Annotated in this window: 49 protein-coding genes and 3 pseudogenes; 21 read left to right on the top strand and 31 right to left on the bottom strand. The window is 41.3% G+C overall.

Annotation, left to right across the window (positions count from 1 at the left end):
- Nucleotides 1-458: 458 nt before the first annotated feature.
- Nucleotides 459-1,079: a c-type cytochrome gene (locus tag HBH39_RS17070; protein ID WP_167679826.1), complete on the bottom strand. Its 621-nt coding sequence runs from the start codon at nucleotides 1,077-1,079 to the stop codon at nucleotides 459-461.
- Between the two features lie 252 nt (nucleotides 1,080-1,331).
- On the opposite strand from HBH39_RS17070, the gene yihA reads away from it, so the two are divergent.
- Entirely contained in the window at nucleotides 1,332-1,988 is a 657-nt protein-coding gene (gene yihA, locus HBH39_RS17065; RefSeq protein ID WP_167679825.1) for a ribosome biogenesis GTP-binding protein YihA/YsxC, read from the top strand.
- Between the two features lie 641 nt (nucleotides 1,989-2,629).
- On the opposite strand, the gene polA is transcribed toward yihA, so the two are convergent.
- A complete protein-coding gene (gene polA, locus HBH39_RS17060; RefSeq protein ID WP_167679824.1) occupies nucleotides 2,630-5,386 on the bottom strand; it encodes a DNA polymerase I in 2,757 nt (918 codons plus the stop codon).
- 519 nt (nucleotides 5,387-5,905) lie between these two features.
- Here polA and elbB point away from each other — a divergent pair.
- The gene (elbB, locus tag HBH39_RS17055) at nucleotides 5,906-6,559 is read left to right on the top strand and encodes an isoprenoid biosynthesis glyoxalase ElbB (protein WP_167679823.1); all 654 of its coding nucleotides are present in this window, start codon (nucleotides 5,906-5,908) and stop codon (nucleotides 6,557-6,559) included.
- Nucleotides 6,560-6,682: 123 nt separating this feature from the next.
- On the opposite strand, the gene glpG is transcribed toward elbB, so the two are convergent.
- The 3 genes from glpG to HBH39_RS17040 form a co-directional block, all read right to left on the bottom strand.
- Entirely contained in the window at nucleotides 6,683-7,522 is an 840-nt protein-coding gene (gene glpG / locus HBH39_RS17050; RefSeq protein ID WP_167680140.1) for a rhomboid family intramembrane serine protease GlpG, read from the bottom strand.
- On the bottom strand, nucleotides 7,519-7,827 hold the full coding sequence (glpE, locus tag HBH39_RS17045; RefSeq protein ID WP_167679822.1) for a thiosulfate sulfurtransferase GlpE: 309 nt from the start codon (nucleotides 7,825-7,827) through the stop codon (nucleotides 7,519-7,521). Before glpE ends, glpG begins: the two co-directional genes overlap by 4 nt.
- 162 nt (nucleotides 7,828-7,989) lie before the next feature.
- Nucleotides 7,990-9,093 (bottom strand): sensor domain-containing diguanylate cyclase, encoded by a 1,104-nt coding sequence (locus HBH39_RS17040; protein ID WP_167679821.1) that lies wholly within the window; start codon nucleotides 9,091-9,093, stop codon nucleotides 7,990-7,992.
- 56 nt (nucleotides 9,094-9,149) lie between these two features.
- Between HBH39_RS17040 and tnpA the strand changes: the two genes are divergently transcribed.
- From tnpA to tnpC, 3 genes are all read left to right on the top strand, one after another.
- A complete protein-coding gene (tnpA, locus tag HBH39_RS17035) occupies nucleotides 9,150-9,476 on the top strand; it encodes an IS66 family insertion sequence element accessory protein TnpA (protein ID WP_167675102.1) in 327 nt (108 codons plus the stop codon).
- Nucleotides 9,473-9,820, top strand: a complete 348-nt coding sequence (tnpB, locus tag HBH39_RS17030; protein ID WP_167677494.1) for an IS66 family insertion sequence element accessory protein TnpB — start codon at nucleotides 9,473-9,475, stop codon at nucleotides 9,818-9,820. The genes tnpA and tnpB overlap by 4 nt, the downstream gene beginning before the upstream one ends.
- 111 nt (nucleotides 9,821-9,931) lie before the next feature.
- Complete coding sequence (tnpC, locus tag HBH39_RS17025) at nucleotides 9,932-11,488, top strand: IS66 family transposase (protein WP_432280167.1); 1,557 nt, start codon at nucleotides 9,932-9,934, stop codon at nucleotides 11,486-11,488.
- Between the two features lie 26 nt (nucleotides 11,489-11,514).
- Here the strand turns inward: tnpC and HBH39_RS17020 are convergent, their stop codons facing one another.
- The 5 genes from HBH39_RS17020 to HBH39_RS17000 form a co-directional block, all read right to left on the bottom strand.
- Nucleotides 11,515-12,000: a hypothetical protein gene (locus HBH39_RS17020; protein WP_167679820.1), complete on the bottom strand. Its 486-nt coding sequence runs from the start codon at nucleotides 11,998-12,000 to the stop codon at nucleotides 11,515-11,517.
- Nucleotides 12,001-12,343: 343 nt separating this feature from the next.
- Nucleotides 12,344-13,957 carry a methyl-accepting chemotaxis protein gene (locus HBH39_RS17015; RefSeq protein ID WP_167679819.1) on the bottom strand — a complete coding sequence of 538 codons (1,614 nt, stop codon included), beginning with the start codon at nucleotides 13,955-13,957 and terminating at the stop codon, nucleotides 12,344-12,346.
- A gap of 454 nt (nucleotides 13,958-14,411) precedes the next feature.
- Nucleotides 14,412-15,440: an L-threonine 3-dehydrogenase gene (gene tdh, locus HBH39_RS17010; protein ID WP_167679818.1), complete on the bottom strand. Its 1,029-nt coding sequence runs from the start codon at nucleotides 15,438-15,440 to the stop codon at nucleotides 14,412-14,414.
- A gap of 12 nt (nucleotides 15,441-15,452) precedes the next feature.
- Nucleotides 15,453-16,646 carry a glycine C-acetyltransferase gene (locus HBH39_RS17005; RefSeq protein WP_167679817.1) on the bottom strand — a complete coding sequence of 398 codons (1,194 nt, stop codon included), beginning with the start codon at nucleotides 16,644-16,646 and terminating at the stop codon, nucleotides 15,453-15,455.
- Between the two features lie 268 nt (nucleotides 16,647-16,914).
- Nucleotides 16,915-17,568, bottom strand: a complete 654-nt coding sequence (locus HBH39_RS17000; RefSeq protein WP_167679816.1) for a TetR/AcrR family transcriptional regulator — start codon at nucleotides 17,566-17,568, stop codon at nucleotides 16,915-16,917.
- A 135-nt stretch (nucleotides 17,569-17,703) separates the two neighbouring features.
- On the opposite strand from HBH39_RS17000, the pseudogene waaA reads away from it, so the two are divergent.
- Nucleotides 17,704-18,965, top strand: a pseudogene (gene waaA / locus HBH39_RS16995) (lipid IV(A) 3-deoxy-D-manno-octulosonic acid transferase).
- On the opposite strand, the gene HBH39_RS16990 reads toward waaA, so the two are convergent.
- Nucleotides 18,952-19,704: a 3-deoxy-D-manno-octulosonic acid kinase gene (locus tag HBH39_RS16990; RefSeq protein ID WP_167679815.1), complete on the bottom strand. Its 753-nt coding sequence runs from the start codon at nucleotides 19,702-19,704 to the stop codon at nucleotides 18,952-18,954. The pseudogene waaA and the gene HBH39_RS16990 overlap by 14 nt on opposite strands.
- Before the next feature lie 101 nt (nucleotides 19,705-19,805).
- Between HBH39_RS16990 and HBH39_RS16985 the strand changes: the two genes are divergently transcribed.
- Nucleotides 19,806-20,834 carry a glycosyltransferase family 9 protein gene (locus HBH39_RS16985; RefSeq protein ID WP_244325701.1) on the top strand — a complete coding sequence of 343 codons (1,029 nt, stop codon included), beginning with the start codon at nucleotides 19,806-19,808 and terminating at the stop codon, nucleotides 20,832-20,834.
- Nucleotides 20,835-20,931: 97 nt separating this feature from the next.
- Nucleotides 20,932-21,951 (top strand): CDP-glycerol glycerophosphotransferase family protein, encoded by a 1,020-nt coding sequence (locus HBH39_RS16980; RefSeq protein WP_167679814.1) that lies wholly within the window; start codon nucleotides 20,932-20,934, stop codon nucleotides 21,949-21,951.
- 113 nt (nucleotides 21,952-22,064) lie between these two features.
- On the opposite strand, the gene HBH39_RS16975 is transcribed toward HBH39_RS16980, so the two are convergent.
- Nucleotides 22,065-22,478 carry an adenylyltransferase/cytidyltransferase family protein gene (locus HBH39_RS16975; RefSeq protein WP_167679813.1) on the bottom strand — a complete coding sequence of 138 codons (414 nt, stop codon included), beginning with the start codon at nucleotides 22,476-22,478 and terminating at the stop codon, nucleotides 22,065-22,067.
- A gap of 133 nt (nucleotides 22,479-22,611) precedes the next feature.
- The gene (locus HBH39_RS16970) at nucleotides 22,612-23,676 is read right to left on the bottom strand and encodes a CDP-glycerol glycerophosphotransferase family protein (protein ID WP_167679812.1); all 1,065 of its coding nucleotides are present in this window, start codon (nucleotides 23,674-23,676) and stop codon (nucleotides 22,612-22,614) included.
- A 174-nt stretch (nucleotides 23,677-23,850) separates the two neighbouring features.
- On the opposite strand from HBH39_RS16970, the gene HBH39_RS16965 reads away from it, so the two are divergent.
- The 5 genes and pseudogenes from HBH39_RS16965 (at nucleotide 23,851) to HBH39_RS16945 (ending at nucleotide 27,611) form a co-directional block, all read left to right on the top strand.
- Nucleotides 23,851-24,285 carry an HIT family protein gene (locus HBH39_RS16965; RefSeq protein ID WP_167679811.1) on the top strand — a complete coding sequence of 145 codons (435 nt, stop codon included), beginning with the start codon at nucleotides 23,851-23,853 and terminating at the stop codon, nucleotides 24,283-24,285.
- A 94-nt stretch (nucleotides 24,286-24,379) separates the two neighbouring features.
- Nucleotides 24,380-24,574, top strand: a pseudogene (locus HBH39_RS16960) (adenylyltransferase/cytidyltransferase family protein); the annotation flags it as partial.
- A gap of 116 nt (nucleotides 24,575-24,690) precedes the next feature.
- The gene (locus HBH39_RS16955) at nucleotides 24,691-25,440 is read left to right on the top strand and encodes a glycosyltransferase family 25 protein (RefSeq protein ID WP_167679810.1); all 750 of its coding nucleotides are present in this window, start codon (nucleotides 24,691-24,693) and stop codon (nucleotides 25,438-25,440) included.
- Between the two features lie 168 nt (nucleotides 25,441-25,608).
- Nucleotides 25,609-26,115: a pantetheine-phosphate adenylyltransferase gene (gene coaD / locus HBH39_RS16950; RefSeq protein WP_167679809.1), complete on the top strand. Its 507-nt coding sequence runs from the start codon at nucleotides 25,609-25,611 to the stop codon at nucleotides 26,113-26,115.
- Nucleotides 26,116-26,117: 2 nt separating this feature from the next.
- Nucleotides 26,118-27,611, top strand: a complete 1,494-nt coding sequence (locus tag HBH39_RS16945; protein ID WP_167679808.1) for a capsule assembly Wzi family protein — start codon at nucleotides 26,118-26,120, stop codon at nucleotides 27,609-27,611.
- Nucleotides 27,612-27,674: 63 nt separating this feature from the next.
- Here HBH39_RS16945 and mutM read toward each other — a convergent pair whose 3' ends face one another.
- The 8 genes from mutM to HBH39_RS16905 all read right to left on the bottom strand — a co-directional run bounded on the left by mutM (nucleotide 27,675) and on the right by HBH39_RS16905 (nucleotide 34,781).
- The gene (mutM, locus tag HBH39_RS16940) at nucleotides 27,675-28,490 is read right to left on the bottom strand and encodes a bifunctional DNA-formamidopyrimidine glycosylase/DNA-(apurinic or apyrimidinic site) lyase (protein ID WP_167679807.1); all 816 of its coding nucleotides are present in this window, start codon (nucleotides 28,488-28,490) and stop codon (nucleotides 27,675-27,677) included.
- A gap of 81 nt (nucleotides 28,491-28,571) precedes the next feature.
- Nucleotides 28,572-29,003: a hypothetical protein gene (locus HBH39_RS16935; RefSeq protein WP_167679806.1), complete on the bottom strand. Its 432-nt coding sequence runs from the start codon at nucleotides 29,001-29,003 to the stop codon at nucleotides 28,572-28,574.
- A 96-nt stretch (nucleotides 29,004-29,099) separates the two neighbouring features.
- Nucleotides 29,100-30,083, bottom strand: a complete 984-nt coding sequence (gene moaA, locus HBH39_RS16930; protein WP_167679805.1) for a GTP 3',8-cyclase MoaA — start codon at nucleotides 30,081-30,083, stop codon at nucleotides 29,100-29,102.
- Nucleotides 30,084-30,108: 25 nt separating this feature from the next.
- The gene (locus tag HBH39_RS16925; protein ID WP_167679804.1) at nucleotides 30,109-31,920 is read right to left on the bottom strand and encodes a bifunctional molybdopterin-guanine dinucleotide biosynthesis adaptor protein MobB/molybdopterin molybdotransferase MoeA; all 1,812 of its coding nucleotides are present in this window, start codon (nucleotides 31,918-31,920) and stop codon (nucleotides 30,109-30,111) included.
- Between the two features lie 15 nt (nucleotides 31,921-31,935).
- Complete coding sequence (mobA, locus tag HBH39_RS16920) at nucleotides 31,936-32,544, bottom strand: molybdenum cofactor guanylyltransferase MobA (RefSeq protein WP_167679803.1); 609 nt, start codon at nucleotides 32,542-32,544, stop codon at nucleotides 31,936-31,938.
- Nucleotides 32,528-33,253, bottom strand: coding sequence for an energy-coupling factor ABC transporter ATP-binding protein (locus HBH39_RS16915; protein ID WP_167679802.1), 726 nt, complete (start codon nucleotides 33,251-33,253; stop codon nucleotides 32,528-32,530). Before HBH39_RS16915 ends, mobA begins: the two co-directional genes overlap by 17 nt.
- The gene (locus tag HBH39_RS16910) at nucleotides 33,253-33,960 is read right to left on the bottom strand and encodes an ABC transporter permease (protein ID WP_167679801.1); all 708 of its coding nucleotides are present in this window, start codon (nucleotides 33,958-33,960) and stop codon (nucleotides 33,253-33,255) included. Before HBH39_RS16910 ends, HBH39_RS16915 begins: the two co-directional genes overlap by 1 nt.
- Nucleotides 33,957-34,781 (bottom strand): substrate-binding domain-containing protein, encoded by an 825-nt coding sequence (locus HBH39_RS16905; protein ID WP_167679800.1) that lies wholly within the window; start codon nucleotides 34,779-34,781, stop codon nucleotides 33,957-33,959. The genes HBH39_RS16910 and HBH39_RS16905 overlap by 4 nt, the downstream gene beginning before the upstream one ends.
- Nucleotides 34,782-35,030: 249 nt before the next feature.
- On the opposite strand from HBH39_RS16905, the gene HBH39_RS16900 reads away from it, so the two are divergent.
- The gene (locus tag HBH39_RS16900) at nucleotides 35,031-36,419 is read left to right on the top strand and encodes a sigma-54-dependent transcriptional regulator (protein ID WP_432280128.1); all 1,389 of its coding nucleotides are present in this window, start codon (nucleotides 35,031-35,033) and stop codon (nucleotides 36,417-36,419) included.
- Nucleotides 36,419-38,530 carry a sensor histidine kinase gene (locus tag HBH39_RS16895; protein ID WP_167679798.1) on the top strand — a complete coding sequence of 704 codons (2,112 nt, stop codon included), beginning with the start codon at nucleotides 36,419-36,421 and terminating at the stop codon, nucleotides 38,528-38,530. Before HBH39_RS16900 ends, HBH39_RS16895 begins: the two co-directional genes overlap by 1 nt.
- A gap of 277 nt (nucleotides 38,531-38,807) precedes the next feature.
- On the opposite strand, the pseudogene HBH39_RS16890 reads toward HBH39_RS16895, so the two are convergent.
- The 4 genes and pseudogenes from HBH39_RS16890 to HBH39_RS16875 all read right to left on the bottom strand — a co-directional run bounded on the left by HBH39_RS16890 (nucleotide 38,808) and on the right by HBH39_RS16875 (nucleotide 44,764).
- A pseudogene (locus tag HBH39_RS16890) lies at nucleotides 38,808-39,280 on the bottom strand (GNAT family N-acetyltransferase).
- Nucleotides 39,281-39,542: 262 nt separating this feature from the next.
- Nucleotides 39,543-40,205 carry a 7-cyano-7-deazaguanine/7-aminomethyl-7-deazaguanine transporter gene (locus HBH39_RS16885; RefSeq protein WP_167679797.1) on the bottom strand — a complete coding sequence of 221 codons (663 nt, stop codon included), beginning with the start codon at nucleotides 40,203-40,205 and terminating at the stop codon, nucleotides 39,543-39,545.
- A 248-nt stretch (nucleotides 40,206-40,453) separates the two neighbouring features.
- A complete protein-coding gene (locus HBH39_RS16880; protein WP_167679796.1) occupies nucleotides 40,454-43,609 on the bottom strand; it encodes an efflux RND transporter permease subunit in 3,156 nt (1,051 codons plus the stop codon).
- Between the two features lie 12 nt (nucleotides 43,610-43,621).
- Nucleotides 43,622-44,764: an efflux RND transporter periplasmic adaptor subunit gene (locus HBH39_RS16875; protein WP_167679795.1), complete on the bottom strand. Its 1,143-nt coding sequence runs from the start codon at nucleotides 44,762-44,764 to the stop codon at nucleotides 43,622-43,624.
- Between the two features lie 683 nt (nucleotides 44,765-45,447).
- Here HBH39_RS16875 and HBH39_RS16870 point away from each other — a divergent pair.
- Nucleotides 45,448-46,065 carry a TetR/AcrR family transcriptional regulator gene (locus HBH39_RS16870; RefSeq protein ID WP_167679794.1) on the top strand — a complete coding sequence of 206 codons (618 nt, stop codon included), beginning with the start codon at nucleotides 45,448-45,450 and terminating at the stop codon, nucleotides 46,063-46,065.
- Nucleotides 46,066-46,151: 86 nt separating this feature from the next.
- On the opposite strand, the gene HBH39_RS16865 is transcribed toward HBH39_RS16870, so the two are convergent.
- The 3 genes from HBH39_RS16865 to prlC form a co-directional block, all read right to left on the bottom strand.
- Nucleotides 46,152-46,841 (bottom strand): DNA-3-methyladenine glycosylase I, encoded by a 690-nt coding sequence (locus HBH39_RS16865; RefSeq protein ID WP_167679793.1) that lies wholly within the window; start codon nucleotides 46,839-46,841, stop codon nucleotides 46,152-46,154.
- A gap of 118 nt (nucleotides 46,842-46,959) precedes the next feature.
- Entirely contained in the window at nucleotides 46,960-47,490 is a 531-nt protein-coding gene (locus tag HBH39_RS16860) for a thioesterase family protein (protein WP_167679792.1), read from the bottom strand.
- A 234-nt stretch (nucleotides 47,491-47,724) separates the two neighbouring features.
- The gene (prlC, locus tag HBH39_RS16855) at nucleotides 47,725-49,764 is read right to left on the bottom strand and encodes an oligopeptidase A (RefSeq protein ID WP_167679791.1); all 2,040 of its coding nucleotides are present in this window, start codon (nucleotides 49,762-49,764) and stop codon (nucleotides 47,725-47,727) included.
- Between the two features lie 259 nt (nucleotides 49,765-50,023).
- On the opposite strand from prlC, the gene HBH39_RS16850 reads away from it, so the two are divergent.
- The 3 genes from HBH39_RS16850 (at nucleotide 50,024) to gorA (ending at nucleotide 52,878) form a co-directional block, all read left to right on the top strand.
- Nucleotides 50,024-50,740 carry a hypothetical protein gene (locus HBH39_RS16850; RefSeq protein ID WP_167679790.1) on the top strand — a complete coding sequence of 239 codons (717 nt, stop codon included), beginning with the start codon at nucleotides 50,024-50,026 and terminating at the stop codon, nucleotides 50,738-50,740.
- A gap of 75 nt (nucleotides 50,741-50,815) precedes the next feature.
- Nucleotides 50,816-51,448 carry a hypothetical protein gene (locus HBH39_RS16845; RefSeq protein ID WP_167679789.1) on the top strand — a complete coding sequence of 211 codons (633 nt, stop codon included), beginning with the start codon at nucleotides 50,816-50,818 and terminating at the stop codon, nucleotides 51,446-51,448.
- Nucleotides 51,449-51,522: 74 nt separating this feature from the next.
- The gene (gene gorA / locus HBH39_RS16840) at nucleotides 51,523-52,878 is read left to right on the top strand and encodes a glutathione-disulfide reductase (RefSeq protein ID WP_167679788.1); all 1,356 of its coding nucleotides are present in this window, start codon (nucleotides 51,523-51,525) and stop codon (nucleotides 52,876-52,878) included.
- Nucleotides 52,879-53,007: 129 nt separating this feature from the next.
- Here the strand turns inward: gorA and HBH39_RS16835 are convergent, their stop codons facing one another.
- Entirely contained in the window at nucleotides 53,008-53,649 is a 642-nt protein-coding gene (locus HBH39_RS16835; protein WP_167680136.1) for a TetR/AcrR family transcriptional regulator, read from the bottom strand.
- Between the two features lie 119 nt (nucleotides 53,650-53,768).
- On the opposite strand from HBH39_RS16835, the gene HBH39_RS16830 reads away from it, so the two are divergent.
- Nucleotides 53,769-54,638 (top strand): LysR family transcriptional regulator, encoded by an 870-nt coding sequence (locus HBH39_RS16830; protein WP_167679787.1) that lies wholly within the window; start codon nucleotides 53,769-53,771, stop codon nucleotides 54,636-54,638.
- Between the two features lie 130 nt (nucleotides 54,639-54,768).
- Here the strand turns inward: HBH39_RS16830 and HBH39_RS16825 are convergent, their stop codons facing one another.
- Both HBH39_RS16825 and HBH39_RS16820 read right to left on the bottom strand, forming a co-directional pair.
- On the bottom strand, nucleotides 54,769-55,122 hold the full coding sequence (locus tag HBH39_RS16825) for a cytochrome c3 family protein (RefSeq protein ID WP_167679786.1): 354 nt from the start codon (nucleotides 55,120-55,122) through the stop codon (nucleotides 54,769-54,771).
- A gap of 28 nt (nucleotides 55,123-55,150) precedes the next feature.
- Nucleotides 55,151-56,671 carry a flavocytochrome c gene (locus tag HBH39_RS16820; RefSeq protein WP_167679785.1) on the bottom strand — a complete coding sequence of 507 codons (1,521 nt, stop codon included), beginning with the start codon at nucleotides 56,669-56,671 and terminating at the stop codon, nucleotides 55,151-55,153.
- Between the two features lie 240 nt (nucleotides 56,672-56,911).
- Here HBH39_RS16820 and HBH39_RS16815 point away from each other — a divergent pair, with 240 nt between their 5' ends.
- Complete coding sequence (locus HBH39_RS16815) at nucleotides 56,912-57,559, top strand: DsbA family oxidoreductase (RefSeq protein ID WP_167679784.1); 648 nt, start codon at nucleotides 56,912-56,914, stop codon at nucleotides 57,557-57,559.
- Nucleotides 57,560-57,671 lie beyond the last annotated feature (112 nt).

Below are 57,671 nucleotides of genomic sequence, written 5' to 3'. Positions count from 1 at the left end.
AGTGATATCAAGCTTCCAGCATGTGCATCCTAAGCGTTAGCTTCCTATGCCAAAGTTTGAATCATTCAAACTTTTTCCTGTTGGCTGTTACCTCTGTTACGTAAGGCAGTGCTAAGTAGCATAGCGACCATTTGGCCTGTTCCTTACAAATTCTGCTGACCTGGATTTCAACTTGAAATCGCGACTCTTGTTATTATTAGTGAGCGGCCTTAATCATATTATTATTATGAGTTAACTTTATTCTTATATCTTAAATGTAAATGTCCGAAATCTGTTTGAAAGTTATTATTTTTAGCGATAAACAGTTGGGTTCATCTCGGTACGGGGTGTATTTAACCCTAAAAGACTAGAGAGTGTCAACCCTTGATGTTGTGAAGTTTACGTAAACGTAAGCTTTGTTGTAAAAAGAATGGGCGCAGTGGCCCATTCTTTTTACAATACTCAAGCATGGTGGCAATTTACTTAATGCTTGAAATATATTTAGATAATGCTTCGATATCAGCGTCAGATAACTTCTTAGAAACGTCTTGCATCATGCCATTTAGGTCATTGTGACGATTTGTATCACGGAATTTATTTAACTGAATTTTGATGTAATTCGCATGTTGACCGCCAACAGCGGGGAAACCGGCTGCTTCCATACCTTTGGCATCAGGTCCATGACAAGCGATGCAAGCGGTAATGCCGCGAGCCATATCTCCACCTTTGTACAAGGCTTCACCTTCAGCAGGAACATCGGCAACATCGGCAACAACTAATGTTTGAGTGCTGTAAAATGCAGCAAGATCAGCTATGTCTTGGTCGGTTAGTGCAACAGCCATGCCGCCCATGATTGGGTCCATACGGCCTTCTTTGCCACCGGTTTGCATTGCAGAGCGAAACTCTTTTAATTGTTTTTCTAGATATGAAGGATGTTGTCCTGCTAATTTAGGGTACATATCAATCATGCTATTGCCGTCAACACCGTGACAGGCAGAACAAACAAGTGATTTAGTTTTGCCGGCTTCAGCATTACCTTCGGCCATAACAGGTGATGACATAGTGGCTACAACAGACAGCGCAAGAGCTAACTTTTTCATGGCGTTCCAACTTCTTGTTAATTTATTGTCCTGAGCTTACTAGGATAACCCGCAAGCGTGGTAAAATAGTTTTCCAAGCGACGATTTATACCTAATGCCACTGTTTTGTGTCATTAAAGCGTATTTTTTATCACATTGTTTAGCGCGGCTTGGGGGTATAATGTGATCTGGCTGATATTTTACACGAAAACGTGAAAAAGGCAGCACTTGAAATAAAATATGATGTGACGTAACCATTTTCTGGAGTAAACCGTGTCTGAATCTCAAATTGATTTCCGTCAAACCAAGTTTTTAATCAGTGCGCCTGATATTGCGCACTTAGATCAATATCTTCCCGGAGACGTAGGAATCGAGATCGCTTTTGCTGGTCGTTCAAACGCGGGCAAGTCGAGTGCTTTGAATGCATTAACTGAACAAAAGGGTTTAGCAAGAACCAGTAAAACACCGGGACGTACTCAGTTGATTAACGTTTTCGCCTTAGATGATGATCGTCGTTTGGTGGATTTACCTGGTTATGGCTTTGCTCAAGTGCCATTAGCAATGAAGATTAAATGGCAAAATGCTTTGGGCGAATATTTACAGAAACGTGCCTGTTTAAGTGGCGTTGTGGTGCTAATGGATATTCGTCATCCTTTAAAAGATTTAGACAAGCAAATGATTGAATGGGCTGTGCACAGTGAAATTCCGGTACTCGCTTTATTAACTAAAGCGGATAAATTAGCCCAAAGCGCTAAAATGAAAACGGTTAATGAAGTGCGTAAAAAATTAGCTGATTTTGGCGATTGGGTCCAAGTTGAGCCTTTCTCTTCATTAAAAGGCACGGGTAAACCGAAAGTATTGAGTATATTGAATCAGTGGTGTCATCCTCAATGGTTACTTGAGCAGCAGGCTGAGCAAGATAAAGAGTAAAATTATTAACTGGTCAACAAACTCATCTAATGGATAGCGTATTTCGATAGTCGATTACGCTATTTTTTTCTGTTGAGCTTTGTCAAAAGGCAAAAAAAAACCGATAACCATTAGGCTATCGGTACAAAATTTTTAGCTTCTTTGGGGAAAAGCTAAATTCAACAAGACTCAAGTGCCATCAACTCAATTTAATGACCCTCAATATGGCTATATTACCTGTATAAATTTAAAATTTAAAGTAATTACTCTAAAAATATGTGATTCATCTTAAATTTATTATTTGTCGTAGGATTGGGTAGCGAACCACAGAAAAAAAACCAAAAAAAAGCCCCAGCAATTAAATATTGCTGGGGCGCCGAATTTGGCTGGTCACTATTACTAGTGAAATAAAGGTTTGAAAGATTGAACATCTTAACCTCTGTACCCTACGCCAAGAATATTACCTCATTAGCCTCAAAATGAAAAACTGTTTTTCATATAAAACGACAATTATGTGAGATTGAGCACATGGTTCATACGGTTAAATGTTTCTCTTGAATTTTGTGGATTATTAAATTCAATTAAAACAATACATTACTAACAAAGTACAAAAATCCCGCTATTTTACAGCGGGATTTTGTAATGGTAAGCCATGTTAGGTGTTAATGAGCTTGATCCCAGTTATCACCAATGCCAGCTTCAGCCAATAGTGTCACATCTAGTTTTGCGGCATCTGCCATTAATTGACACACTTTTACTTTTAACTGTTCGGCTTTGTCTGCATCGACTTCAAAAACAAGCTCATCGTGAACTTGCATGATCATGGTGATTTCGCCTTGAGTGTCCTGCTTTATCCATTGTGCCACGGATATCATAGCTTTTTTGATAATATCAGCAGCCGTGCCTTGCATCGGTGCGTTAATTGCGGCGCGCTCAGCAGCTTGTCGACGCATTGCGTTACGGTCTTTTATTTCAGGTAAATATAGTCGGCGGCCAAATAATGTTGATACATAGCCTTGCTCAGCGGCATCTGCGCGAGTGTCTTCCATGTATTTCAGTACGCCAGGATAGCGAGCGAAATAGGTATCAATATAGGTTTGCGCTTCGTTGCGTGGTATATCGAGTTGTTTTGCCAAGCCAAAAGCCGACATACCATAAATAAGGCCAAAGTTAACGGCTTTTGCTCGGCGGCGTTGTTCTGTGGTGACTTCTTCAAAATGGACACCAAATACTTCAGCTGCGGTAGCTTTATGGATGTCTTTACCTTCAGCAAAGGCGGTGAGCAATCCCTTATCCTGAGATAAATGCGCCATGATCCTCAGTTCAATTTGCGAGTAATCGGCTGCCAGAATTTTGCGTCCTTCTGGTGCGATAAAGGCTTGGCGAATACGACGTCCTTCTTCAGTTCGAATGGGGATGTTTTGTAAGTTTGGATCGCTTGATGATAAGCGTCCGGTTGCCGCATTGGCTTGATGGTAGCTAGTGTGAACTCGACCTGTGGTTGAGTTAACCATTAAGGGCAGTTTATCGGTATAAGTACTTTTTAGTTTAGCTAGACTACGATGTTCAAGAATAATTTTTGGCAGCGGGTAATCAAGTGCTAATTCAATTAATACTTCTTCAGCCGTTGATGGAGCGCCTTTAGGGGTTTTTTTGATGATCGGGTAACCGAGCTTTTCAAAAAACAAGACTTGTAGCTGCTTAGGTGAAGCTAGGTTAAATTTTTCACCGGCAATCTCGTAAGCTTTTTGTTCGAGTAAATCGAGCTTTTGTGCTAATTCATCGCTTTGCTGACTAAGCAGCATAGAATCAATGTACACACCTTGACGTTCGATATGCGATAACACTTGGATTAACGGTAATTCTAATTCATTAAATACACTTGCAAGCTCAGCTTCTTTTTCAAGCCTTGGCCATAAATGTTGATGCAATCGCAGGGTGATATCAGCGTCTTCAGCGGCATAAGGCGCAGCGGTTTCAAGTTCGATTTGGTTAAAGGTAAGTTGTTTTGCACCTTTGCCAGCAATCTCTTCAAAGCTGATGTTTTTATGGCCTAAATATTTCAGGGCCAAACCATCCATATCATGACGTGAAGCTACTGAGTTAAACACGTAAGACTCGAGCATAGTATCAAAGCGAACACCTTGAAGCGTTATGCCTACGTTAGCAAAAATACTGATATCGTATTTAAGATTTTGGCCCACTTTTTCTGGTTTGTTACCTTCAAGGATCGGACGCAGCTTTTCTAAAGCTTTAGTCATATCAAGCTGCTGCGGAGCATCAAGATAATCATGGGCTAACGGTAAATATGCGGCTTTTCCCGCCTCAACAGCAAATGAAATACCCACTAACTTAGCATCCATATAATTGAGGCTGGTAGTTTCGGTGTCAATTGCGATCAGCTCAGCATTAGATAGGGTGTTGATCCAGTCATCTAATTGCGCTTCAGATAAAATTGTCTCGTATTGTACTTCAATCGTTTCAGGAGCTTCTATTACTTCATCTGATTGAACTTGTGCCGCTGATTTTGGTGCTTTGTTATCTAATACTTCAGCCAACCAGCGTTTAAATTCCATTTCACCATAACAGGCAATTAGTTCATCCCTATCTTGAGGTTTAATAAGCAGATCTTGCCAAGTTCCTTCAAGTTCAACATCGGTTTTAATGGTTGCTAGCTCGTAAGATAGCTTGAGCATCTCGGCATTATCTTTAATTTTAGCGGGCATGGTTTTAGCGCCCCTAAAGCCGACGTCAACCACGGCTTGTGGATCGGCCAGTAATTTTTCAACACTGCCCACTCCTGTTAGCATGGCCAACGCTGTTTTTTCCCCTACACCAGGTAAACCAGGAATGTTATCGGCTTTATCACCCATTAATGCTAAGAAGTCGATGATCAGTTCAGGCCCCACACCAAATTTAGCTTTAACTTCATCAGGCCCCATAATGGTATCTGTCATGGTATTGATAAGTGTGACGTGCTCATCAACGAGTTGGGCCATATCTTTATCACCCGTACTGATTAAGGTGGCGCGACCCTCTTTACTGGCTTGGCGAGCAATAGTGCCAATCACATCATCAGCCTCAACGCCTTCGATACTGATAAGCGGTAAACCTAAGGCTTTAATAATACGATGCAAAGGCGCGATTTGACTGCGTAAATCATCAGGCATAGGGGGACGCTGGGCTTTATACTCGCTGTACATATCATTACGAAATGTTTTGCTTTTGGCATCAAACACAACAGCGATATGACTAGGCTGATAGCGGCTCAATAAGCTGCGCAACATGTTGACGACACCATAAACTGCACCGGTTGCTTCACCTTTTGAATTGGTTAAATGGGGAGGAGCATAAAATGCTCGGTAAAGATAAGATGATCCATCGACCAGGATGAGCGGATTATTGGCAACTGTAGGCATAATGAGTGTTCGTTTTCGCTATGTTGGGGTGGTTATAGGATGCCAGTATACCCTTAATCTCTCAAGGCTATTAAAGGTTTGTACGATTTCGAAAAAAGTGCAGTGTTTTTGACATGCGAAAATATCACAGCCTGTGGATAAGTCTGTGAGTCATTTAGTTTGAATAACAGGATAGTTTTAAATACGGCTTGGACTAAAAAATCTAACTTGTTGTTGTAAAAAGAAATTTATATTTTTTGTGAGCGAGATTTGAGTTTTGTAAAATATTCACATTTTGTGGACTTTTTTATAAAACTAAGTTAGCCAACTTGTTATTTGCAAAGCATGTTAACGGATTAAATGGAGATTTTTATCAACAATTAGAGGTGTAGAGTTAATAAATTTCGCTACAACTTTGCAGTTTTAAAACGCTTCATATAAATTCGATGAACTAAGTTAGCATGATTTTTAATCAGATCAAGCGTTTTGTTGCTCTTTTGTTAAAACAGCTATTTTAATTCAAATCATAAGGTTGAAAAAATGAAAAATATCGCAGTGTTATTAAGTGGATGTGGCGTATTTGATGGAACAGAAATTCATGAGTCTGTATTGACCTTATTGGCTTTGGCTAAGGCAGGGGTCGCCTATCAATGTTTTGCGCCTGATATTGAGCAGTTGCACGTGGTGAATCATCTATCTGGCGAGGTTGCTAGCGAAGAAAAGCGTAATGTGTTGGTTGAGTCTGCTCGTATTGCGCGGGGGGAGGTGAAGAATGTGACAGAGTTAGATGTCAGTGCATTTGATGCTTTAATTGTGCCTGGTGGCTTTGGAGCGGCTAAAAATCTGTCAAACTTTGCGACCAATGGCACTCAATGTCAGTTATCACCGGTTGTAGAAACCTTTGTAAGAGAATTTGCGTTAGCAAAAAAACCGGTTGGTTATATGTGTATTGCGCCGATGATGTTACCGCGTATTTACACTAACCCTGTCGGCACGATTGGAACCGACTCCGAAACCGGTCATGCGTTTAATGAAATGGGTGGTCGCCATCATGCGGTAAGTGTAGAAGACATTGTGGTTGATGAGGTGAATAAAGTGGTTACGACACCGGCTTATATGCTGGCGACCAATATTGCACAAGTACACATTGGTATCGAAAAGCTGGTTAATAAGGTAATAGAACTTATTGAGTGATGGCGTTTGCTGATATCAATGGTAGTTTAGCGTTAACAAGCTTAGGGTGCGGTTATCGATAAACCTAATTAACAAAAAACCACCGAATTCTGTGGTTTTTTTGCAATGCAAATGACCAAAAAATTACTTGGTGGTTTTGCGGCTATCAAATAAAGCTTGAGCCAAGCCAACCAATAATCCACCGATATGGGCACCATTAGCCATGGGCATTCCTAATATATCGGTAAAGCCTAATACCAGCCAAACCATCATAAAGCCCATATATGATTGGGGTAAGCCGATGCCGCAATTGGGTTTGCGAATGCCCATTAACCAAGTGTAACCGGCAATGGCATACACGACACCTGACAGTCCGCCAAAGTTTGGCCCAGTCATAAAATATTGCACTATGTTAGGTAAGGTTCCTGCAGCCAAAAGTAAAAATAATAACGGTCTTGTGCCAAGGCGGTTTTCAATCTTGCCGCCTAAATACCACCACCACAGTAGATTAAAGGCGATATGCATCACCGAAAAATGCATCAGACTTGGGGTAAATACGCGCCAAAACTGCTGGTAGTTTTCGCTTGCGGTAGCATTAAAAAATGATAGCAATTCAAAAACGGGATTGGCAAAGCCTAAATTCATTACCGCAAAGACAATCACGCAGATAAAAAAGGTCACTAAGGTGAGTGGGCCAGCTCCTGTTATAAATTGCTGTACTAAACCTAATGTGCCAGAACCATAATCAAACTTAGGCCGAGTGTCACCATTATCCCATGAGGCCTGTAAGTATTTAGCATCATAAGGGTGCTGTAAAAAATGGTTAAACTCAGCTTGAGCCTGAGCTTCAAAATCTAGGTCAACTAACATAACCGCAACCCCTTGTGGTAGCGGCTCAATTTGGCAGCGAATACCTAAACCCTTGGCATAATCGATAAAAGCTTGAGCAGCGCGAGCATTAGGAAGTTGACCTAAAGTCATCATGGGTGTATCTGCCCCCATGCGCTAAATCCGCCACTAAGGCTATAGACGTTATCAAAACCTTGTTCGGCAAGGTAACCTGCAGCACCTTGGCTACTCACTCCATGATAACAAACCACCACTAATGGCTTGTCCATATCTGCGCTAGCAATAAAACCTGCTAGGTTTTCGTTACTTAAATTTACCGAGCCTTGAATATGCTTGGCGTTGAAACTGGCGGCATCACGAATATCAACAATTTGTATATCGTTTGATTCGGTTTGCATTTGAATAAGTTCATTAACGGATAAATGTTTAAAGCTAGACATAGGGCACCAAAGACAATGTAGGGAGTGAATGGTAAAGATGTTATTAACATAATTATGAATAAGGGGTTGTAATCATACAACCCCTTATTTATGCAGTTTAGCTAATCTAAAGGAAGATTAATCCGGCTTCCCTCGATTGGTGATCAAACTAGATTGGCAAATTCAATGCTTACTTGTTAGGTTTTCAAGATCAGGACTGTATTTAACTGTGCAGTTTCGCCCATTTTTCTTAGCTTGATAAAGTGCCAAATCCGCTTTTTGGCAAAGTGCATGAAAGCTATGGGCGCTCAAATCTTGCCCTTCAGCCACCCCAATACTAATGGTCACTTTTTTGTCATTATAAAATGTTGATTTTTCTATGTTTTGTCTTATTCTGTCTGCAGCTAACTTTGCGGTTTCTATATTTGTATTGGGCATTGTGACCACAAACTCTTCACCACCATATCTACCAACAATGTCAGCTTTTCTAATGGCTTGTTTAATCATAGAGGCAACATGAATAATTCCGGCGTCACCCACATGGTGACCATATTGATCATTTAAATTTTTAAATAAATCAATATCAGCCATAATGATGCTAACAGGTTCATCATTTTTCTGAGCATGATCGACAATTTCATTAGAAATTTTTTCAAGCGTCATTCTATTATACATTTGGCTTAACCCATCAGATTCAGCCATTTTTTTGGTTTTAATTAGGTTTTTGGTTAAATTCAGTAAAAGCACTAAAATTACGATAAATAAAGTAAGAATGATTTGAATGCCATAAATGCTTTTTATCACTAGGCGTGTAAAGTCTGCATTAGGTAATTGATAGATTAAGTAAAACCTCCCGTTGATTAAGTTTGATAGCATGTAGTATCCATCAGTTTTTTTAGTTAATTTATAGGTTTTAGTGTTTTTATCTAGCTTAATGGCCTCTTCATTAATTCCGATATTTTCTTTGTTTGCAGCCAATACACCATTTTTAGTAATGATACTCGCATAATTATTTAAAGAGGAATTGTAGGAATACAAGACATCGCTTAAGTAATCTAACCCTACATCCAGAGAGACAACTCCTTTAAATTCATCTTTAAAATAAACGGGTGTAGATATCGAAATCATTAACCCTTTTCCTGCAGCATCCAAATATAATTCTGATATAACAGTTTCATTTGTAGGATTGTTTTCTGGCGTTGCGACACTCCAAAAAGGTTTGGAGTAAATGTATTCTGAAAAGTAAAAGTCCTTAATACCTACGTAAGCGTCTGCCCAAAGGCACATACCGCTTACTATGCTGTTGATTTATTTTGTTCCCATGTTTTATTGGGAGATACATAATGAAAACCTTTCGTAATAAACAGCAGTGGCAAGAGCTCGTTCTTGCGCAGCAGCAAAGCGGCTTAAATATCAGTGCTTATTGCCGCAAACATAAATTATCCACATCGAGCTTTTATGCCCACAAAAAGCGCTTGGCATCAACTGAGGGCGCTTTCGTCTGCGCCCAAATCTCACAACATAAAGTCATTGAGCATCAAGTGACTCAACTCGAACTCGCGCCGCCAAACGTTGCTATCACATTAGAACTCGCTCATGCCAAATTGCACTTGCCTCACTCAGTCTCGCCGAGTTTTCTTGCGCAATTATTGCGAGAGCTTGCGCCATGAAGATGTTTATCGACCCACCTGCCATTTATTTACATCGTGATGCCGTTGATTTTCGTAAATCCATTGATGGCCTTGTGGCGATTGTTGAACAAGAACTCGCCCATGATGCTTATACTGGCGCACTATTCGTGTTTTGTAATAAGGCTAAAAATAAACTCAAATTGCTGTATTGGGATAAAACGGGATTTGCCCTGTGGTATAAGCGCTTGGAGAAGCAAAGGTTTAAATGGCCCAGTAAAGTTGACCGCCAAGCCTACAGCTTAACCGAGCAGCAGCTTTCATGGTTGTTATCAGGCTTTGATGTGATTGGGCATCAATCACTTAACTATCAATCTTTAGCTTAAATGAGACAAATAAGGGCGATCGTTTTGCAGTGAAGGATCGTTGACACTACCCCTGACATGGATTAATGCTTAACCCCTTATTTGGCTTGCTATTTCTGATACACTGCGGGCATAAAAACCTTGCCCCATGAATTACCTGACGACCCAGCACAACTCAAGCAAATGCTGCTTGAGTTGCAGCAAACGTTGGCCGAAAAAGATGCCCTGATTGCCGAGCAAAGTGCACAAATTCATGACTTACTAGTCCAATACAACGCTAAGCTCGCCAGAGAATTTGCTAAAAAATCAGAGAAACTGCCTGGCGCGGGGGAAGTCTTTAATGAAGCAGAAGCTGAATTAGGTACAGAACAAGTCGATACCCTTGATGCGCAAGATAAAGCGCTACTTACTGAGCTACCGACGCTTGATAAATCATTAGAGCAACCCAAGCGAAAGCCATTGCCAGTTGAACTTCCTCGTGAAGAGGTCGTTGTTGATATTGATGAAGCCGACAAATACTGTGATTGTTGCCAAGGGGCGCTGCATCAAATGGGGCAAAGTTGTAGCGAGACGCTGGAATTTGTCCCCGCGCACATCAAGGTAATAAAAACCATTCGACCGAAATATGCTTGTCGTCAATGTGAGCAGCAAGGTGTTAAGGTCGCGATAAAAACTGCGCCCATGCCTGCAACGCCTATCCCAAAAAGCATGGCAACGCCAAGTTTGCTTAGTCATATCATCACCTGCAAATATCAGTTTGGCTTGCCTTTATATCGCCAAGAAACCCTATTTTCTGATATTGGTGTTATGCTCAATCGCAAGACCATGTCGAGTTGGATGATACGCTGTGCCGATTTACTTGAGCCTTTATATCAACGCCTGAAAGTCAGTTTACTAGCGCAAGACATTATCCATGCGGATGAAACCCCGCTTAAGGTATTAAAAGCCGATAAACCGACTAGCTACATGTGGTTATATTGCTGTGGTGATGATGCTCCCAAGGGCAACACTAACATAGTACTCTATGATTATCACAACAGCCGTGCAGGCCAATGTGCCGTTGACTTTTTAGCAGGGTTTTCCGGTTATTTACAAGTGGATGGCTATCAAGCCTACGCCCAAACCGATGCGACCTTGGTAGCTTGTTTGGCGCATATTCGTCGTAAATTTATCGAAGCTAAAGGGAATAACAAAAAAACAGGCAAAGCTGATGTAGCATTAAACCTTATCGGTAAACTTTATGGCATAGAGCAACAGATTAAAGGTAAATCTGCTGATGATAAATATGCCATAAGGCAGCAAAAATCCAAGATTATCATCGATGAACTTCATCAATGGCTATTACAGCATCAAGATAAAATCCCCCCGAAAATGGCATTAGGTAAAGCCATCATTTATGCGCTGAATCAATTTGAAAAGTTCAGGCGCTACTTAGATGATGGCCGATTAAGTATCGACAACAACCGCGCCGAACGGGCGATAAAACCCTTTGTGATAGGTCGCAAGGCATGGCTATTTTCAAATACACCGCATGGTGCACGTGCCAGCGCAATCCTTTACAGTCTCATCGAAACAGCGAAGGCCAACGACCTAGTCGTACATGAGTATATCGCTAATTGCCTGCAAGGCTTGGCGGATAACCCAAGTGACGTTGAGTCTTTACTACCGTGGAATATCAAGCAAAGGTAAATGGCTAGGTGTATTTGCCTAGACGCTTACATACCTACTCTAGGAGCAAGCAACATAAACCCATTTTTAGAGGTATAATAGGCCCATAAAAATTGAGTGTTTTTGTTCTCTACTGCAGTTGACAAATTTAATGCTAATGCGGCATTGATTTCATGCAAGGTTTCAATTGTGACTTCTGACAGCGAGCCTATACCAGTTAGGTTAGCTTTGTAAGGTTCGCCATCGATGGTTTCATTTCCTTCGAGCCCATAGGATGCTATTTCTGGATAGTCATTTAACTGAGATGTGAGTGGATGAACCTTGTTTTCGAAGTTTAAAAGCAAATTGGCAATTAACTGTTCTTTTGTTGATTCGTTGTATGCAATTGCGATTTCTAATAGTTGAGATACTTCTCGTTCATTATCTTTCAGTGAGCTGATGAGTGAGTCTTCTACATTACTCTTACCCTCAATATAAATAATCGAAAGTGCGCCAACCCACATGATAAAGATAGAAAAATATATTATTCTCATAACTTAATGCTAGATATCCAAGTGTTTGATTTCACAGTACCTATATAGCAAACTCTATCTATGTTTTTATATGAAGAGGATGTAATAAGCTGTCGATCGCGGTGGTTGGTACAATTCATTAAGGATCACTATAGCCTAACTTAGCAATATTGGTTGTTGTAGTGAAATTGGCTACAAAAATAAGGAAATGTACCCTCAATAATTTGTATCTAGTTGTTAGGTGGTTAAAATAACCGCACCACTACAGTTTAATTAAGATATTGTAAAAGTGGAGGTTTTTTAGAAACGTAGTTAAGTTTGATGTTAATCATTCTTTTGTTCTTCGCTGACACTAATCGCAAGATTAGACTTTAAATCGGCCAACTAACTCTTTTAATTCAAGTCCGACATCACAGAGTCTTTTCGCATCAGTTGCAGCCACTTGAATCGACTCACTGACCTCAATTGAGGCATGATTAACATTCTCAATATTATGACTCATTTCATTGGTTACTGAACTCTGCTCTTCTGTCGCAGTCGATATTTGCATACTCATAGAACTAATTTGATCAATGAGTCGATTGACTTCATCAAGCACGTTTTTCACATCATGAGATTGCTCTGCGGTTTTATCTGCAATACTTTGACTGCTACTCATTGCATCTACAGCAGCTTCTGCACCAGACTGTAATTTCTCAATCATTTGCTGAATATCTTGAGTTGATTCTTGCGTTCGATTGGCTAAACTTCTCACTTCATCTGCAACCACAGCAAATCCTCTTCCCTGTTCGCCAGCTCTTGCTGCTTCAATTGCTGCATTTAATGCTAATAAGTTAGTTTGTTCAGCAATGCCACCTATCACGCCCAATACTGAGCCAATAGAATTTGTGTCATCTTTTAAACCCACTATCACAGAAGAAGATTTAGCAATTTCATTATTTAATTGGTCAATCAACGCCATTGTAACCGTCACACTTTGCTGACAGCGAAGGGCGCCTTCAGCAGCATCTTTTGCTGAGTGAGCGGCTTCTGCAGAATTTCGAGCAATTTCATCAACAGTTGAAGATAACTGTGCCGCAGACGTTGCGATATGCGAGGTTTCATCTTGTTGCTTATGTACCACAGATAAAGATGTATTTGCTTTATTCGCAGCATTTAAAGAGCTGTTGGCAATTTGCTCTGCTGAATCTACAACACGTTTAATAATGCCATGAATACTTTCGACAAACTTATTAAAATAGCGACTGAGTTCAGCAATTTCATCACTGCCTTTATCATCTAAACGTACCGACAAGTCACCTTCACCTTCAGATATATTTTTGAGTTCATCAGTCACATGGCGCAATGGTGTAATAACTAATTTAAATGCTAACCAAATGATGGCAAACCCTAAAACAACACTGAAAATAACAGCAAACACTAATTGAAATCTTATTGCAGCAATCATGTCATTTACACCACTGGCGGTTTCTTCAACTCTGGCATCCGCAGCGGCTTCTAATTCTTCTAAATAATTAAGCAATACATTGCCAGATTGAATGAGGGTGTAATGATATTTATCTATATTAGGAGATTGCTCGATGATGCCCTGCTGTAGTTGTTGTTTAGATTTTTCAAAATCAGCAATAAAACCATCTAATATTCGAATTTTGTCTTGAAGAATTAATCCAGAGGCTTTCATTCTGCCTAATGCTTCGTCTTGCATCTCTTTGGAGCTTGCTATTAGATCTTTAATATCTTGTTCATTTTTTTCAGACTTTGGTTTTATCTGTTCAGTGAACCCTAGCATCTGCCCCTGAATACCGATAGTTCCCTCCATTGCACCATCAGCAGCATCCCAAGCGGTGGTTGAGATAAATACTAAGGTATTTTCAAGGGTACTAATCCCACGAAAACCCATAAAGCCTATAAAAATACTCAGCAGCATTAATGCAGTTAAGCTGATATTTAACTTTTTACTGATTGATAGCGCCATCATAGTCATCCCACTCGTTTAACCATAAAATCGAAAATCATTTGTGCTGTTAATAATTCTCAATTTTTCATCTTTATCTTAGATAACCGATAGTTAAAAAGTGTAGTACAAGGTTTCAGGATGTGTTGTTAAATATGGGCAATGCCAGCATACCCAGAGGCAATAATGATTACATTTTTTGCGTCGACATTGCCTTACAAGTGCAATTGAATTAAGAGGATAAGGCGGTGATGCTTGGTCATATTTGCTTGGCGTTATTGTGTTATCACTCGGGTAAAAATGTTTGAGACCAAACCGGTTAACTTAATAAATTTAATGATGATTTAATAAAGTTAGCCACTGTAGATTGAGATTTGATATTGGGGTTTTTTGAGGGGCAAACTAGGGCTATATTTGCCATATTGCGCATATAGCCCTTTAAATTGAAAGCTCAATTTTGCTGATTAAAACGAAAAATTTACGCTTTCCAGTCTAGGATAACTTTGCCAGAAGCCCCGCTAAGCATGGCGTCGAAGCCTTTTTGGAAGTCGTCGATACTAAAGTGATGAGTGATGATTGGCGATAGATCTAAGCCTGACTGAATAAGGCTTGCCATCTTGTACCAGGTTTCAAACATCTCGCGGCCATAAATCCCTTTGATGATAAGCCCTTTGAATATTACTTTGCTCCAGTCGATAGCCATATCGCTACCTGGAATGCCTAACATGGCAATTTTGCCGCCGTGGTTCATGGTATCAAGCATTGAGTGGAATGCAGACGGTACGCCAGACATTTCTAGCCCTACGTCAAAGCCTTCTGTCATACCAAGATCTTTCATTACGTCTTTTAAGCTTTCTTTGGCAACGTTTACCGCACGCGTTGCGCCCATTTTTAGGGCAAGATCAAGACGGTACTCGTTTACGTCTGTGATCACGACGTGGCGAGCACCAACATGTTTGCAAACTGCCGCAGCCATAATGCCAATAGGGCCTGCACCAGTAATTAACACGTCTTCACCCACCAGATCAAAAGACAGTGCAGTATGAACTGCATTACCAAATGGGTCGAATATAGCGGCTAAATCGTCAGAGATATCAGCAGGTATTTTAAATGCATTAAATGCAGGCAAAACAAGGTATTCAGCAAAAGCACCATCACGGTTGACGCCCACACCAGAGGTATTACGACATAAATGTGTGCGGCCACCACGGCAATTTCGACAATAACCACAGGTGATATGCCCTTCACCTGAAACGCGGTCGCCAATACTGAAACCACGGACTTCTTGGCCCATATCGACTACTTCACCCACGTATTCGTGGCCTGCAATCATAGGGACAGGAATGGTTTTTTGTGACCATTCATCCCAGTTGTAGATGTGCACATCTGTGCCACAAATAGCCGTTTTGCGAATTTTGATTAATAGATCGTTATGGCCCATTTCTGGTTTAGGCGCATCGACCATCCAAATGCCTTCTTCAGGCTTTAATTTACTTAATGCTTTCATGATATTGACCTATCAAATTATGCCCATTTCTTTACCAATGCGGGTAAAGGCGCCAATAGCATGGTCTAACTGTTCACGAGTATGTGCGGCAGACATTTGCGTACGAATACGCGCTTGGCCTTTTGGCACAACTGGGAATGAAAAACCAATTACATAAATGTTTTCTGCTAATAATTTATTTGCAAAATCGCTCGCTAATTTGGCATCACCAATCATCACCGGAATAATGGCATGATCAGCTCCGCCTAATGTGAAGCCTGCTGCTGACATATGCTCGCGGAAGTAGCGGCTATTTTCCCAAACGGCTTCACGTAACGCATGGCCAGTTTTAAGCATTTCAAGCACCCGAATTGATGCACTTACAATTGAGGGAGCTAAAGAGTTTGAAAATAAATAGGGGCGAGAGCGTTGACGTAGCCATTCAACGACTTCTTTTTTCGCCGCAGTAAAGCCACCTGATGCGCCACCCAATGCTTTGCCTAAGGTGCCGGTGATGATGTCAACTCTGTCCATCACTTGACAGTATTCGTGAGTACCGCGACCGTTTTCGCCAATAAAGCCCACTGCGTGAGAGTCATCAACCATGACAATTGCACCATACTTGTCAGCTAAATCACATACACCTTGGAGGTTGGCGATAACACCATCCATTGAAAACACACCATCAGTAGCAATCATAATATTGCGCGCTCCCGCTTCTTTAGCGGCAATTAATTGCACTTCTAAATCCGCCATGTCGTTGTTGGCATAACGGAAACGCTTGGCTTTACATAAACGCACACCATCAATAATCGAAGCATGGTTTAGGGCGTCAGAAACAATCGCATCTTCGGCATCTAATAAGGTTTCAAACAGGCCGGCGTTTGCATCAAAACAAGAGGAATACAGAATGGTATCTTCCATACCTAAAAATTCACTTAAGCTGGCCTCAAGCTGCTTATGAATATCTTGTGTGCCGCAGATAAAGCGAACAGACGCCATACCAAACCCATGGCTCGCTAACCCTTGTTGGGCAGCTTTAATTAGCTCAGGATGATTGGCTAAACCAAGATAGTTGTTGGCACAAAAGTTAATTACTTCTTGGTGATTAACTTCAATAGCAGTTTGTTGAGCAGAGGCAATAACGCGCTCGCTTTTGTATAAACCATCGGCTTTTACATCAGCAATTTGTTGATTGATACGGTCGTAGAAAGAGGATGAGGCCACCTGTTTTCTCCTAGATATTGGTTATTATGCTAATCCAAACCTGAATGTAATCATTGACTGCATTAGGGTTGGTAGTTGGAGTTGCAGGCATTCTAACCTGTATTTTTGTTGCCCCACAGCGTTTTTTATGGCCGCCATGACAACATTAACAAGATTAGTGCAATATGTGATTTTTGATAAGAAAAACTAATGATGAAGTGCACTGATTTGCCTTTAACCCGCTAGTAAGTGTAGCGGGATTAAAGGGCTGTGAATGAACTGAAACTGATTAAGCTGCAGCTCTCTCTTGGTTGGCGATGTCATGATAATGCTGCTCAAGACGCTCAAATGTCGCTAGTGATGACGGAGTAGCATAGGCCTTAAAAATCATTAATACCCTTAATAAACCATCGTATAAGGTGGCTTTGGTGATGGTTGAGATACTACTTTGAGTCAGCTGATAACTAATCCAAAAGCTGACCATCATTTTTATGGTGTCAGCTAAATCTACTACGCGCTCATCCGCAACATCAAGAAAGCCATCTTTTTTCAATTTACGTAGGACTTCACTTGAGCGGTTTAACACTTGTTGTTGGGCGTGCAAATAACGACGCTTAAGTGCTTCATCACGGCTTAAAATATCGGCCAAATTGGCATACATAAAACGGAATTGCCACAAGGTGTAGAACATGGCATCAAAATAACCAATCAATAAATCAACCGTGATAGGGACATCAGCATAAGGCTTAAAGCCGGATTCAAGGTGGCTTTCATACAAGGTGAAGATAGAGTTGATAATGTCTTCTTTATTGCGGAAGTGGTAATAGAGGTTGCCCGGACTGATCCCTAAATGAGCAGCAATGTGGTTGGTGGTTATTGAGCGCTCACCGTGTTCATTGAAAAGCTCAAGACTTGCAAAAACAATTTTATCGCGGGTTTTCATGCAATTTCCAATTCATTAATAAGTAACAGACTATTTATGTGGCGACATGATAATCGAAAGCACATATCCCTATGAATTTAGATTATGTTAACATTGTGTTTATCTGACAAGTAAAATCTCATAAGTGGATAATAAATGTCCCGATTATTGTATTCCTTTACCTTATACGTACTTTCCCCTTTTGTCCTGCTGTATTTTGCCTTTCGGGCTTATAAAAGTGCGGATTACCGTGGTCGTTGGGCTGAACGTTTGGGTTTTAAAAAGCTGGGCGCAAGCGATGTGGTCGTGCATTGTGTGTCAATGGGCGAAACCTTAGCCGCGGTGCCGATGATTAAAAAGTTAATGGCTGCTCATCCTGATTATCATTTCACCATTACCACGACTAGCCCGACGGGATCTGCCGAAGTGATAAAAGCCTTTGGTGATAGTGTCCAGCATTGCTATTTGCCACTGGATTTCAGTTATGCGATCCAGCGCTTTTTGCGTCAGTTGCAGCCAAAAATGTGCATTATTATGGAAACCGAGTTGTGGCCAAATTTAGTGCATTTTAGCCATCAACAGCAGGTTAAGTTGGTATTGGCTAATGCGCGATTATCGGCAAAATCAGCCCAAAAATATCAAAGTAAAGCTTGGTTAATTAAGCCAATGTTGCGCAAGCTTGACGTGGTTGCGGTGCAAACTCAAATCGAAGCCGAGCGATTTATTATGTTAGGTGTCGATGCTGACAAAGTGCAGGTGTGTGGAAGTTTGAAGTTTGATTTAACCATTGATGCTGACAAGCGTCAGCAAGCCATTGATTTACGCCAGCAATGGCAACGTCAGCTAACGCCGGTATGGGTAGCAGGCAGTGTACATCCGGGGGAGTTTGACATCATCCTTGAGGCACATAAACAGCTGCTTGAACATTATCCTAAAGCGTTATTGATTATGGCTCCGCGTCATCCTGAGCAATTTAATCTTGCTGCCATTACGATTACCCAAAGCGGGCTGCAATTGGCTCGTCGCAGTATGAACGATGAGGTAACCGATACCACTCAAGTGCTACTTGGCGATACCATGGGCGAGCTATTAATGCTATATGGTACGGCTGATCAGGCTTTGGTGGGTGGCAGTTTAATTGTTCATGGCGGTCACAATCCTCTTGAGCCCGCCGCCATGGGATTATCGGTTATGATGGGGCCTAACCATAGAGATTTTGCTGAAATCACTACTTTGTTACAACAGGCCGGAGGCTTAACCATAGTAAGTAATGCTGATGAGCTTGCGGCAAACTTATTACACCTATTTGACAATCAACAAGACTATCAGCAAGCGGTTAATGCCGCGGGGCTGTGGTTGAGCAAAACCGCGGTGCATTAGACAAACAATTTGCGTTGATATCGGCTAATTTGTCGTGATACCTGTAAAATTGATTGGATTGATAGTGTGATAACCGGTTAATAGCTGTTGGAAATCAACTTCGCTAAATTGCAATTGAGGCAATTTAGCCTGTTCTTTTTTAAATGAGCGCAGCAAGCGTTGCAAGTTAGCTTGTTGCCAGTTTGCTTGCGGAGGTTTAATTACACCTCTATCAAAATCAATCAGATAGAACTTATTGTCGGCAAATAGGATGTTTTTGGCATTAAGATCGGCATGATACACTCCACGAACATGAAACTGCGCAATAGTGGCGCCTAATTGCTGCCATTGAGTATTATTCATCAGATGTTTAGCTAAATGTGCGACTAAATCTTTAGCGTTAGCAACGCGTTCAATAATAATATCTGCTCGATACCAAATACCAAATCGCTCAATTTTAGCCGCAATTGGATTAGGAACCGCAAAGCCTTCTTGATGAAGTTGCGCTAATAACGCCAATTCTGCATAGGCTCGAGTCGTGGTTAAGCCTCGATATAGGTAAGCATCACGGCTAAACTTCGCCATTAAGCCACCACGCCAATAATGACGCAACACCCATTGTTGCTGATGATGCCGCTTATCCGTTTGCACAAACCACGTGGTATAGCGTCCTTTTGACTCACCGATAACGGCATGGTTAGCTTGCCAGTAATCAACATTAAACATGGTTGCATCAATGTTAGCAGCATGCTCTGCGCACCAAGCTATAACGCCATTTTTAATCGGTTTTGTCTGCATTAATACTCGCTCAGTTAACTAGATCAAAAAGCCATTATACCTTAAGATCACAGACATGCATTCACTGGCAAATTACTTGCCCGATTATATTGTGGTTACCAATGAAGTTAGACCTCACCCAAATGAAATCATTATGCCTATTGAGGCTCTCTGCAATTGGAGATGTATGTCATGCGGTAGCCATGGTGCAAGCAATACAACGCCAGTATCCTAATTTAGCCATTACATGGGTTATTGGTAAAGTTGAGTATCAACTGCTGAAGCACTTACCGGGAATTGAGTTTGTTATTTTTGATAAATCACAAGGCTGGCGTAGCTACCTAGCATTACGTAAAACCTTGGTCGGTAAAAAATTTGATGTGCTATTACATATGCAGGTGGCATTAAGAGCCTCCATCGCCTCGTTGATGATCCCAGCTAAAGTTCGTATTGGTTTTGATAAGACCAGAGCCAAAGAAGGTCAGTGGTTAGTGACCAACCATGCCATTGAACCGCAAGCAGAGCCGCATGTATTAGATGGCTTTATGGGATTTGCTAAAGCTATTGGGGTTAAAGACCTCAACCCAAGCTGGAATATTCCAGTGCCTGAAACCGATACCGCGTTTGCAAAGCAAGCTATAACCAACGATAAACCGGCATTAATTATTTGTGCCGCAGCCAGTAAAGCGGAGCGTAACTGGTTGCCTGAACGCTATGCCGCGGTTGCTGATCACGCTGTGAGTAAAGGTTATCAGGTGCTACTTTGTGGTGGACCAACCGCATTAGAAAAACAGCTAGCAGAGTCGATTCAACAATTTGCTAATCATGAGTTAGCAAATTGGGTAGGTAAAACAACGTTAACCCAATTACTGGCAATGTTAAAACAGGCGAACTTAGTGTTAGCGCCCGATACTGGTCCATTGCATATGGCAGTTACTCAAGGCACACCTGTGATTGGCTTATATGCACACTCAAACCCAGGGCGAACAGGGCCTTATTTTTACCGAGACAATACCGTGAGTGTGTACCATCAGGTTATCAAGCAACAAGTTGAAGGTGAGATCAAATGGGGCAAGCGAGCTAAAGGTGCTGATTTGATGAAGATGATAAGTGTGGCGGATGTGATTAGTATTTTTGAGCAGCGTAGCTAAGACGTTTTATTTGCTAAGCTTTCAATTTATATTAAATGGCTATTGCTTGAATATTGATGTGCCTCTAAAGACCACTTTTATAAGAAGAATATAATTTATGCGCTATTTATTTTTTGTCACATTATCGTACTCTTTTAGCGTACTGCGACCCATTGAGCAAGCTATTAAACGTCGTGGTGGAACAGTTGCTTGGTTTATTCCTAACGGTTCTGAAGCGGAAAGTTACATATTGCCCACGGATACTCGTCTTGACGACATTGCTCAGGTAATGCAATTTTCCGCAGATGCGACTTTAGTGCCGGGTAACTTCGTTCCTGATTTTTTCCCTGGTGTGAAAGTTCAAGTTTTTCATGGTTTCGATTCAGGTAAAAAAGGTAAATTCTCCATTAGGGGCTTGTTCGATCTATATTGCACTCAAGGCCCTAATATGACTCATGGGTTTAATGCAATTAATGATGGGACCTGTGATATTGTTGAAACAGGTTGGTCTAAATTAGACCCATTATTTTCCCCTCACCCTGATGTGAAACTGTATCAATCTGATAAGCCAGTGATTTTATATGCGCCCACGTTTTCACCGAAGCTAACCAGTACTGAGGCGCTTTTTCCGTTTATTAAAAAATTGATTACCAGTAAAGATTGGCAGTGGATTGTCAAATTGCATCCAAAGGCGACTTCAGAAGAAATTGCCATGTATAAAAGCCTTTCTAGTGAGAAGCTGCGCTTTGTGGAGACTGGGGACATCATTCCATTGTTGCAAGCTGCAGATGTTGTGCTCTCCGATACGTCATCAATTATTTCCGAATTTGCGATACAGGAAAAAATAGTGGTTGCTTTTAAAAATCGACGACCACAAGAATGGATGTTGAACTTTGATGACGCATCAGAGTTAGGTGATGTGTTAGAAAAGGCGCTTGGAAGAAGTGATGATTTGTTGGATAAAATTCGCAATTATTGTGAATCTATCCATCCTTATAAAGATGGTCTTTCAAGCGAAAGGGTGCTTAATGCCATCGAGGCTTTGATTGCATCAGAGCTTAAGCATTTGAAAAAAAAGCCATTGAATTTAATTAGAAAATTAAAAATTAGAAAAAAATTAAAATACTATCGCTGGTAGATTCACTGTGGTGGTGATTCAGATATATAAAAGTCAGCTACCTTATTGGGGTGCTGACTTTTATTTATGCAACTATGTTTAAAATATGAACTGCAAACTAGTTTCTGCTGTGACTATATTTTGCTTAATACTTCACGAAGCAAAGTGCTTGAGGTATGTGAGGTATAAGAGAAATACATAATTTCCACACCCAATTCAGCAAACTCTTTTTCAATTTGATTCCACTTGTCAGTGCCTTTCCAGTCATCGCCGACAAACATACGATCAAACTTAAGATTATTCCAAGCTTCTAATTTGTCATAATTGACTTGCGGAACAACTTCATCGACAAATTTGATTGCTTCAACAATTTCCATTCTTTCCTGAAACGGAATAACAGGTTTTTTGTTTTTCACTGACATGGATAATTCATCACTTGTCACGCCAACAATAAGGTAGTCACATTCTAACTTTGCACGCTTGAGCACGTTTAAATGACCAATATGGAACAAGTCAAAAACGCCTGTGGTATAGCCGATCTTCTTCATAAAATTTCCAAAAACTGCTGAATTACCTAATCACGCACTATTTTACATAATAACTCATCTTAAGTAACACAGAATAAAGAACATTAAGGTAAAGTTTGCTAAAGGGAATGATTTGAAATTATTCCTTTAGCGGTTAATGGGTTTCTATGTATTCAACAATTCTTAATGATGCTAGCCCATCAGTGGGTCCAACATGGTCATTGGTGTATTGTAAGCGTCTTGCTTGATATTCTTCGGGTGCTGCGAGCTGTTGTGGAATGGCAGAAATCAGCTCTTTATAACTTTGAACGTGTTTGCCTATTTCGTTATAAAGTACATTATCTTTACCAAAACGTTGCTTAAACCTGAAATGGAAAATCCCGCGATATGACCACTTTAGTTTGAAAAAATTACAAACAATCACAGGTTTATCTAATGCAGCAAATTCAAATAATGTGCTTGAGGCTTCGCTCAGCAAAATATCAGCATTTTTCATAAAAGGTAATAATGAAATATCTTGCGTTGTTGCAACGTAGACATTATTGAACTTTGACCATTTCTCGAGCTTGTCTCTTTGCTTTTTATATTGAGCCCTAACCTGAGTTAATGAGTGAGGCTTTATTAATATATTGTAATTGGCAAAATCTTCTGGCCAGTCATCTGGAAAGCGTTCAAGCGAGCTTGGCGTAAAAGTTGGCGCGTATAAAATGGTTTGTTTGGTTGAATCAAGCCCCAGTTTTTCAAGATCAAATCCTAATTCTTGCTGATTAAACATAGGGTCAAGTTTGGAAAAGCCCACTTGGATAAAATTATCGTTTGGATAATATTGTTTAATTTTTTCAAGGCGTAAACCACCTTCAATAAACCGAACCGTCATGGGTGTAATCGACTTATGATAGTAGCTCGGTTTAGGGCCGACACCATGACCTAACTGTGCGGTTTTAGAATATTTATGAATCGCATCTAAATGATCAAACTTGTTGCCAAAGAAAATCCAATCAGGCTTTAAAGATAAATAGGTTTCTTTCGCTTCATTTTCATCTTCAACCCATATGCACTCAACATCTAAGTTAGAAATGGTATCCTTGAAGGCGGCTTCATCATTTCTATTGCGATGGCAAACAACAGACACATGGTGCCCTCTTTGTTTGAGGAGCTTAATAATCGGCGAGTATTGCGGTAAATAATATACATTCACCGTATCAAAAACGATTCGCATAGTTGTCTCTTAAAGTCGGAGGGTGTTATCTGAAAAATGATTGAGGATTATTGTATATCAATTTGAATCTACAAATAGTCTTATAGATCATTTTTTGTATTAGTCTGACATCGCTGGAAGATTATAGTATGTTCAATTATGATGAATTATTACTGATTGGAAGAGCGATTTTTTATGTCACAAGCGACCTTAGTTAAGTTCGATTACCCCAATAGTTTAGTAAAATCCTACCAATATTGGCATGTGTTATTACGTCCAGCTCAGCCCACTTTGGGGTCGTTAATACTTATTTGCAAAGAAAATGTTGAACAGTATTCCGCAATATCTGCTGGCGCTGCTGCTGAGCAAATGCAGGTGGTTGCCGACATTGAACGAGTATTAAAAGAGCGATTTAACTACAGCAAGATTAATTATTTAATGTTAATGATGATTGACCCAGCGGTTCATTTTCATGTTATTCCAAGGTATGAGTCAGGGGTTAACTTTAATGACTTTGAATATCTTGATAACCAGTGGCCAACGCCCCCAAGTTTGCAAGATGAATTGCAGCTAAGTGAATCTGTTCGTGCGCAGTTATTACAATTATTACGAGATGACTTTGGTGCATAGTTGAGGTTAGTTTCTGCTCACGTTAAAGAAGCTTTTGATGCCACCAATTGTTACTGATAGACTCGTATTATCATTTTTTTAGTAACCTAAACCCATGCATAGAAAAGCGATTTACCCCGGAACATTTGATCCTGTTACTAATGGCCATGCGGATTTAATTGAGCGTGCAGCGCGTTTATTTCGGCAAGTTGTTATTGGGATTGCTTCAAACCCATCGAAGCAGCCACGGTTTTCTTTGGAAGAGCGAGTTAAGCAGGTAAAATTAGTTACCGCTCATTTAGGAAATGTTTAATCCTTCGTATTGTGCGGCGCATATTTGAATCACATTGAAAGTATATTAGTGGAAATATTTGTTAAAATGATTATAAAAATAAATTTTTATAATACTTTGAATTTATAAAGATTATGAATTTCAAAGTGTTTGTTATAAATCTTGATAAAAGCTTGGAAAGAATGGCTTTTATGCAAAAACAGCTTGAGCAATTTAATATTGAATTTGAGCGAGTGTCTGCAGTATACGGTAAAGAGCTAACTGAAACCGAAATCTGTGATGTATTTGATGAGTCAACTAATTTGGACAAGTACGACAAAGTCCTTAATGTTGGTGAAATTGGTTGCTATTTGAGTCATGTCAAATGTTGGAATGCAGTGGTTGATCAGCAATTGGATTTCGCACTTATTTTAGAAGATGACTCTACTTTAAATCCAAATTTATTATCATTAATCAATAGTATTAGTCGTTTATCCGTAAAATGGGATTATATTAAGTTATGCCATGGCAGTAAGCAAAAAAAGGTTATTGATACTATAGCACTTGACGATTTTTTCTCATTATCAACATGTTTAAAGCTACCTTCTTCTACACGAGGTCAATTTGTGTCTTTGTCAGGAGCTAAAAAGTTACTTGCAACATCAATTCCTATTGCAAGGCCCGTTGATATTGATATTCAATTTTGGTTTGAGAAAGGGTTAAGCTGCTTTGTTGTCAGGCCATTCCCTGTTCAAGAGGCTGCTTTCAAAAGTGAAATATGTAACTTAGGTAACCGGAAAACTACAAAAAAGCACCCAATAAAACGTATTTGGCAAAAGTTATGTTTTGAGATAAAGGTGAGAGTAAATAGAAGTAAATTACCTAAACTACCACCTCAACTTTAGTATTTGAGTTATGATGAAACTTTAGTAATGAGTTAATCGCTTTCATTTTTTATTATAACCATAAAGATACACCTAATGCTTTAATTTACATAAATTTTAATACATTTTTTGATGCTAGTATTTGATACTGATAAACTAGTCGTCATTTATTTACACAGTGAATTTCAAATGCATAGACGCGCAATTTACCCTGGTACTTTTGATCCTGTCACCAATGGTCATGCTGACTTAATCGAGCGTGCAGCGAGGTTATTTCGGCATGTAGTTATTGGTATTGCATCGAACCCTTCGAAGCAACCTATGTTCACTCTACAGGAGCGTGTCGCACAGGTTAAGCTCGTGACCGCGCATTTAGACAATGTTGAAGTCGTCGGCTTTACTGGTTTGTTAGTGGATTTTGCTGAGGAACAAAAGGCGAGCGTGTTAGTTCGCGGGCTCAGAGCGGTTTCTGATTTTGAGTATGAATTTCAGCTGGCGAATATGAATCGACGCTTAAGCCCTAATTTAGAGAGCGTATTTTTAACACCTGCAGAAGAAAACTCATTTATTTCATCGACATTAGTGAAAGAAGTTGCTTTACATGGTGGTGATGTCTCTCAATTTGTTCACTCTGATGTTGCTAAAGCTTTAGAGAGCAAAATTGGACAAACAAAGTTACAGCAACAGGGTAAATAAAGATGTTGAAAGGATTTGTAGTTGCGAAACTACCCCTAGCTTTAGGTCTTATGGCACTGTTAAAGACAACCTCCTCGTTGGCTGCACCTTGGGTTGATACTTCTGATATTTATTTACGTTCAGATATTCAGGCATTGGCAGATGCAGGAGTCATTACTGTTCCCATCAACACTTTTCCTTTAATGTGGTCTGGTATTGGGGCTAATTTAGCCGAAGCTGAACCATCGTTAATGTCTGTTGATCTTGTCGATGCGTTTGCTCGAGTGAATTTTTATTTCCAAAATGCAGTTCAAAATAAAGGAAATGCAAGGGGTAAAGCAACAGTTGCTACTGATGAGGCTCGCTTTCAACATTTTGGTTCTGATTATAGAGATAAAGGTGAATTGAATGCTTCCTATGAATATACCGGGGAGCGCGTAGCATATAAAGTTTCTGCTTCGGGGAATTACGACCCGCAAGACGAAAAAACGTTTCGATTGGATGATTCTTATTTCGCAGTGGTGTTAGGAAATTGGGTAATCACTGCTGGAACACTGGAACAATGGTGGGGTCCAGGTTTTGATTCTTCTTTACATAAGTCAAATAATGCTAGACCTATGCCTTCGCTGATGGTTAGTCGTAATAATGTCCAAGCTTTTGAAACTCCAATGTTATCATGGCTTGGGCCTTGGAGTTTGACTGGTGGAATTAGCATTATGGAAAAAGAGCGTTTTGCACCACATGCATTGCTATGGAATTTACGCGGTGCTATAAAACCATTAAAACAACTTGAAGTCGGTTTGTCGTGGACTGCTCAATTTTGTGGCGAAGGCCAAGAATGCGACTTTGATAGTGCTTGGAAATCCATTACAGGCCAACGAGATTGTAGAAATGATATTGGTAATGGTTGCTCTAATTATGGCAACCAAATGGCTGGTATAGATATTCGCTATTCTGAAACATTTTGGCAAGTTCCTGTCGGTTTATATTTAGAACGAACTTGTGAAGATTCAAAAGGCAAGCCTTGGCAAATAGTTGATTGTGGTAAGATGTATGGCGCGGACACAAGATTTAGTCTTGGAAAACAACAGTATAAAATGTTTTTAGAATACACAGACACCATGATGTTTTGTGGTGAAGATACTACAGAGTTTAATTGCTTTTATGAACATAGTGTCTATCAAAGTGGCTCCCGATATTATGGACGAGCATTTGGTAGTACTTATGATAGCGATGCTCAGGTTTTTGCCTTGGGTTTAGTTGGGCAGTTTAATAATAGTCATGGTTTAACATCTATTTTACGATATGCACAGTTAAACAAAGATGGTGAAAACCCTTCTAGTGAATGGACTCCACAACCTTTAAAAGAAGACCTGCTGATGCTTGAAGTGTCTTATAGAATGCCTTTATTATCAGGCATGTTGAATTTCGGCGGAACTCTATCCCATTCTTCATTTGAAGTTGAAGACAATCAAATTGACGGTTCATTTTTTACGTCATATGAGTATCGATTTTAGTGATTCGTGACAATATAAATAAAGGGGGAGCAATCGCTCCCTTTTACAAATAAAACCTAAAATCTAGCGTTGCTGACACAGACCACAAAATACTGTGGTGCGCTGTCCTAACTTAATTTCAGACAATAAGTTGCCACATGCTGTGCAGGTGTCGCCGCCTCGGCCATACACATGTAGTTTTTGGGCAAAGTAACCAGGTTTGCCATCAGCGTTGGTAAAGTCTTTTAACGTGGTTCCACCTTGCTTAATCGCGTGGGCTAATATTTGTTTTACCTCTGTCACTAAAATGGTTAAACGTTCAATATCAATGTTTCCGGCGGGGGCTTGTGGGTGTATGCCTGCGGCAAATAAAGCTTCGTTGGCGTAAATGTTTCCAACACCCACAACAATATGATTATCCATTAGGCACAGCTTAATGGCCTTTTTCTTACCGGCTAGTTTGGCTTGCAAGTGCGCCACATTAAAATCTTCGCTTAATGGCTCTGGGCCAAGTTTTGCCAGTAAAGGGTGGGCCTCTTCCGGTAATTCATACCACAACCAAGCACCAAAACGACGCGGATCGTTAAAGCGCAGTATGTGGCCATTTTGTAGCAATAAATCAATGTGGTCATGCTTTTCAACCGGCGCGGTGTGGGGCAAGATGCGTAAACTACCAGACATTCCTAGATGCACTATGGTGATCCCCGCGTCAGTATCAATTAATAAGTATTTTGCTCGACGGCGCACGCTATTAATAGTTTGCCCAATAATATTGCGTGCCATGTCAGGGACTGGCCACCTTAATGAGCCATTGCGAATAATTAAGTCCCCAACGGTTTGGTTGACCAAATATGGGCTGACTCCTTGGCGAGTCACTTCTACTTCGGGTAATTCTGGCATGGTTAATTCTTATTTTATTGATTGCTTCAGTGACGCTGCTTTTGAGTACATGTTGCAATACGCTATCGACTTATAATTGGATTACTGGCAATAAATCGGCGCGCAAACTGGGCGGGATTTGATACCAATTAAAACTAGGCGATTGCAGTAAACCTTCATCTGCAAATAGTAGCCAAACTTGTGGCTCGTTGACAGTGTCGATTTTGAAGGTGACTGTGATGGGGGGGATGTATGCACGGGTTCATCTTTTAGGGCAGAAATGACGAGGTTTTGCCACGCTTGTGCCCATTGCTGGCAATTTAACACGGTTTCAGCACAACGCCAGTTGCCTTGTTTATGTTGCAGCCATTGGCTGTTGAGTTGTAATTGCTTTAGCGGCAACGCCTCATCAAATAAAGGTAGAGCACTATTAGGCATATCACTGGTTTTATTGGTAATAAAACTCAGTACTGAAATCATCATTACGCTGGCAATGATAATAATGTAGTTCCATTTTTTACGTGATAAAGCCATAAACTCAATGAATCAAAGTGAATATATTCATTGAGTTTATCACCTGTGTCACAAAATACGAATTGTCGTTATTTGCTTGACTAAAATAGAAGGGGCTTAGCCGCCGGTGGCGTTCATAAAACGTAAAATTTGAGTGCCTTGTTGATCAAAGTAATGCGACTGCGGTTTGAGCTTAATTCCACCTAAAATTGCTTGTTTTAGACGGTCAATATCACCGGGGTATTGTCTGACTACTGCTTTTAAATCAACGGAGTTCTCATTTCCTAAACATAAAAGTAATCGGCCTTCTACTGTGACCCTGACTCGATTGCACTCATGACAAAAGTTATTGCTATGAGGGGAAATAAAGCCGATGTGAATGCTGCTATCTGCCATTTTGTAGTACTTTGCTGGGCCGCCTGTACGTTTGCTAGAAGGCATGAGTGCATAGTGTTGCTCGATTAATTCGCGCACTTCCGCGCTTGAACAATGGCGACTGCGTTTACGCTCATCCATAACGCCAATCGGCATTTCTTCGATAAAAGCGATATCAATATTACGTTTACGGCAGAAGTTAACCAAATCAATTACTTCATGATCATTTTTACCGCGCAAAATAACGGCATTGATTTTAATTTTGCTAAATCCAGCGGCAATTGCGGCATCAATACCAGCAATGACTCGTTCTAACTTGCCGTTGCGGGTTAATTGGGTGAATAATTCTGGGTTTAAAGTATCTAAGCTGATATTTAAACGCGATAAGCCGTTATCAAATAATGGCTGGGCTAATTTGGTTAACCGAGAGCCGTTGGTGGTCATCGATAAATCATCTAAACCCGGTAGTTGTCCAAGTAGTTTGACGAGTTGTTCACAATCGGTTCGCACCAATGGTTCGCCACCGGTTAAACGAATTTTTTTCACGCCAAGTTCAGTAAAGGCTTGCGCCACCCAAGATAACTCCTCAAGTGATAACACCTGTTGGCGAGGTAAAAACTCTGGGTCTTCGCTCATGCAGTACACACAGCGAAAGTCGCAGCGATCGGTGACTGATAGCCGTAAGTATTCGACTTGACGGTTGAAGCTATCGACAATTTGACTCATATATTCAAACAACCTTTAGCCTGTATTAGAGAAGATCAGCAAAAGGCTGAATAAACACTTTGCCGCCTTGTGCAATATGATCGCTAGCTTCATCTATCACGATTAAGCAGTTACCCGTTACCATTGAGCTCAACATGCCTGACCCCTGCGCGCCAGTAGAACTGACATGAATTTGACCGTTAGTGCCAATTGAATAACAGCCTCGTAAAAACTCGGTACGCCCCACTTTGCTGCGTAAAAACTCATCGGCAATGGCGGGAATATAACGGGGTTGCCATTGTGACTCACCCGCCAACTTACGAATGGCAGGTTGAACGAATTGTAGAAATGACACCATGACGGCCACTGGGTTACCGGGTAAGCCAAAGAACAGGCAATCGTTAATTTTACCCGCAGCCAGCGGGCGCCCTGGGCGCATGTTGATCCGCCAAAAATTAATTTGACCAATTTTAGCCAACACGGTTTTTATATAATCTGCATTGCCGACTGATACGCCGCCTGAGCTGATCACTATGTCTGCTTCCTCAGAAGCCGCTAATAGCGCTTGGGTTAAGGCTTGTTCGTTGTCTTCGATAATGCCTAGGTCAATGACCTTACAGCCAAGCTTGCGCGCCATGGCTTTGATGGTGTAGCGGTTTGAGTCATAAATGCAATTTTGTTTTAACGCTTCACCGGGTTGGCTGACTTCATCACCCGTTGAAAAAACAGCGACGACAGGTGATTTAATCGCATCAAGCTTGGCAAAGCCTAAAGAGGCTAATAAACCTAATTGTGCCGCACCTAAACGTGTGCCCGCTTCTAAGGCCACTTGATTTAAGGCAATATCTTCACCGGCCAAACGAACATGCTGACCTTGTTGGACCTTGTCGGTTTGTTGAATTGTCACTTGACTATCTAGGGGGGTACACAACTCGCGAGGCTGAACGGTATCAACACCTTGTGGAATTGGCGCACCTGTCATGATGCTCACGGCTTCACCTGCTTGCACGGTTTGTTGATAACCATGACCGGCCAATACTTCTGCGACAACCTTAAGTGGCTGGTTGGCGCTCAAGCTTGTATATGCAAAGCCATATCCGTCCATTGCTGAGTTAGTTTGCTGTGGTACGTTAACCGGTGAGATGCAATCGCTGGCTAATACGCGATTATCTAATTCATCAAGCGTGAGTGTTTCTGTTGCACAAATCGGTGTCACTTGATTGAGAATATGCTTAATCCCTTGTGATACCGACAAGCCTTGAGCGCCATCATCGGCTAAGCTTGCTGCTGCCACATCAATCGGCAATGCAACCCTTGGAGCTTGCCAGTTTTGTTGATAAGCAATAACAAAATCAGCAATTTGGTCGACATTGTTTAAGTCTAAACGAGTCAATTCATTGGGTGTTTGGGTGTCATCACAACAGGCTATGGCGACAATGTTGTCGTCATGAGTATGAATAAATGGCTTTCCGTGTGAAGCACGATGCAACTCAATTTTAGGCAGCGCTAATTTTTTAAAGCCTTCCACTAACACAATATCCACTTTGTCGGCTTCAATTTGCTGCAATAAGTGCGGCAAGCTTGGATCTGAGTCTAGTGCATCTTCGGTCATTAATGCCCAGCGTACATGGGAGGCAACTAGCATTTGCTTCGCTCCGGCTTTACGCATTTCGTAGCTGTCTTTGCCCGGAATATCAACGTCAAAATTATGATGGGCATGCTTGATTACCGCTAAGCGTAAGCCGCGTTGATTCAGCGCAGGGATTAATTGCTTTAATAACGTGGTTTTACCTGTACCACTATACGCACAAAAGCCAAGAACAGGGATAGACAGTGGATTTTTAAAAACGGTAGTCATAGTTACCTCTAAGAATTACTGGGCGATTTGCTTGGCAAGTTGTTGCTTTTGCTCTGGCGTATTGACGTTAACAAAGGCCTCGGGTTGGTCTGCAAAGCTAGCAACTTCATAATGATGCTTGGCATACCAAAAATCGATTTTACGTTCACCGGCATCTAAAAATGCTTTCATTGAATCACGCAAGCTAGGCTTGAGTAATAGCACTACAGGTTGCTCACGCTGACCATCACTGGCAACCACAACTTCAGCATCAGCTACGAGTAAGGTGTTTAGCATGCGAGAGGCGAGATCTGTTGGCAATAATGGACTGTCACAAGGCACAACTAATAAATAATCTGCCTGGGTGTTACCCATAGCGGTGATCATACCGGCTAATGGTCCTAAGTAGCCTGAATCATTATCACTAAAAACTTCAAAACCGAACTCGGCATAGCGTTGCTGGTTACGGTTGGCGTTGATCATAATGCGATCAACTTGAGGAGATAATCGGGCAATCGTGTGGCTTATCATCGGTTGATTATTGAGTTCGACTAACCCTTTATCGTCGCCGCCCATGCGTCTAGCCATACCACCGGCAAGAATAACGGCATCGATTGTGTATGCTGGTTTATTTGGCAATGACATAATTGAATTCCATATTAAGAGTATCTTGCGAAGCATCGCCGTTTGGCACATGTTGGCTGGTGGAAATTGTGTGTTGGTGAATATGCCAATGCTGTTGACATAACGCGGTTAAACCGCAGGTTTGATGGCTACTGATAAGCAGCCCCGTGCCATGTTGCTTTAATTGGTTGATCATCGCTAACACTAAACGTTGTGATTGTTTGTCCATGTTAGAGATAGGCTCATCCAACATTAACAATTTAGGCTGGCAAATCCAGGCTCTTGCAATGGCTAGGCGTTGACGTTCGCCACCCGATAAATCGGTTGCATCACTGTTAAGTAAATGAGACAGCTGCGCCATTTCAATCGCTTGCTGGAATCTTTTATTAATCTCTGTATTGCGTTTATCGGCTGAGCTCAAGCCATAGGTTAAGTTGAACTCAACATTGCCATCAAATAAATAAGGATGTTGATGCAAATAAACGGCTTTTCCCAATAATGAATTAGTCTGCCACCATGATGTTTTAAAACCTTGGCTAATAATTTTACCTTCAGTGGGGGCAATTAACCCTGCAAGTAGTTTCATTAAGGTAGATTTACCCGAGCCGTTATCCCCTTGCAAATAAATCACATCGCCTTGCGCAAAGTGCAGTTTATCAACGCTAAATAAGCGGCGATTTTCAAACTGCATTGACAGGTTAGTGGCTTGAATACTCGCTTTCTTAGTCATTAATGACTCCTTGGCAAGGCTTTGCCTCGCAGTGAGCCAAGGGCAAAATTAAGTATAATGGCCAAAATCAACAGTACCAAGCCCAGTGCAATAGCTTGGGCAAAATCCCCTTTGCTGGTTTCTAGTGCAATAGCTGTGGGGATATTACGAGTAACATGCATAATGTTGCCCCCCACCATCATTGAACACCCCACTTCAGTTAATATACGGCTAAACGCAGCCACAATGGCCAGTAATAATGCGACTCTTAGCTCGCGGCATACTGTCCAAACAGCTTTAAACCAGCTTGAACCTAAGGTGCGTGAGGTTTCCCAAGCGCGGCGGTCAACACTGGCAAAAGCGGCTTGCGATAGAGCGACCAAAACGGGAGCGCAAATTAACATTTGCCCAAAAATCATTCCTTTTTGAGTGAATAACCACTTTAAATCGCCCATGGCGCCGTTACGCGTTAGCAGTAAATACACTAATAAACCAATGACAACAGTAGGAATAGATTGCAGGGTTTGGATAAGGTTTGTGACTATCCAGCGTCCCGGGAAATGACGAAATGCAAGAATAAATCCCAACATAATAGAAGGAATGAGGGTGATCAACAGCGCCGCAAAAGACACGGTAAATGACACATTAATAATTGACCATACGTCGGGGTCAAATGATAGCAGCAAGCTAAAAGCTTGCTGCAAAAGGGCTAACCAGCCTTCATTCATTGTTGATACGTTGCCTTAAACAATTGCTCTCCTTGCACGGAAAATTCGTTAATCATTTGCTGGGTTTTGGGGCTAATTAGCCAGTCACTTAATGCTTGTGCGCCAGCATGATTGAGCTCTGGATACATTTCAGGGTTAATTAAAATGATTTGGTAAGGGTTTGCTAGCTCTGCCCCACCTTGAAAGCTAATTGATATGTCAAGTTTAGCCTTATAAGCCACAAATGTGCCACGGTCAGCCAAAGTATAAGCTTGTAATTCATTGGCCATTAGTAAGGTTTTACCCATGCCTTGTCCAACTGCAGTATAGCCAACAAAGTCAGGTTTTACTTGTGCTTGCTGCCAAATAGCCAGCTCTTTCATATGTGTGCCTGAGTTATCTCCGCGTGAAATAAAGCCACTCGGTTTAGCTGCAATTTTTTTAAAGGCGGCAATAACACTTTGCGCAGTATGTAAGCCGGCTGGGTCATCTTTAGGACCTAGCAACACAAAATCATTTTCCATAATGCCGCGCGGTTGTACCCCAAAGCCATCGGCAACAAATTTTGCTTCTGCATCAGGAGCATGAGTCATTACCACATCTACATCGCCTTGGCTGGCTAACTTAAGCGCTTGACCGGTACCAGTGGCGATCACTTGAACCTTGTAACCTGATTCTTGTTCAAATGTCGGCAAAATAGCACTCAATAGACCAGAGTTTTCCGTGCTGGTGGTGGTCGCAAGTTTAATCACCTCTTGTTGCTCCGCTATCGCTAATGAACTAAAGGTCACTAGGCTAAGCGCAGCAAGCGATATTCCGATGTTGGCAATCTTATAAATCATCAATCTATCCTTGTTTATATCAAGGTTTGTCAGTTTATATCAGCAATCTAGCAAATTAAATGCCAATTGGATAATCGTTAAGTTGAGTTCACGCCAAATATATAAAGTGTGAGCTGTGTCGCGGATTGATTAAAAATGACTGCGACAAATTGTCCCAAGATCACTTTTATGTGGTTCATACTGACCTAACCGGTAAGATTGAATGCTAAAATGTTTCAATATTGAGTCAAAATGTCTCGTGGAGAGGTTATGAGTTTACCTAGCACTGTTAACACAAGCATGTCTGTGCTGATTGTTGATGATGAACCAGGCATGCGCAGTTTTTTAACCAAAGCGATGTCGAAGAAGTTTGCTTTAGTTGAAACAGCTTCAACCATCACCGAAGCAGAGCAGCTGCGTAGTAAGGGGCATTTTGATGTATTGATTGTAGATATTCGTTTACCTGATCGCTCGGGCATAGAGTGGCATGAAGCCTTAGATGATAGTGAACGTCAATCTGATATCATTTTTATGACAGGTTACGCTGATATGGATGTGGCGATTAAAGCGCTGCGCGCTGGGGCATCAGATTTTATTATGAAGCCCTTTCACTTAGAGCAGATGATGTCTGCGGTAGATCGGTGTATTGAAAAACGCTTATTAAAACGTGAAAACTTCATGCTTAGGCGAGAGCTCTCTCATGGGCAATCATCCACTATCATAGGTAGCAGTGATGCAATTACTGAAGTAAAGCAAGTCATAGAGCGTGTTGCGCCAACTAATGCGGTGGTATTGATTGAAGGCGAATCTGGTACGGGTAAAGAGCTAGTTGCGCGGCAATTACATCAATTAAGTGGTCGAACGGGTCCCTTTGTGCCAGTTAATTGTGGTGCTATAGCGCCAGAATTATTAGCCAGTGAATTATTTGGTCATGTTGCAGGTTCATTCACAGGCGCTAAAGCATCTCGTGAAGGCTTATTCAGTTTTGCATCAGATGGGACCATCTTTTTAGATGAAATTGGTGAAATGCCAATGAACATGCAAACTGCCTTATTACGGGTATTAGAACAGCGGGCTATTCGGCCGGTAGGAAGTGAAAAAGAAGTCGCCATTAATGTGCGAGTGATTGCTGCAACCAACCGACTGTTGATTGAAGAAGTTGAAAAGGGCACCTTTAGGCGGGATTTATATTACCGTCTAAACGTATTGAATATCCTCATCCCGCCATTGAGAGCACGTCCTGAAGACGTGGTTGAGCTAACACATCACTTTACGGTGCAAATTTCTCGTGACTTAGGCATTAAGCCGGTTTTGTGGAGCCATGAAGATTTACAGGTTTTAAAGCAACATGAATGGACAGGGAATATCCGCGAGCTTAAAAATATGATTGAGCGTTGTATTTTATTAGGCAAACCTCCAGCAGAATACTGGAAAAAAGATCCGTTACCCAATGCGCCAGAAACGCTAGGCTTCCCACTTGACTGGACTTTAAAGGATGTTGAAAAGCATCATGTCACTCAGGTAGTTGATGCGTATGGTGGTAACAAATCAGCGGCAGCTAGAGATTTAGGTGTATCACGCAAAACCCTTGATAGAAAATACAAAGATTGGTTTGGTCATGATGACGACCACGAAGCAGATCAAGCGTTGGAGTCGTAATGATGTTTAAGCGCTTTTTTGGTGTCAGCTGGCAACAGATGCAGGCGCAAGTGCGCTACCGGTTATTAATTTTAACTTTATTACCGATTTTACTGACTTTAGTAAGCTTGGTATTTATCACTATTTATTGGAATATCAGTTACACCAGCCAGCAGCTTTTTATGAAGGTAAAAGCTGATTTAACGGTTGCTGAAAACACCTTAAAGCAAGTGCAAACTCAGCAAGAACAACAATTAGCAAATGTGGCTAATTCGTGGGCATTTCAAACCGCTTTTGAACAATTACATCAAAATAAACATGATCAGCAGGCAAAGCAGGCTATTAAGGATGTGCTGCAACAAACAAAGCAACAGCTGAATTTAGATTTTTTACGTCTTATCAATGCAGAGCAGGTTCGTGCTGATGCAGATTTAAATGCCTTATTACGCCAACAGCCTAAATTAGCCGTATCTGGTATGATGGTGCTCTCACCTGAGCGATTAAATCAAATTAGCCCTGAACTACAGCAGTATGCCGTTATTCCCCTAAAGTCGACCTTACGTGCTCAAGAACCTACTAAAGAAGCTGAAAAAAGAGGATTAATCAGCCGCAGTGTGTTGCCGATTTTAAATCAGGACAATAGTGTTACTTGGTATATTGATGGCGGTAATTTATTGAACCGCGATACCGCCATTGTCGACCACATTCGTGACTTGGTTTATGGCAAAGGTACCTTACCAAATCACTCTATTGGTACAGTGACGATATTTCTTGATAACGCCCGTATCAGTACAAATGTGCCGATGAATGCTTCTTCATCACAGTACTCTGAACATAACCGTGCACTTGGCAGTTTAGTGTCGGAGGAAGTTCGCTTAAAAGTGCTGGTAGACGGTGAGCGATGGGATGATCGCGCGTTTGTGTTTAATGATTGGTACATCTCTGCCTATGCACCGTTACATGATATTTATGGTAAGCGGATTGGTATGGTGTACACCGGATTTTCAGAAGCGCCATTTATTAAAAATTATCTACTTAATATTATCGAACTAGGTTCTATTCTAATGCTGGTGTTGTTTGGTTCAGGGTTGCTAGTTTATCGCGGCGCTTACAGCCTATTAAAACCCATAGAGCGGATTCATCAAGTTGTTAAAGCGGTGCAATCCGGCCGTAATGTTCGCATTGGCGAGTTGGGGTTAGATCGTGATAATGAATTAGCTAATTTGGCAGAGCAATTTGACAGTATGCTCGACTTACTCCAACGCCGAAATGCGCAAATTCAAGCCGCTGCCGAGCAACTTGAGGTAAAAGTTGAGCAGCGTACAAAAAGCCTGCAAGACAAAACGGAAGAATTACAGCGCAATGTTGCTTTATTAAATGAAACTCGCCAGCAACTGGTTACTAATGAAAAGCTCACCGCTTTAGGTGAGCTAACCGCAGGTATCGCCCACGAAATTAATAATCCAACCGCTGTGATTTTAGGCAACATGGAATTACTTAAATATGAGCTGGGTGATAATGCTGAAGCTGTTTCAGAAGAGATTGACCTAGTGATTCAACAGGTTGGACGCATTAGCACCATTATTCGCAGTTTATTGCAGTATAGCCGCCCAGGTGAGTTTAATGAGCCAATCGAAATGCAGCAGATAACCCCAATTGTGGAACAAGTCTTAGTTTTGGTGCGTCACTCTATTCAAAAGCAAGAAGTGTTATTGATTAAAGAGTTGCATGCTACTTGTCCAGTTGAGGTTAACCGGCCTCAATTATTGCAAGTGTTAATCAATATTGTGGTTAATGCTGCTCATGCAATTGATGATAAGGGTAAAATATGGATCCGCACCAATGACTGGCTAGAAAATGGAGAGCCAATTGGGGTGAAAATTGAAGTGGAAGATCAAGGTGTAGGTATACCAGCGGAACAATTAAGCCGCATATTCGACCCATTTTATACCACACGTAAAGATGGTACTGGCTTAGGGTTATCATTAAGTTACGGCATTATTAAACGCTTAGGTGGTACGATTGAAGTGAAGTCAACGGTGGGTGAGGGAACCATATTCACCATCGGCATTTATCATAAGGCCAAAGATGACCAAGCGATGAATCCTTATGAAGGATTGCAATTCACTTGATCAGAATTACCCATAAACTTGATTTAAGCGTTAGAGCAGGTAGGTTTTTACTGAAAAAAAGATAAAAAAAAAGCCGGTTGATGAGGCCGGCAGATACACAAAGAGTGTGTGAGCAATGTCGTGCTTGCGAACTCAGAATAATGACAAAGGTGATGAAGCTTTAGCATTGAGACTGAGTTTTGGAACGCAAGTTAATAATAATCATTCTCATTTGATTGCGCAAGCCAAACAGAAGAAAAATGACAATCTTTACACTCTTTACGTATTTAGGCGTTGGTTAAGCTTTACTCTGATTAAGACTTTTTTGTAAATGCAGTTTATTTAAGCTGACATTGGCCTTATCGGTATCAATAGCCGTGATTTGGTATTGGCTACTAACCAGCATATTTAACATGGCATTAAAGTGGTTATGGGTTTTGACAGTGATCAGGCTGTAACCTTGCTGCTGCGCCCAACGCTCTTGGTACTCTAACATCGATTTCGCTAAACCTAGCTGGCGAAAATCAGGTAACACGCCTCCCAACCAGCTATAAAACTCACCATCGGTTTTGGCATAGCCCAATTTAAACCCCGCCACTTCGCCTTCAACATAGGCTAGTAAAATAAGGCAATCATGGCAGGCTAAACGCTGTTTTATATCTGCTTGCGATAGGGATTATTCAGTTCAGGAATTTGCTGACTTAATTGGGCGACCTGCTGACAAATTTGATCTGTCGCTTGCGTAAACTCGCTGATTTCTAATGCGTACATCTGCTGTCTCCAAAGAGATTGTAATGATGGATAATACTTGAAATTATAACAGGTTTGACCAGTTGGTTTAATCAATTCTTTTAGCCATTCAGCGCGCAGAGACTTGCTATCTAACATCAATAGTTTAGTTGCAACGCATACCCTTACAGAGTACACATGTTGGCTGATAATGGTCTTTTGGTGGTAAATGGAAGGCATAAAAAAGGCGTAATAGAGCATCACGCCTTTTCTTTATTTTGGTCTGTTTGCTACCTGTGATGACCTAGATTATATGCAATTGTGGTTTGTCAGTGGTTAACAGCTTGTCTTGTAAAACTCTGAGAAGCACACCATAGGCAGGCAAGAATAAACCTAAGCTAACAATTAACTTAAACCCATAATCAATGGTGGCAATTTCAGGCCAATGTGCAGCCATAAAGCTATCTGACGAGGCATAAAAGGCGACGCTGAAAAACACTAAGGTGTCCACTAAATTACCGATTAATGTTGATGCTGCAGGTGCAACCCACCAAGCTTTAGCCTGACGTAATTTTGCAAATACCGTGATATCCATCAGTTGACCGACTAGATAAGCGGTAAAACTGGCAAAGGCGATACGAAACACAAAGCTATTGGCTTCTAGCAAGCTGGCAAATTGTTGAAATTGGCCCTGATGAAACAGCACACCAATCAAGTACGATACGATAAGCGCTGGCAACATAGCTTGAAAGATAATCTTTCGCGCAGCTTGCTGGCCAAAAATACGCACGGTGAGATCGGTAGCTAAATACACAAATGGAAAGCTAAACGCACCCCAAGTGGTGTGGTAACCAAATATTTGAAACGGTAATTGCACCAAATAGTTACTGGCACAAATGATAGTGATATGAAAGCTGACTAAAAATATCAGCGCACGACGCGTTTGCGTCTGAGTTAACATTAACATGATTTGACCTTTTTAATTGAGAGACGGGGTGAGGGAACCCGTTAATAAAGCTGCACATTGCTAACTTTATTGTTTTTGCTATACAGAGATTATTATAGTTCGATACTCAGTCTTATATGCTGAGAACCCCTTATTTTTAAGGGGGCGAGATAATAGCATCTACAACTTATATCGCAAGGGTTGTTGATTAAAAAGTATAAAAAAATGGCCTCAAATATCGAGGCCATTTTTATCGTTAATCATCAATATTAACTGGTTTTGCTCTCGCTAGTCTCTGTTGACTCTTCACTGCTAGCATTGGCTTTTTTTCTATTGAATATTCTCTCAACCACAACGAAGAAGAGTGGAATTAAGAAAATACCCAAGAAGGTTGAGCTCATCATACCGCCAAGTACACCAGTACCGATGGCGTTTTTACTGCCCGAACCTACACCAGTACTAATTGCAAGTGGTACAACACCAAATCCGAATGCTAATGACGTCATTAAGATTGGACGTAAACGTACACGTACTGCATGTAATGTCGCCTCAATAAGCCCAGCACCCTTGTCGTAGAAGTCTTTAGCAAATTCCACAATCAAAATCGCGTTCTTGGTGGCTAGCCCCACTGTGGTTAATAAGCCTACTTGGAAGAATACGTCGTTAGGCAATCCACGACCATTCATCGCAATTAGCGCACCAATCACACCTAATGGCACGACCAACACCACCGCAAATGGTACTGACCAGCTTTCATACAGTGCTGCAAGTACTAAGAATACAACCAAAATAGATAGCGCATATAAAGCAGGTGCTTGGTTACCTGATAAACGTTCTTCAAAAGAAAGACCATTCCATTCAATACCAAACCCTGGTGGTAATTGCTTAACCATAGCTTCCATGTCAGCCATGGCGTCACCAGTACTGTAGCCTGGTACAGTTGCGCCTTGAATGTTCACTGCAGGTAAACCATTAAAGCGTTGTAACTGTGGTGAACCAAAGTTCCATTTACCAGTTGCAAATGCAGAAAACGGCACCATCTCTCCCGCGCTATTACGCACATACCAGGTATCTAAATCACTTGGTTGCATACGATATTGGGCGTCACCTTGCATATAGACTTTTTTCACACGGCCACGGTCAATAAAGTCATTCACATATGAACCACCCCATGCCGTACCCAGTACGCTGTTGACATTATCAATATCGATGCCTAATGCACGAAGCTTTGCTTGATCAATGTCAATTTCGTACATTGGCGCATCTTCTTGACCATTTGGACGTACCGCTACCAAATTAGGATTCTGTGCCGCCATACCTAGTAACTGGTTTCGAGCGGCAATTAACGCATCATGACCTTGTCCACTTCTGTCTTGAAGATACATATCAAAACCGTTGGCCGTACCTAATTCAATTACGGCTGGTGGAACAAAGGCAAATACCATCGCCTCTTTGATTTGTGAGAACTTCGCCATTGCACGACCAGCAATTGACTTAACATCTTGACCTGGCTCAGTACGCTCAGCCCAATCATGCAGACCAACGAATGACATCCCCATGTTTTGCCCCATACCAGCAAAACTAAAGCCTGCAACGCTAAATACAGATTTAACATTGTCTCCTTCAGTATCAAGATAAAAATCGTTGATCTGATTGAGAACCTTAACGGTGCTTTCTTGAGTAGAGTTGGTCGGTAAAATTGCTTGGGTAAACATAATGCCTTGATCTTCGTCGGGCAAGAATGCTGTTGGCATACGCATGAATATCCATGCAGTTGCAATCACTATGACTAAGTAGACCCCCATCATACGTACACTACGTTTTAAAATGTTGGCGACTGATTTTTCATAGCGCGATGTTAACTTGTCAAAACTGCGGTTGAACCAGCCAAAGAAACCCGTGTTAATATGGGTGTGGCCTTTAGGGAGCGGCTTTAACATAGTGGCACACAATGCAGGCGTTAAAACCATTGCCACAAATACAGATAATGCCATTGCAGACACAATCGTAATTGAGAACTGACGGTAAATTACACCCGTTGAGCCTGACATAAAGGCCATTGGCACGAATACTGCTGACAGGGTTAAACCAATACCCACCAATGCACCCGTGATTTGATCCATTGATTTACGGGTTGCTTCCAGTGGGCTTAAGCCTTCTTCCGACATCACCCGTTCAACGTTTTCGACTACAACAATGGCGTCATCCACCAATAGGCCAATTGCTAGAACCATAGCAAACATGGTGAGCGAGTTAATCGAGAACCCTGTTGCAGATAAAATCGCAAACGTGCCTAGCAATACCACAGGTACCGCAATGGTCGGGATTAATGTCGCTCGGAAGTTTTGCAGGAACAAATACATGATTAAAAATACGAGAACGATCGCTTCAATCAATGTATGTACTACACCTTCAATTGACTTTTCCACGAATGGAGTCGTGTCGTAAGGGTAGTAAATCTCTAAACCTTCAGGAAAATAGGCTTTCAGTTCTTCAAGTCTTTCACGAATAAGCTTGGCAGTATCTAGGGCATTAGCACCAGTTGCTAGTTTAAACGCTAAACCTGAAGCAGGCTTACCATTATATAGCGACTCGGTAGTATAGCTTTCAGCACCCAGTTCAACCCGCGCCACATCTTCAAGATAAACGTTTGCACCTGAAGAATCTGACTTAATGATAATTCGCTTGAACTGTTCTGGAGTTTGTAAGCGACTTTGTGAGGTGACTGTGGCATTTAATTCTTGCCCAGGCATGGCTGGAGCACCACCTAACTGGCCAGCTGATACTTGGGCATTTTGCTCACGAATGGCTGCCATCACATCAATACTGGTTAAGCTATATTGGGTTAATTTTAATGGATCAAGCCAAATGCGCATTGCATATTGGGCGCCAAATAGTTGTAATTCGCCTACCCCTGGGACACGGCTCATTGGGTCTTGAACGTTAGCTGCAACGTAATCTGAAATATCGTTTTTAGCCAAAGAACCATCTTCAGATACAAACGCAGCAACCATCAAAAAGCCAGCGCTTGATTTGTTTACATTAACTCCTTGCTGCTGTACTTCAGAGGGCAGCAGGGTCATTGCCGCTTGCAGCTTGTTTTGTACCTGAACCTGTGCGATATCAGGATCGGCTTCAGCGTTAAAGGTTAAAGTAATTGTTGCATTACCAAAGCTGTCGCTGCTTGAGTTGATATAACGAAGGTGATCAAGCCCTGTCATCCGCTGTTCAATAACCTGAGTTACAGTATCTTCCATGGTTTTTGCCGAAGCACCAGGGTAGAAAGCCTTAATAACAACTGATGGTGGTGCAATGCTTGGATATTGCGCCACAGGGAGTTCCTTAATCGCTAAGACCCCTGCAAGCATAATTAAAATTGAGATCACCCAAGCAAAAATAGGGCGATCAATAAAAAAACGAGCCATAATGATTTCCTATTATTGGGCTGAGTTAGCACTGATTGCTTGCGGTGAAACAGTTACGCCAGGGCGAATTTTTTGTAAACCTTCAATAATAACTTTGTCGCCAACATTTAAGCCCCCAACAATTCGCCAATTATTGTCAATGACTTCTGCCGTTCTTACTACACGCATTTCAACAATGTTTTCAGCATTAACAATCATTGCTACAGCTTCACCTTTGGTGTTACGAGTAATGGCTTTTTGTGGTACTAAAATCGCTTTTGGATCGGTACCCGTTGCAACACGAGCACGTACATACATACCTGGTAATAATATGCCATCAGGGTTAGGGAACTCAGCGCGAATAATGACCGAACCTGTAGCTTCGTCAACACTCACTTCAGCAAACTTGAGCACACCTTGTTGGTCATAAATGGAGCCATCTTCAAGCACTAAAGTCACTAAGGCGTTCTCTGCTTTTTGTAACTTACCCGCTTTAAGTTGTGTTTGTAGACGCAACATCTGTGCGCTTGACTGTGTAATATCAACATTTATCGGGTCTAATTGCTGAATGGTTGCTAACGTCGTGCTTTGATTAGCTGTGACTAGTGCTCCAGGTGTAACTGATGACTTACCAATACGGCCTGAAATTGGCGCTTTTACTTCTGTGTATTCAACATTGATTTTTGCGCTATTAATTTGCGCCTTAGCTACTTCAACAGAAGCTAACGCTTCTTGGTGTGCTGCTTCTGCTTCAATGTAATCTTGTTCAGAAATGTTATTGGTTTTAATTAGATTTTTGTATCGCTTCGCTTTCGCTGCGGCTGAGTATAATACTGCTTCAGCGCGCGCTAAATCAGCTTTGGCACTGGTTAATATTGCCTTATATGAGGCAGGATCAATTTGGTATAAAGACTGGCCAGCTTCAACTTCGCTGCCTTCAGTAAAGCCTCTTGAGGTAATAATACCTGAAACTTGAGGACGAACTTCTGCCTCAAGAAAAGCACGACTGCGACCTGGTAACTCAACCAGAATAGATTGTTCTTGAGTTTTCACTGTCATTACGCCAACGGAAGCGGCCGGAGGTTGCTGTGACTGGCTGTCTTGCCCTTGCTGACCACAGGCCGTTAACCATAATGTGGCAGTTATTACTGCGGCAACTTTGAATGCTTTATGCATGTGAACTTCTACTCCTAATTAATCCCACACCAGTGAAACTGGGTGTTTTCGATTTAATTTAATCTATGTATTGTGAGTGGTTACAGCAAATCAAGATAGTCACTAACCGTGCTCTACTTAACCGAAATTGTAAATAAATACGCTGTGGCGCGTGATCATTAAAAAAATGTTAAACTCTTTGTTTTGAATTATGTTTTTACGTATTAAATTTGCTTTAAACCTATTGAATATTTGCTATTAAAATTAACAGTTATCGATAATTTTTTATATTAGTTGATTACATCGTCTGAATGTTTTTTTGTTTATGTTTTCACTGTAGTAAAAACTAATTTGGCAAATTATTAACTGTTTTGAGGTTGATAATGCGCTTATCGTTCTGATTGTACGGTTTTTGACCTTAATGAGCTAGAGAGAAGATAACATCAACCTTGTTCAGTGTTACAAATTGTGAAGTCACCTTTATGACATCATATAAATTTGGCCGTTGCTTCAACTCACGTTTACGAACTTATTTTGATGATGGCTCAAAATTTGCCCTTGAATATAGCTAACCCAAAGTAGAATCATTCAACTCAGTGATTCAAAAGTAAACTGGCGGGTGTAGTTTATTGAGTTATTGTTGAAAAGTAAACTGCTCAGTGTAGTATACTTTGTAAATTCTCAAAGAAGATTTGTAAATAGATATGACAGTTGAAAAGAAAACCCTCAGTCAACAAAAGCGTGAAGCCATTGTCGAAGCCGCTAAATGCATGTTTAACAAATTAGGTGTGGCTGCCACCAGTATGGATAAACTGGCTGAAGAAGCAAAGGTATCTAAACGGACAGTGTATAATCATTTTGCGACTAAAGACGCTTTAGTTATGCACCTTCTTAGAGAACTATGGTTTAAGGGCACTGCTAGTAACCAAGGGCAATATCTGTCAGGACAACCTTTATTTGAGCAATTATCAGCCATTATTTTTACTGAAATTCAATTTATTAATTCACAAGAGCATATTGACATGGCGCGGGTTGCCATTGGCCATTTATTTTACAACAGTGAAGAAATGAGCCGTGAGATTGAAAAAATAAGGCAACATGAAACAGCGTTATTGCGTTGGATTAAAGCGGCGGCCTTGGATGGCAAAATCAACATTGAAGATGCGAAATTTGCCAACGAACAACTTTTGCACTTAATTAAAGGTCAGTGCTTTTGGCCACAAATTTTAATCTGCCAACCGCTCTTAAATGATGAGCAAAGAAAACACCTTGCAGATGAATCAGCCAAAATGTTTTTAAGTCGTTATCAAGTTACTCAATAATTAAACTGGTTATAGATGCTTTAAGAACAAGCAGCCTAAAAGTTGCAAGCTACTGTGATTAAAATAATTGTTATTTAAGTTAACTACTATACGTGATTATCACCCACACCTAAGGCGATAATTTGGCTAATTTCCGCCAATGTTAATCCCGACTCTGCTTGCCATGTATTAAAAGCTGTTTGAGTTTGTTGTAGGCCGGTTTTTGAGCTAAAGCTAGCATCTACTACTTTTGTCGCTTTTAAATAACTTTGAACGTCATTACTTAATATAAATGTCTCTTTGCCTATGGCGCGTAAAAAATAAGGCCCAGTATTTCCACCTAAACGAGCGCCTTGCTTCTTCAATAATTGCCACAAACCGACAATGTCATCTACAGGCCAGTTAGCGATAAATTCTGCAAAGCTACCATGTTGGCTAGCTAAAGATTGGATCATATAAGCGTTATCAACTATGGCTTGGGTTTTCTTTTGGTGTCGAATTAACGTTGCATCAGAAGCGCGTTGCTGAATTTGTTCAGGCGATAACATCAATACTTTCGTCGGCTCAAAATTGAAAAAAGCCTTTTCATAAGCTGGCCACTTGTTTTCAACCACTCGCCACACAAAGCCACTTTGAAACACCCGTTTAGACATCACTGACAGTAACTCTGCGTCACTATATTGGGCAATGTCACTTGCTAAAAGTGTATCAGGTAGGCGCATTTCAACATGGGCAAGACCTCCTTTGCGTTCACAAGCGCGAGCAAGGATATCAGCAAATTTTTCCAGTTTAGCCAAAACAAACTCCATTATTGATGGTGATACCAATCTTAATTAGTGTGACAAAGTGAAGGGTAAAACAAAACAACCATCATTACGATGGCTGAATAGCATTGGATTTATTAACCGCGTAAGTTTACATATTTCGCTCTTTTTTGAGTTGTAAAAACTGCTTCCATTTAACCACTTCTGGCGGTAACTCTGGCGGTTCACCTACATAGCCTGCTTCAGCGACAAGGGACGTAATAGGGACTTGTTTACCTTTACTGACAAAGACGCCGCGAACATGAACAATGCAGTGCAAAGCCCGCGGGGTAACAAAACGATGCTCGATATAGAAATATTTCTCATCCCAGCCGACCACTTTGGTTTCTATTTCAAATTTTTCTAATGGCTTGATATCACGTATAAAGGTTGTTTCAGATGCATTAACAATTGGCATCCATTTCATTTTGATGAACTTTTTCATTAGCCCCATATCGGCAATCATGTACGTTCGAGCTAAATCCATAAATGCTGGATAGCGCGAGTTGGTCACGTGCATATTGATATCACAATCAAAGGGGAGCGCCCGAAAACTTAGGCGACTGGTGTCTAAAAAGCCAATGCCAGAACAGTGGCGAATGCGCCACAAGAATAACCAAATTAATCGGAAATACAGATTCATCTACTACCACTCCTTTGTAAGCGCAACAGGCTAACAGAGGTCATACCAGCTGGCAAGTGTCTCATGTTGTTAGATTGTTATTGTGAATAAGGGCGCGGTTGAATGCAGATAATCAATGTTTTGCTTGCTGATATTTGATAAAAGTGGCTTTTAATCAGCTAATTAAGTGGTCAATGACATAAAAAAGCATAAACCGAGGTTTATGCTTTTGAAGGAGTCGTTTTTATTGGTGGTTTACGCAGCAATACCTGAGTGTCTGAGCAAGGCATCAATGCTGGGTTCACGTCCCATAAAGCGTTTGAACAGCGTCATTGGCTCTTCACTGCCGCCCATTTCTAGTACGTTGTTTAAGAAGCTTTTGCCCGTTTCTGGATTGAAAATTCCTTCATCTTCAAAACGTGAGAACGCATCGGCAGATAAGACTTCAGCCCATTTATAACTGTAATAACCCGCCGCATAGCCGCCAGCAAAAATATGAGCGAATCCATGTTGGAAACGGTTAAAGCTTGGTGGGGTTAATACCGCAATTTGACTGCGAACTTCATCTAAAATGCCTTGAATATTGCTGCCTTTGGCGGGATCAAACTCAAGGTGCATTCTAAAATCAAACAATGAGAACTCAAGTTGGCGTAACATCATCATGCCAGACTGGAAGTTTTTTGCCGCCAACATTTTATCTAGCAATGCTTTAGGTAATGGTTCACCCGTTTCATAATGACCTGAAATTTCAGCTAATGCTTCTTCTTGCCAGCACCAGTTTTCCATAAATTGACTCGGTAACTCTACCGCATCCCAAGGTACGCCATTGATACCTGATACGCCGCCCACATTTACTTTAGTTAACATGTGGTGAATACCATGTCCAAATTCGTGAAATAAGGTGGTGACTTCATCGTGAGTAAATAACGCAGGTTTGCCATCGACCGGGCCGTTGAAGTTACAGGTTAAGTAAGCCACGGGTTTTTGCAAGCCGGTTGAGGTAATGCGACGTCCACGACAGTCGTCCATCCATGCGCCGCCACGTTTACCTGTTCGTGCATAAAGGTCAAGGTAGAAGCTGCCACGATGGACATTGTCGGCATCATAAATATGGAAAAAACGCACATCTTTGTGCCAAGTATCAAACTGCTTTTGCTCGCTAATGGTTAAGCCGAATAGCTTGTTTACCGTGAAAAATAAGCCTGATAATACTTTATCTTCAGGGAAATAGGGGCGAAGGATTTCTTGTGAGACTTCATATTTATGATGCTGTAATTTTTCAGCGTAATAACTTAAATCCCACGATGCCATTTCAGTCACACCGTAGTGCTCTTTGGCAAAGGCGCGCAGTTCTGCTAATTCACTCTCGCCTTGAGCTTTACTGCGCTGTCCTAGTTCATTTAAGAAGCCAAGCACTTGCTCAGGGGTCTCAGCCATTTTGGTGGCCAATGATTTGTGTGCGTAACTTTCAAATCCAAGTAGATTGGCTAGTTCATGGCGTAATGCGACAATTTCATTCATGTTGTCAGTATTATCAAACTCGCCAGCGTTGGGGCCTTGATCTGATGCTCGCGTGACAAATGCTCGATAGCATTCTTCACGTAGCTCACGGTTGTCACTGTAGGTCATGACGGGTAAGTAAGATGGAAAATCTAAGGTAAATAACCAACCGTCTAACTCTTTGGCTTCTGCCATGGCTTTGGCTGCGGCCAATGCCGAATCAGGTAAACCAGCTAACTCTGCTTCATCGGTGACAAGTTTGGTCCAGGCTTGAGTGGCATCAAGTAATTGATTCGAAAAGCCGCTTGTTAATTCAGATAAACGCTTAACGATTTTACCATAGTGTTTTTTATCATCATCATTTAAGCCAATGCCTGATAATTCAAAATCACGTAGGCTTTGCTCAATGACCATTTTTTGTGCTTGGCTAAGTGAAGCGAACTCAGCTGATTGGTGGATAGATTTATAAGCTTCATATAAAGCTTGGTGCTGGCCAACATAGGTACCGTAATCTGATAAAAGCGGTAAACAATTGTCATGGGCTTCTCGCCAGTCATCATTACTGACTACCGAGTTCATGTGCGAGACCGGCGACCAAATTTTACTTAATTCGTCATCAACCTCTTCTAAAGGCGCAATGAGGTTATCCCAGGTATAAACCGTGTTGGCAGCAAGAAGGGAATCAATAGCGCTGCGGCAGTTTGCGATGGCTTGTTCAACTGCAGGTTGAATGTGCTCAGGCTTGATTTGCGAGAACAAAGGTAATTCGGTGCCACTTAACAATGGGTTGCTCATAAGATTCCTCAGCAGAATAGGTGTATTGCTTATTAATGGTGCCTTTTGTTGTTAATTTCAAGTCTGACAGCGGTATCTGAATGCGCTAGCGTAAATTTCATTAAAGAAAAGTGATAAGGCTCCCGAATTAAATCTACACTGATTTTATATGATTAATTTTGACGTTCAGATCTCAAATGCAACTCATTATCATTACTGCCAATAAGCTTGTTGTTATAATGTTATTAAATGTGAGATTGGTTTGTGTGGAGGGGGATAAATGCAAAGACAAAAAAAACAGTTATGTTTGTTATTGAGTGCATTATTGCTAAGTCCTTTGGTACAGGCCGACACTGAGTTTGCTATCGATATTGTTTGGGATAATCAATATATCACTGAGGGTCGCGATAACTTGGATAAGGGCGGCATTGCTTGGGCGGTGGCGAGCGTGAACCAAGATGATTTAGTGGTTTATGCTGCGCTTGGACGAGGCGATCAAACGCATTATATCGAGTGGAACTTTGGTTTAGAGTACCTTATCTCACTGCATGATGATGTTGAGGCCAGTATTGGTTATCAGCGTCTTGAGTTTTATGGTGATGAGCGCGGATCAGACAACGAGTTATTTGCATCAATCAGTTATAGCGGTGTGACGTGGTTAATTCCATCGCTTTATTACACCTATGCAACCGAAGCGAGTGGTTACTTTGTTGAGGTGCAGTTGCAGAGTCCTTGGGATATTACTGAAAATCTTGCAGTGACGCCTTATGTCAGTCAAGGTTTTGACTTTGGATATGCGACTGAGCAATACGATGGTGCCAACCATTTTCAATTTGGGATTGAGGCCAGTTATCAGATAAGTGAAGCTATTGTCATTGCTGCGCACCTTAGTCATTCCATTGCCATGGGCGATATTAAGCAGCAAGCTAAAGATGAGGCCATGACGGGTAATTTAGATCAAACCTTTGCTGGTGTTCACCTTAATTGGCGTTTCTAACTTCAAGTTATAGATAAATCGTCTACACTTTTAAGCGCAACAGGAGGATTGCGTTTTTAATTCCAAGGATGGCTTATGATTTCGCAAAAGTGGTTTATCTATTATTACTTGTTGATTGTTTTTTATGCATCAACAACGCAGGCCAATAATGATTGGCACAAGCTTACATCGGATCAGCAAACGACTCACACTCAACAACGGCAAGCTGCTCAAACTCAAGCATCACAAACTCAAGCATCACAAAATCAGGCATCACAAAATCAACAAGCGCACAAACAAAGTCAGCCAGTATTGACCAATCAAAGTGCAGTAACCTTAGGTGTTGATGGGGTTTTTGATAGCAACGGCAATCCTTTAGCCATACCTCCAGTGAATCAAGCCTTACATTATCAGGCCAGTGAAGCGCTGAGCGATGCAAGTCCAAAAACAAAACACAAATCGAGTAACAAAGCTCGCGCCAAACATGCAAAAAAGGCATCAACGCAAGACAAACATGATAGGGCAAGTGCTGTGGTTGCGAATGATCCTAGCTGTCGTTGGTTAAGTGCCAGAATCAAAGCGCTTGAAAAAAAGCTTAGTCCTAAATCTGAGCGCAAACAATATATAAAAGATGAACTTGGCATTAGAAAGTCAGAGTATTCCTGCTTGCGCTGTGCTGGTGACGGACCTTCTCAGGGAGATCACGCCCTGTGCCAATATAAACGTTAGCATTTGTAAATTCAGCCTAGCATCGTTAGTCATTCCTCCCTACAATGATGGCAATCAATGAAGTGGAGAACATCATGGCTCAGCATTTTGACTATATCGCACTGGGTGCGGGTAGCGGCGGTATCGCCTCAGCAAATCGCGCGGCAATGCGCGGTGCAAAAGTATTAGTAATTGAAGCGCAGCATGTCGGTGGCACATGTGTCAACGTAGGTTGTGTCCCTAAAAAAGTAATGTGGTACGGTGCACATATTGCCGAGGCCATGCATTTATACGCCAAAGATTATGGCTTTGATGTTACGGTAAATAATTTCAACTGGAACACTTTAGTTGATAGTCGCGAAGCCTATATTGGTCGAATTCATGATGCCTATGGCCGAGGTTTTGCTAATAACAAAGTGACCCTAGTGAATGGCTACGGCAAGTTTGTAAATGGCAACACCATTGAGGTTAATGGCGAGCAATATACTGCAGACCATATTCTGATTGCCACTGGCGGCGCGCCAACTATTCCCAATATTCCTGGAGCTGAATACGGTATTGACTCAAACGGCTTTTTTGCTTTGCGTGAACAGCCTAAGCGGGTTGCGGTAGTTGGTGCCGGTTATATTGCGGTTGAGCTTGCAGGAGTATTGCATGCTCTGGGGAGTGAAACCCATTTATTAGTACGTAAGCATGCACCACTGCGTAACTTTGATCCAATTTTGGTTGATGCATTAGTGGAAGCCATGGCAACCGATGGGCCAACATTGCATACCCATAGCATTCCAAAACAAGTGGTTAAAAATGCTGATGGCAGTTTAACGCTTGAGCTTGAAAACGGTAATAGTTTAGAAGTTGATACCTTAATTTGGGCAATTGGTCGCTCACCTGCTACTGGTAATATCGGCCTTGAAAATACCGATGTTCAGCTAGATGAAAAAGGCTATGTGATCACCGATGAGCAGCAAAATACTACGGCAAAAGGTATTTACTGTGTAGGTGACATTATGAAAGGCGGGGTAGAACTGACCCCAGTTGCTGTAAAAGCCGGACGTTTATTGTCAGAGCGCTTGTTTGGCAATATGCCTGATGCAAAAATGGATTATTCATTAATTCCTACCGTTGTATTCAGCCATCCTGCAATTGGTACCATGGGCTTAACTGAGCCCGAAGCCGTTGAGCAATATGGTGAAGACAAGGTAAAAGTTTATACCTCAACATTTACCTCTATGTACACAGCGGTAACGGCACATCGTCAAGCCTGTAAAATGAAGTTAGTGTGTGCAGGTGATGATGAAGTGGTTGTGGGTATTCATGGCATTGGCTTTGGCATGGACGAAATATTACAAGGCTTTGGCGTAGCCATGAAAATGGGCGCCACTAAAGCACAATTTGATGCCGTTGTTGCAATTCATCCTACTGGAGCTGAGGAATTTGTTACCATGCGTTAAATTAGGTTTATCTAATTTTAGTGTGAACAAAGCGTCTTTTATCAAGCGGTGAGAACAGGTGTTATCACCGTTTTTTTGTCATTAATTCAAGTGGTTTACCACTTTTGTATTCAACTTGATTACAGCTGACTAATGAGGGTGGCAAGATTTCGCTGCTAACCAATCGGCAAAGGCTTTTTCTGAGGGGATCCGTTTGGCAGAATGACCCATTAATTGAGTTAAGGCATAACTGAATTGATGGTAAAGCTTTGGATCATCATATTGTTTATAGCCATCATCAATATTAATAAAGGCACCGCGTAAGTAATTGGTTACTAACTCGACTCGATCAAAACCAGCAACGTGGCCAATTTGACTGATTGTGGTTTCATTCCAGCGATACCATTGCTCGGCTAACTTTTGGTAACGCTCACGATAGTAATCACTACAACTGGCGAGCAAAGCTTCGTTGGGAAGCACGCGCTCAATAACAAATCGCTGCTGAGAAAGAATGGTATATAAGCGCTGACAGTGATGAAAAATAAAGCGTTGGTAAGGATCAAGATAGAGCTCGTCATAAGATTTGGCTTGAATTAAGCTCTGTTCAATTTGGGCGCAACCCACTGCAACAATTAAGTCTGCTTCGGTAGTGAAGTGATTATAAATAGTGCCTTTTGATATTTGGCTTGCCTGCACCAAATGAGAGCGACACAAATCAAAGGTTTTATGTCCTTTTAAGCATCGTTGAGACACTTCAACTAAGTAATTACCACGCTGCTCCCAACTGCTCATCATTAACTCCTTTTGCTTTGTTGATTTATGGTTTCAACTTCACAACTACATCATAACAAGCTTGGGGACTACTCCATATTGAGTAATACTTATACCATTATGAACTATTGAAATAGCCAATGTTAAAAGTTGAATTATTAGAAAGTTTCATTGCAGTTGCTGAGTGTGGCAATTTATCAAAGGCTGCTGAAAAGGTATGCCGAACTCAATCAGCATTAAGTCTTCAAATTAAAAAACTGGAAGAAAGCGTCGGCCAACCATTATTGATAAGAGACAATAAAGGTGTGACATTAACCGATTCCGGAAACACGCTTTTGAATTATGCTTACAAAATGATGCAATTGAGCTCAAAAGCACTAGATGATTTAAAAGACTGTCAAAATCGCGAAACGATTCGACTTGGGGTTCCGACCGACTATCTAAAACGTTACCTTAATAGCTGCTTAATTGAGTTTATTCGTGAGTTTACCTGTATCGAATTAGTGATAGATACTGATGTAAGCGGCAATTTATATAAACGTTTACAACAGGGTGAGTTTGATGTGATTGTTGCAACCCATTGGCAAGCGCCTATTCATGGTGAATTGTTATTCGAGCGTAAATTTCATTGGGTGTGTGCAAAAAAAGGTAACGCCCATTTACGTGAGATTATACCAATGGCGTTATATCCCGAAAACTGCCCAATTCGAGCACAAGTTTTTGCGAATCATCACATGTCGATGCGGCCTATCAATGTACTTTTATCCACGCCTTCGCCCGATGCACTCTGTATGGCGGTAGAGAATGATTTAGCCATTGCGCCTATTGCAGAGTTTCGGATTACAGAAAACATGTTAGTTTTAGATGCAATTGAGCATAACTTACCGCCATTGCCTACTTTTAACGAGTCGCTATATCTTAACCCTGATACACAAACGGAAGCGACTGAGCAATTGATTGTATTGATTAAAGCCAATGTAGCCGAACTTGCCGAAACTGTGCCTCGTTAAGTTCTTTATGATGCCTGTCAATTTCACAATAGAGCCTTAATTATTGAAAAGATTATAAAAAAGCCGCATTAATTAAATTAATGCGGCATCCCAATTGGGGGGGGATATGAAGGGTGGAGTTTATTTAAAACTACTCTTTATGCTTGTCATATTTAAACGTATGACAGTTACTACATAATGGCTTTTTGGTTTCATGTTCACTATGGCATTCTTGACAAGGTAACTCTTTACCATAGTGCAAGTTATTGTGTGGGTTTTGCCATTTGTCTTGTTCACTTCTAGCAGTTTGTTTTGCTAACTCACTAACATCATGACATTGCAAGCAGGCTTGGTCTGATGGGAATTGCTTAATACCTTTGTCATGACAGGCTTTACAATCTTTACCAATAACCTCTTTGTGGTGGTCGCGAATTTCTACTGCTTGTACAGATAAACTGGCTAAACTTAACATACCCAGTGCAAGCATAATCTTTAATGTTTTCATCAATAATTCCTCTTGTTAACTTGCGCTGTTAAGCTTTCATCATGCTACGGGCTGCGGTCATTCCCATGACCATACATTCAGGTATTGAGCAGCTACCCAAACGGCTGACACCATGAATACCGCCACATACTTCACCAGCGGCATAAAGCCCTTTAATTGGCTCGCCAGTGAAACTGTCTTTGACTTCTGCTTTGGTATTAACCATGACACCACCTTGGCAGTAATGTACTTTGGGCCATAAGCGAACTACGGTAAACGGAGCTTTAATATATTTATCTTTGGCCTTGGTCATATTTTTGCCAAACTGTGCGTCTTTGCCGGTTTTGACGTAACCGTTGTACTCTTCAATTTGTGCTTTTAATGGGTTAAGTGGCACGTTGAAATGCTTAGCTAATTCTTCAACAGAATCAAATTTCCACCCGACATTGTACTTAATCACTTTTTCAGTATTAGGATGCTTTTTAGAATCGGCATAACTGGTAATTAAAATGGGTGGTAATGCATTTCCTTGCTCGTCACGACAAGCAAGTTCTGCATCTGCACGGGTTTTTCTGTCGGCAATTTCATCCATAAAGCGTTTGCCGGTTAAGCGGTTAATTGCTATGGAATGCGGGAAGTTATAAATAGAGTAGTTAGACACATAACCAAATCCACCTTCATCTGGTGATGCCCAAGGACCTGATTGAATATGGGCTAAATGTACAGGAATGGCGCCAAGGCGGAACATTTCATACATACCTTCACCTGTCGCGCCGGGGGCGTTGGTGCAGCCTACTTCAGAGGTTAATGTGGGGTCTTGTGCCATACGTAAGTTAACATTTTGTGCAAATCCGCCGGTCGCCATAATGACGCCTCGTTTCGCACGAATATGAATGATTTTACCGGGCTGGTCTTCACCAAAGTGATAGTTTTCGCGCATTTTAATGCCTAACACTTCGCCTTTTTCACCGACTAAGAAACCTTCAAATTTTGAGCGGTTGTGAGTGTTAACACCTAATTCACGACATTTTTTTAGTAATGGCTGGGTGATCCCAGCGCCACAACTTACGGTTGTTTGGTAAGTACGAGCAACAGAGTGCCCACCCAATTGTTGTAAATATGGATGATATTCAGACCCTGCATCTAAAGTCATTTGTAGCGCTTCCATTGCATGAGAGGCTACATGGCGCAGTAAGGCTTCGTCGGCGATACCACGCCCAGCTGCAAGTTGGTCTGCAACCATGCGTTCAACAGAATCTTCAACGCCTTCTTTTTGTTGCATTGGCGTAACGGGGGCTGCAAATAAGCCACCATTAATGGCTGAGTTACCGCCAAAGTAAGACATTTTTTCAAAAATATGCACATCTTTTGCACCCAGCTTTTTCGCTTCGATTGCTGCCGCTAAGCCCGCAAAGCCAGATCCAATAATAACAATTTCAATTTCTTGGTCCCATTTGATGCCAGTAGCTTTTTCAGAAACTGCCATTGCAGGTGCAACCATTGCCGCGCCAGCCGCTATCCCCAAGCCGGTTATAAATTTACGGCGTCCTAACAAATCTATCTTATTCATAGGTCATCACCCCTTAGTTTTAATTGACCTTGTCATCATAGGACTGGAATCAATTCCAAAATGGGAGCAATTGTGAAGCTTTACTTGGTTATGCTACTGAAATGTCATAAATTGGTTGCGGCTAGCATTTTGGCAATAATTGTTAGTTAACGTGGCTTTTGGAATGGTTTCCAACTGAATAACGTTTAATATTGCAAATCAAAGTCTAATTTGCTGTATGTTTTAAAGGACAGGGTAAAAATGGGTAAAATTAAGCTGGATCTCGTGTCAGATATTGTCTGCCCTTGGTGCATTGTGGGTTACAAAAACTTGACCAAAGCGATTAATGAGCTAGGGCTGCAAGAACAGGTAGAGCTTGAGTGGCAGCCATTTGAACTCAATTCAAATATGCCGCCTGAAGGCGAAAATTTACGTGAGCATATCATGCGTAAATACGGTTCAACCCGCGAGCAAAGTGATCAAGCTCGTGCCAATCTACGCGCAAAAGGGCAAGAAATAGGCTTTACCTTTAATTTCAGTGACGACAGCAAGATGGTCAACACCTTTGATGCCCATATTCTGCTGGATTTTGCCAAAGAGCATGGCAAGCAAACAGACTTAAAATTGGCCTTGTTTGCTGCTTATTTTACAGATCAGCAAGATGTGTCAAATCATCAAGTATTAGCAGCAATAGTGGCGGGTGTTGGTTTAGATGCTGATCAAGCGATGGCAAGACTGAGTCAACCAGAGTATCGTCAACATACAAGGCAACAAATACAATATTGGCAAGGGTTAGGCGTATCGTCAGTGCCAACTGTGGTGTTTAATCGCAGTAGCGCGATGAATGGTGCGCATCCGGTTGAAAGCTTTAAGCAAGTATTGTCTGAATTGGTTGCTAAAGTGGATTAATGTCGTCACCAAGTTTTGATGCTATCTCGTAGCCCAACGCTTATTGTCGTTTGATGATTTTGCAGCTTGATGAATCCTCAATACAGCAATACTGACAGTCACTGAAGCCAAT

The organism is Shewanella aestuarii (assembly GCF_011765625.1).
GTDB lineage: Bacteria > Pseudomonadota > Gammaproteobacteria > Enterobacterales > Shewanellaceae > Shewanella > Shewanella aestuarii_A.
Note: the sequence above shows the minus strand (reverse complement) of the source record. Positions and strands in the feature narration are given on the sequence as shown.

Bases quoted from the DNA above. Each gene is read 5' to 3' on its own strand.
- HBH39_RS16945 (WP_167679808.1), top strand. From the start codon at position 26,118: ATGTTGAAAGGATTTGTAGTTGCGAAACTACCCCTAGCTTTAGGTCTT.
- HBH39_RS16875 (WP_167679795.1), bottom strand. From the start codon at position 44,764: ATGCATAAAGCATTCAAAGTTGCCGCAGTAATAACTGCCACATTATGG.
- polA (WP_167679824.1), bottom strand. From the start codon at position 5,386: ATGCCTACAGTTGCCAATAATCCGCTCATCCTGGTCGATGGATCATCT.
- HBH39_RS16820 (WP_167679785.1), bottom strand. From the start codon at position 56,671: ATGAATAAGATAGATTTGTTAGGACGCCGTAAATTTATAACCGGCTTG.
- HBH39_RS17015 (WP_167679819.1), bottom strand. From the start codon at position 13,957: ATGATGGCGCTATCAATCAGTAAAAAGTTAAATATCAGCTTAACTGCA.
- HBH39_RS16885 (WP_167679797.1), bottom strand. From the start codon at position 40,205: ATGTTAATGTTAACTCAGACGCAAACGCGTCGTGCGCTGATATTTTTA.
- HBH39_RS16835 (WP_167680136.1), bottom strand. From the start codon at position 53,649: ATGAGCAGTTGGGAGCAGCGTGGTAATTACTTAGTTGAAGTGTCTCAA.
- HBH39_RS16895 (WP_167679798.1), top strand. From the start codon at position 36,419: ATGATGTTTAAGCGCTTTTTTGGTGTCAGCTGGCAACAGATGCAGGCG.
- HBH39_RS16880 (WP_167679796.1), bottom strand. From the start codon at position 43,609: ATGGCTCGTTTTTTTATTGATCGCCCTATTTTTGCTTGGGTGATCTCA.
- HBH39_RS16955 (WP_167679810.1), top strand. From the start codon at position 24,691: ATGAATTTCAAAGTGTTTGTTATAAATCTTGATAAAAGCTTGGAAAGA.
- mutM (WP_167679807.1), bottom strand. From the start codon at position 28,490: ATGCCAGAATTACCCGAAGTAGAAGTGACTCGCCAAGGAGTCAGCCCA.
- HBH39_RS16935 (WP_167679806.1), bottom strand. From the start codon at position 29,003: ATGGCTTTATCACGTAAAAAATGGAACTACATTATTATCATTGCCAGC.
- HBH39_RS16965 (WP_167679811.1), top strand. From the start codon at position 23,851: ATGTCACAAGCGACCTTAGTTAAGTTCGATTACCCCAATAGTTTAGTA.
- HBH39_RS16910 (WP_167679801.1), bottom strand. From the start codon at position 33,960: ATGAATGAAGGCTGGTTAGCCCTTTTGCAGCAAGCTTTTAGCTTGCTG.
- HBH39_RS16990 (WP_167679815.1), bottom strand. From the start codon at position 19,704: ATGCAGACAAAACCGATTAAAAATGGCGTTATAGCTTGGTGCGCAGAG.
- HBH39_RS16860 (WP_167679792.1), bottom strand. From the start codon at position 47,490: ATGAATCTGTATTTCCGATTAATTTGGTTATTCTTGTGGCGCATTCGC.
- glpG (WP_167680140.1), bottom strand. From the start codon at position 7,522: ATGATGACTTTAGGTCAACTTCCTAATGCTCGCGCTGCTCAAGCTTTT.
- HBH39_RS16980 (WP_167679814.1), top strand. From the start codon at position 20,932: ATGCGCTATTTATTTTTTGTCACATTATCGTACTCTTTTAGCGTACTG.
- elbB (WP_167679823.1), top strand. From the start codon at position 5,906: ATGAAAAATATCGCAGTGTTATTAAGTGGATGTGGCGTATTTGATGGA.
- HBH39_RS16850 (WP_167679790.1), top strand. From the start codon at position 50,024: ATGCAAAGACAAAAAAAACAGTTATGTTTGTTATTGAGTGCATTATTG.
- HBH39_RS16830 (WP_167679787.1), top strand. From the start codon at position 53,769: ATGTTAAAAGTTGAATTATTAGAAAGTTTCATTGCAGTTGCTGAGTGT.
- moaA (WP_167679805.1), bottom strand. From the start codon at position 30,083: ATGAGTCAAATTGTCGATAGCTTCAACCGTCAAGTCGAATACTTACGG.
- gorA (WP_167679788.1), top strand. From the start codon at position 51,523: ATGGCTCAGCATTTTGACTATATCGCACTGGGTGCGGGTAGCGGCGGT.
- HBH39_RS16905 (WP_167679800.1), bottom strand. From the start codon at position 34,781: ATGATTTATAAGATTGCCAACATCGGAATATCGCTTGCTGCGCTTAGC.
- HBH39_RS17000 (WP_167679816.1), bottom strand. From the start codon at position 17,568: ATGAAAACCCGCGATAAAATTGTTTTTGCAAGTCTTGAGCTTTTCAAT.
- tnpA (WP_167675102.1), top strand. From the start codon at position 9,150: ATGAAAACCTTTCGTAATAAACAGCAGTGGCAAGAGCTCGTTCTTGCG.
- HBH39_RS17020 (WP_167679820.1), bottom strand. From the start codon at position 12,000: ATGAGAATAATATATTTTTCTATCTTTATCATGTGGGTTGGCGCACTT.
- HBH39_RS16870 (WP_167679794.1), top strand. From the start codon at position 45,448: ATGACAGTTGAAAAGAAAACCCTCAGTCAACAAAAGCGTGAAGCCATT.
- HBH39_RS16900 (WP_432280128.1), top strand. From the start codon at position 35,031: ATGAGTTTACCTAGCACTGTTAACACAAGCATGTCTGTGCTGATTGTT.
- HBH39_RS16975 (WP_167679813.1), bottom strand. From the start codon at position 22,478: ATGAAGAAGATCGGCTATACCACAGGCGTTTTTGACTTGTTCCATATT.
- tnpB (WP_167677494.1), top strand. From the start codon at position 9,473: ATGAAGATGTTTATCGACCCACCTGCCATTTATTTACATCGTGATGCC.
- HBH39_RS17040 (WP_167679821.1), bottom strand. From the start codon at position 9,093: ATGTGCCTTTGGGCAGACGCTTACGTAGGTATTAAGGACTTTTACTTT.
- HBH39_RS16985 (WP_244325701.1), top strand. From the start codon at position 19,806: ATGAAGTTAGACCTCACCCAAATGAAATCATTATGCCTATTGAGGCTC.
- HBH39_RS16925 (WP_167679804.1), bottom strand. From the start codon at position 31,920: ATGACTACCGTTTTTAAAAATCCACTGTCTATCCCTGTTCTTGGCTTT.
- HBH39_RS16970 (WP_167679812.1), bottom strand. From the start codon at position 23,676: ATGCGAATCGTTTTTGATACGGTGAATGTATATTATTTACCGCAATAC.
- HBH39_RS16825 (WP_167679786.1), bottom strand. From the start codon at position 55,122: ATGAAAACATTAAAGATTATGCTTGCACTGGGTATGTTAAGTTTAGCC.
- tdh (WP_167679818.1), bottom strand. From the start codon at position 15,440: ATGAAAGCATTAAGTAAATTAAAGCCTGAAGAAGGCATTTGGATGGTC.
- HBH39_RS16845 (WP_167679789.1), top strand. From the start codon at position 50,816: ATGATTTCGCAAAAGTGGTTTATCTATTATTACTTGTTGATTGTTTTT.
- HBH39_RS16915 (WP_167679802.1), bottom strand. From the start codon at position 33,253: ATGACTAAGAAAGCGAGTATTCAAGCCACTAACCTGTCAATGCAGTTT.
- HBH39_RS16815 (WP_167679784.1), top strand. From the start codon at position 56,912: ATGGGTAAAATTAAGCTGGATCTCGTGTCAGATATTGTCTGCCCTTGG.
- coaD (WP_167679809.1), top strand. From the start codon at position 25,609: ATGCATAGACGCGCAATTTACCCTGGTACTTTTGATCCTGTCACCAAT.
- HBH39_RS17070 (WP_167679826.1), bottom strand. From the start codon at position 1,079: ATGAAAAAGTTAGCTCTTGCGCTGTCTGTTGTAGCCACTATGTCATCA.
- mobA (WP_167679803.1), bottom strand. From the start codon at position 32,544: ATGTCATTGCCAAATAAACCAGCATACACAATCGATGCCGTTATTCTT.
- prlC (WP_167679791.1), bottom strand. From the start codon at position 49,764: ATGAGCAACCCATTGTTAAGTGGCACCGAATTACCTTTGTTCTCGCAA.
- glpE (WP_167679822.1), bottom strand. From the start codon at position 7,827: ATGTCTAGCTTTAAACATTTATCCGTTAATGAACTTATTCAAATGCAA.